The sequence below is a fragment of the Bradyrhizobium sp. USDA 4451 genome (genome assembly GCF_054822585.1).
On record NZ_JBTRCH010000001.1, the window covers coordinates 6,403,231 to 6,457,293 of the forward strand.

General features: G+C 64.6%; 62 protein-coding genes and 2 pseudogenes (2 of these 64 cut by a window edge). 14 read left to right on the forward strand and 50 right to left on the reverse strand.

Annotation, left to right across the window (positions count from 1 at the left end; all coding sequences use genetic code 11):
* Positions 1–55 carry the beginning of a DMT family transporter gene (locus ACVMB0_RS29765; protein WP_461348525.1) on the reverse strand. 887 nt of this gene lie to the left of the window's left edge, so only the first 55 of its 942 coding nucleotides appear in the window; the start codon lies at positions 53–55; its stop codon lies beyond the left edge, outside the window.
* 169 nt (positions 56–224) lie between these two features.
* On the opposite strand from ACVMB0_RS29765, the gene ACVMB0_RS29770 reads away from it, so the two are divergent.
* A complete protein-coding gene (locus ACVMB0_RS29770; protein WP_461349730.1) occupies positions 225–1,580 on the forward strand; it encodes an aminotransferase-like domain-containing protein in 1,356 nt (451 codons plus the stop codon).
* A 215-nt stretch (positions 1,581–1,795) separates the two neighbouring features.
* On the opposite strand, the gene ACVMB0_RS29775 is transcribed toward ACVMB0_RS29770, so the two are convergent.
* From ACVMB0_RS29775 to ACVMB0_RS29795, 5 genes are all read right to left on the reverse strand, one after another.
* Positions 1,796–2,452 carry a carboxymuconolactone decarboxylase family protein gene (locus ACVMB0_RS29775; protein WP_461348526.1) on the reverse strand — a complete coding sequence of 219 codons (657 nt, stop codon included), beginning with the start codon at positions 2,450–2,452 and terminating at the stop codon, positions 1,796–1,798.
* Positions 2,453–2,534: 82 nt separating this feature from the next.
* Positions 2,535–3,347, reverse strand: coding sequence for a class D beta-lactamase (blaOXA, locus tag ACVMB0_RS29780; protein WP_461349731.1), 813 nt, complete (start codon positions 3,345–3,347; stop codon positions 2,535–2,537).
* An 89-nt stretch (positions 3,348–3,436) separates the two neighbouring features.
* Positions 3,437–3,700 (reverse strand): EscU/YscU/HrcU family type III secretion system export apparatus switch protein, encoded by a 264-nt coding sequence (locus tag ACVMB0_RS29785; RefSeq protein ID WP_095735078.1) that lies wholly within the window; start codon positions 3,698–3,700, stop codon positions 3,437–3,439.
* Positions 3,697–5,283 (reverse strand): flagellar hook-length control protein FliK, encoded by a 1,587-nt coding sequence (gene fliK / locus ACVMB0_RS29790; RefSeq protein WP_461348527.1) that lies wholly within the window; start codon positions 5,281–5,283, stop codon positions 3,697–3,699. The genes ACVMB0_RS29785 and fliK overlap by 4 nt, the downstream gene beginning before the upstream one ends.
* 64 nt (positions 5,284–5,347) lie before the next feature.
* Positions 5,348–6,133 carry an ATP12 family chaperone protein gene (locus ACVMB0_RS29795; RefSeq protein WP_456754221.1) on the reverse strand — a complete coding sequence of 262 codons (786 nt, stop codon included), beginning with the start codon at positions 6,131–6,133 and terminating at the stop codon, positions 5,348–5,350.
* 70 nt (positions 6,134–6,203) lie between these two features.
* Here ACVMB0_RS29795 and ACVMB0_RS29800 point away from each other — a divergent pair, with 70 nt between their 5' ends.
* The 5 genes and pseudogenes from ACVMB0_RS29800 (at position 6,204) to ACVMB0_RS29820 (ending at position 12,532) form a co-directional block, all read left to right on the forward strand.
* Complete coding sequence (locus tag ACVMB0_RS29800) at positions 6,204–6,659, forward strand: hypothetical protein (RefSeq protein WP_456754220.1); 456 nt, start codon at positions 6,204–6,206, stop codon at positions 6,657–6,659.
* Positions 6,660–6,762: 103 nt separating this feature from the next.
* Positions 6,763–7,573: pseudogene (locus tag ACVMB0_RS29805) on the forward strand (IclR family transcriptional regulator).
* A gap of 183 nt (positions 7,574–7,756) precedes the next feature.
* Complete coding sequence (locus ACVMB0_RS29810) at positions 7,757–8,938, forward strand: aminotransferase class V-fold PLP-dependent enzyme (protein ID WP_456754218.1); 1,182 nt, start codon at positions 7,757–7,759, stop codon at positions 8,936–8,938.
* A gap of 98 nt (positions 8,939–9,036) precedes the next feature.
* Entirely contained in the window at positions 9,037–10,335 is a 1,299-nt protein-coding gene (locus ACVMB0_RS29815; protein ID WP_456754217.1) for a dicarboxylate/amino acid:cation symporter, read from the forward strand.
* A gap of 457 nt (positions 10,336–10,792) precedes the next feature.
* Positions 10,793–12,532 carry a multicopper oxidase family protein gene (locus tag ACVMB0_RS29820; protein ID WP_456754216.1) on the forward strand — a complete coding sequence of 580 codons (1,740 nt, stop codon included), beginning with the start codon at positions 10,793–10,795 and terminating at the stop codon, positions 12,530–12,532.
* 17 nt (positions 12,533–12,549) lie between these two features.
* Here the strand turns inward: ACVMB0_RS29820 and ACVMB0_RS29825 are convergent, their stop codons facing one another.
* Positions 12,550–12,720, reverse strand: coding sequence for a hypothetical protein (locus ACVMB0_RS29825; protein ID WP_461349803.1), 171 nt, complete (start codon positions 12,718–12,720; stop codon positions 12,550–12,552).
* On the opposite strand from ACVMB0_RS29825, the gene ACVMB0_RS29830 reads away from it, so the two are divergent.
* Positions 12,721–13,302 (forward strand): hypothetical protein, encoded by a 582-nt coding sequence (locus ACVMB0_RS29830; protein WP_461349732.1) that lies wholly within the window; start codon positions 12,721–12,723, stop codon positions 13,300–13,302.
* Positions 13,199–14,716, forward strand: a complete 1,518-nt coding sequence (locus ACVMB0_RS29835; protein WP_461349733.1) for an alkaline phosphatase family protein — start codon at positions 13,199–13,201, stop codon at positions 14,714–14,716. Before ACVMB0_RS29830 ends, ACVMB0_RS29835 begins: the two co-directional genes overlap by 104 nt.
* 260 nt (positions 14,717–14,976) lie before the next feature.
* Here ACVMB0_RS29835 and ACVMB0_RS29840 read toward each other — a convergent pair whose 3' ends face one another.
* The 4 genes from ACVMB0_RS29840 to ACVMB0_RS29855 all read right to left on the reverse strand — a co-directional run bounded on the left by ACVMB0_RS29840 (position 14,977) and on the right by ACVMB0_RS29855 (position 20,497).
* A complete protein-coding gene (locus ACVMB0_RS29840; RefSeq protein ID WP_456754214.1) occupies positions 14,977–16,191 on the reverse strand; it encodes an amidohydrolase family protein in 1,215 nt (404 codons plus the stop codon).
* Positions 16,192–16,316: 125 nt separating this feature from the next.
* Positions 16,317–17,600: an RluA family pseudouridine synthase gene (locus ACVMB0_RS29845; RefSeq protein WP_456754213.1), complete on the reverse strand. Its 1,284-nt coding sequence runs from the start codon at positions 17,598–17,600 to the stop codon at positions 16,317–16,319.
* Positions 17,601–17,810: 210 nt separating this feature from the next.
* The gene (locus ACVMB0_RS29850) at positions 17,811–19,142 is read right to left on the reverse strand and encodes a replication-associated recombination protein A (protein WP_456754212.1); all 1,332 of its coding nucleotides are present in this window, start codon (positions 19,140–19,142) and stop codon (positions 17,811–17,813) included.
* The gene (locus ACVMB0_RS29855; protein WP_461348528.1) at positions 19,139–20,497 is read right to left on the reverse strand and encodes a DegQ family serine endoprotease; all 1,359 of its coding nucleotides are present in this window, start codon (positions 20,495–20,497) and stop codon (positions 19,139–19,141) included. The genes ACVMB0_RS29850 and ACVMB0_RS29855 overlap by 4 nt, the downstream gene beginning before the upstream one ends.
* 344 nt (positions 20,498–20,841) lie before the next feature.
* On the opposite strand from ACVMB0_RS29855, the gene ACVMB0_RS29860 reads away from it, so the two are divergent.
* On the forward strand, positions 20,842–22,455 hold the full coding sequence (locus ACVMB0_RS29860; protein ID WP_461348529.1) for an OprO/OprP family phosphate-selective porin: 1,614 nt from the start codon (positions 20,842–20,844) through the stop codon (positions 22,453–22,455).
* Positions 22,456–22,522: 67 nt separating this feature from the next.
* Here ACVMB0_RS29860 and ACVMB0_RS29865 read toward each other — a convergent pair whose 3' ends face one another.
* Positions 22,523–22,900 (reverse strand): winged helix-turn-helix transcriptional regulator, encoded by a 378-nt coding sequence (locus tag ACVMB0_RS29865; protein ID WP_021081638.1) that lies wholly within the window; start codon positions 22,898–22,900, stop codon positions 22,523–22,525.
* Positions 22,901–23,017: 117 nt separating this feature from the next.
* Between ACVMB0_RS29865 and ACVMB0_RS29870 the strand changes: the two genes are divergently transcribed.
* The 3 genes from ACVMB0_RS29870 to ACVMB0_RS29880 all read left to right on the forward strand — a co-directional run bounded on the left by ACVMB0_RS29870 (position 23,018) and on the right by ACVMB0_RS29880 (position 26,667).
* Positions 23,018–24,031, forward strand: a complete 1,014-nt coding sequence (locus tag ACVMB0_RS29870; protein WP_461348530.1) for a zinc-binding alcohol dehydrogenase family protein — start codon at positions 23,018–23,020, stop codon at positions 24,029–24,031.
* Between the two features lie 380 nt (positions 24,032–24,411).
* Positions 24,412–25,491, forward strand: coding sequence for a phosphotransferase family protein (locus ACVMB0_RS29875; RefSeq protein WP_461348531.1), 1,080 nt, complete (start codon positions 24,412–24,414; stop codon positions 25,489–25,491).
* A 396-nt stretch (positions 25,492–25,887) separates the two neighbouring features.
* Positions 25,888–26,667 (forward strand): hypothetical protein, encoded by a 780-nt coding sequence (locus tag ACVMB0_RS29880; protein ID WP_461348532.1) that lies wholly within the window; start codon positions 25,888–25,890, stop codon positions 26,665–26,667.
* On the opposite strand, the gene ACVMB0_RS29885 is transcribed toward ACVMB0_RS29880, so the two are convergent.
* The 6 genes from ACVMB0_RS29885 to tnpA all read right to left on the reverse strand — a co-directional run bounded on the left by ACVMB0_RS29885 (position 26,668) and on the right by tnpA (position 31,469).
* A complete protein-coding gene (locus tag ACVMB0_RS29885; RefSeq protein WP_461348533.1) occupies positions 26,668–26,964 on the reverse strand; it encodes a DUF1330 domain-containing protein in 297 nt (98 codons plus the stop codon).
* Positions 26,965–26,970: 6 nt separating this feature from the next.
* Complete coding sequence (locus ACVMB0_RS29890; protein ID WP_461348534.1) at positions 26,971–27,762, reverse strand: SDR family NAD(P)-dependent oxidoreductase; 792 nt, start codon at positions 27,760–27,762, stop codon at positions 26,971–26,973.
* A gap of 151 nt (positions 27,763–27,913) precedes the next feature.
* Positions 27,914–29,014 (reverse strand): IS630 family transposase, encoded by a 1,101-nt coding sequence (locus ACVMB0_RS29895; RefSeq protein WP_461348535.1) that lies wholly within the window; start codon positions 29,012–29,014, stop codon positions 27,914–27,916.
* Between the two features lie 61 nt (positions 29,015–29,075).
* On the reverse strand, positions 29,076–30,644 hold the full coding sequence (gene tnpC, locus ACVMB0_RS29900; protein ID WP_461349734.1) for an IS66 family transposase: 1,569 nt from the start codon (positions 30,642–30,644) through the stop codon (positions 29,076–29,078).
* Between the two features lie 73 nt (positions 30,645–30,717).
* A complete protein-coding gene (tnpB, locus tag ACVMB0_RS29905; protein WP_461348536.1) occupies positions 30,718–31,065 on the reverse strand; it encodes an IS66 family insertion sequence element accessory protein TnpB in 348 nt (115 codons plus the stop codon).
* Entirely contained in the window at positions 31,065–31,469 is a 405-nt protein-coding gene (tnpA, locus tag ACVMB0_RS29910; RefSeq protein ID WP_461348537.1) for an IS66-like element accessory protein TnpA, read from the reverse strand. Before tnpA ends, tnpB begins: the two co-directional genes overlap by 1 nt.
* Positions 31,470–31,676: 207 nt before the next feature.
* Here tnpA and ACVMB0_RS29915 point away from each other — a divergent pair, with 207 nt between their 5' ends.
* Positions 31,677–32,711 carry an IS30 family transposase gene (locus ACVMB0_RS29915; RefSeq protein WP_461348538.1) on the forward strand — a complete coding sequence of 345 codons (1,035 nt, stop codon included), beginning with the start codon at positions 31,677–31,679 and terminating at the stop codon, positions 32,709–32,711.
* A gap of 56 nt (positions 32,712–32,767) precedes the next feature.
* Here ACVMB0_RS29915 and rplQ read toward each other — a convergent pair whose 3' ends face one another.
* From rplQ to rpsL, 31 genes and pseudogenes are all read right to left on the reverse strand, one after another.
* A complete protein-coding gene (gene rplQ, locus ACVMB0_RS29920) occupies positions 32,768–33,184 on the reverse strand; it encodes a 50S ribosomal protein L17 (protein ID WP_244070897.1) in 417 nt (138 codons plus the stop codon).
* 139 nt (positions 33,185–33,323) lie between these two features.
* A complete protein-coding gene (locus ACVMB0_RS29925; protein ID WP_018272129.1) occupies positions 33,324–34,343 on the reverse strand; it encodes a DNA-directed RNA polymerase subunit alpha in 1,020 nt (339 codons plus the stop codon).
* Between the two features lie 130 nt (positions 34,344–34,473).
* Positions 34,474–34,863: a 30S ribosomal protein S11 gene (rpsK, locus tag ACVMB0_RS29930; protein ID WP_006021048.1), complete on the reverse strand. Its 390-nt coding sequence runs from the start codon at positions 34,861–34,863 to the stop codon at positions 34,474–34,476.
* Positions 34,864–34,977: 114 nt separating this feature from the next.
* Positions 34,978–35,346 (reverse strand): 30S ribosomal protein S13, encoded by a 369-nt coding sequence (gene rpsM / locus ACVMB0_RS29935; protein WP_016843766.1) that lies wholly within the window; start codon positions 35,344–35,346, stop codon positions 34,978–34,980.
* 189 nt (positions 35,347–35,535) lie between these two features.
* Positions 35,536–36,420, reverse strand: coding sequence for an adenylate kinase (locus ACVMB0_RS29940; protein WP_461348539.1), 885 nt, complete (start codon positions 36,418–36,420; stop codon positions 35,536–35,538).
* A 71-nt stretch (positions 36,421–36,491) separates the two neighbouring features.
* Positions 36,492–37,826 (reverse strand): preprotein translocase subunit SecY, encoded by a 1,335-nt coding sequence (gene secY / locus ACVMB0_RS29945; protein ID WP_456754201.1) that lies wholly within the window; start codon positions 37,824–37,826, stop codon positions 36,492–36,494.
* Positions 37,827–37,984: 158 nt separating this feature from the next.
* Entirely contained in the window at positions 37,985–38,470 is a 486-nt protein-coding gene (gene rplO / locus ACVMB0_RS29950; protein ID WP_456797929.1) for a 50S ribosomal protein L15, read from the reverse strand.
* Between the two features lie 21 nt (positions 38,471–38,491).
* Positions 38,492–38,683: a 50S ribosomal protein L30 gene (gene rpmD, locus ACVMB0_RS29955; protein WP_024578582.1), complete on the reverse strand. Its 192-nt coding sequence runs from the start codon at positions 38,681–38,683 to the stop codon at positions 38,492–38,494.
* 35 nt (positions 38,684–38,718) lie between these two features.
* Positions 38,719–39,294 carry a 30S ribosomal protein S5 gene (gene rpsE, locus ACVMB0_RS29960; protein WP_139862949.1) on the reverse strand — a complete coding sequence of 192 codons (576 nt, stop codon included), beginning with the start codon at positions 39,292–39,294 and terminating at the stop codon, positions 38,719–38,721.
* A gap of 58 nt (positions 39,295–39,352) precedes the next feature.
* On the reverse strand, positions 39,353–39,712 hold the full coding sequence (rplR, locus tag ACVMB0_RS29965) for a 50S ribosomal protein L18 (protein WP_456754199.1): 360 nt from the start codon (positions 39,710–39,712) through the stop codon (positions 39,353–39,355).
* Between the two features lie 11 nt (positions 39,713–39,723).
* A pseudogene (rplF, locus tag ACVMB0_RS29970) lies at positions 39,724–40,258 on the reverse strand (50S ribosomal protein L6).
* Between the two features lie 14 nt (positions 40,259–40,272).
* Positions 40,273–40,671 (reverse strand): 30S ribosomal protein S8, encoded by a 399-nt coding sequence (gene rpsH, locus ACVMB0_RS29975; RefSeq protein WP_021081651.1) that lies wholly within the window; start codon positions 40,669–40,671, stop codon positions 40,273–40,275.
* A 16-nt stretch (positions 40,672–40,687) separates the two neighbouring features.
* On the reverse strand, positions 40,688–40,993 hold the full coding sequence (gene rpsN, locus ACVMB0_RS29980; RefSeq protein WP_461348540.1) for a 30S ribosomal protein S14: 306 nt from the start codon (positions 40,991–40,993) through the stop codon (positions 40,688–40,690).
* A gap of 46 nt (positions 40,994–41,039) precedes the next feature.
* Positions 41,040–41,597: a 50S ribosomal protein L5 gene (gene rplE / locus ACVMB0_RS29985; RefSeq protein WP_106318314.1), complete on the reverse strand. Its 558-nt coding sequence runs from the start codon at positions 41,595–41,597 to the stop codon at positions 41,040–41,042.
* Positions 41,590–41,904 (reverse strand): 50S ribosomal protein L24, encoded by a 315-nt coding sequence (gene rplX / locus ACVMB0_RS29990; protein ID WP_456754198.1) that lies wholly within the window; start codon positions 41,902–41,904, stop codon positions 41,590–41,592. Before rplX ends, rplE begins: the two co-directional genes overlap by 8 nt.
* Complete coding sequence (gene rplN / locus ACVMB0_RS29995; protein WP_011473865.1) at positions 41,904–42,272, reverse strand: 50S ribosomal protein L14; 369 nt, start codon at positions 42,270–42,272, stop codon at positions 41,904–41,906. The genes rplX and rplN overlap by 1 nt, the downstream gene beginning before the upstream one ends.
* 75 nt (positions 42,273–42,347) lie before the next feature.
* Positions 42,348–42,596: a 30S ribosomal protein S17 gene (gene rpsQ, locus ACVMB0_RS30000; protein ID WP_016843754.1), complete on the reverse strand. Its 249-nt coding sequence runs from the start codon at positions 42,594–42,596 to the stop codon at positions 42,348–42,350.
* Between the two features lie 9 nt (positions 42,597–42,605).
* The gene (rpmC, locus tag ACVMB0_RS30005; protein WP_021081654.1) at positions 42,606–42,812 is read right to left on the reverse strand and encodes a 50S ribosomal protein L29; all 207 of its coding nucleotides are present in this window, start codon (positions 42,810–42,812) and stop codon (positions 42,606–42,608) included.
* 5 nt (positions 42,813–42,817) lie between these two features.
* Positions 42,818–43,231 carry a 50S ribosomal protein L16 gene (gene rplP / locus ACVMB0_RS30010; RefSeq protein ID WP_016843752.1) on the reverse strand — a complete coding sequence of 138 codons (414 nt, stop codon included), beginning with the start codon at positions 43,229–43,231 and terminating at the stop codon, positions 42,818–42,820.
* A gap of 30 nt (positions 43,232–43,261) precedes the next feature.
* Positions 43,262–43,963 carry a 30S ribosomal protein S3 gene (rpsC, locus tag ACVMB0_RS30015; protein ID WP_018272135.1) on the reverse strand — a complete coding sequence of 234 codons (702 nt, stop codon included), beginning with the start codon at positions 43,961–43,963 and terminating at the stop codon, positions 43,262–43,264.
* A 20-nt stretch (positions 43,964–43,983) separates the two neighbouring features.
* Positions 43,984–44,370, reverse strand: coding sequence for a 50S ribosomal protein L22 (rplV, locus tag ACVMB0_RS30020; RefSeq protein WP_018272136.1), 387 nt, complete (start codon positions 44,368–44,370; stop codon positions 43,984–43,986).
* A 10-nt stretch (positions 44,371–44,380) separates the two neighbouring features.
* The gene (gene rpsS, locus ACVMB0_RS30025) at positions 44,381–44,659 is read right to left on the reverse strand and encodes a 30S ribosomal protein S19 (RefSeq protein ID WP_018272137.1); all 279 of its coding nucleotides are present in this window, start codon (positions 44,657–44,659) and stop codon (positions 44,381–44,383) included.
* Positions 44,660–44,671: 12 nt separating this feature from the next.
* Complete coding sequence (gene rplB, locus ACVMB0_RS30030) at positions 44,672–45,505, reverse strand: 50S ribosomal protein L2 (protein WP_050402252.1); 834 nt, start codon at positions 45,503–45,505, stop codon at positions 44,672–44,674.
* Positions 45,506–45,517: 12 nt separating this feature from the next.
* Positions 45,518–45,817, reverse strand: a complete 300-nt coding sequence (locus tag ACVMB0_RS30035; RefSeq protein ID WP_376964080.1) for a 50S ribosomal protein L23 — start codon at positions 45,815–45,817, stop codon at positions 45,518–45,520.
* Positions 45,814–46,434, reverse strand: a complete 621-nt coding sequence (rplD, locus tag ACVMB0_RS30040; RefSeq protein ID WP_461348541.1) for a 50S ribosomal protein L4 — start codon at positions 46,432–46,434, stop codon at positions 45,814–45,816. The genes ACVMB0_RS30035 and rplD overlap by 4 nt, the downstream gene beginning before the upstream one ends.
* A 1-nt stretch (position 46,435) precedes the next feature.
* Entirely contained in the window at positions 46,436–47,155 is a 720-nt protein-coding gene (gene rplC / locus ACVMB0_RS30045; RefSeq protein ID WP_456754196.1) for a 50S ribosomal protein L3, read from the reverse strand.
* Positions 47,156–47,209: 54 nt separating this feature from the next.
* On the reverse strand, positions 47,210–47,518 hold the full coding sequence (gene rpsJ, locus ACVMB0_RS30050; protein ID WP_002712302.1) for a 30S ribosomal protein S10: 309 nt from the start codon (positions 47,516–47,518) through the stop codon (positions 47,210–47,212).
* A gap of 84 nt (positions 47,519–47,602) precedes the next feature.
* On the reverse strand, positions 47,603–48,793 hold the full coding sequence (gene tuf, locus ACVMB0_RS30055; protein WP_021081658.1) for an elongation factor Tu: 1,191 nt from the start codon (positions 48,791–48,793) through the stop codon (positions 47,603–47,605).
* A 39-nt stretch (positions 48,794–48,832) separates the two neighbouring features.
* Complete coding sequence (fusA, locus tag ACVMB0_RS30060; RefSeq protein ID WP_456754195.1) at positions 48,833–50,905, reverse strand: elongation factor G; 2,073 nt, start codon at positions 50,903–50,905, stop codon at positions 48,833–48,835.
* 30 nt (positions 50,906–50,935) lie between these two features.
* Positions 50,936–51,406, reverse strand: a complete 471-nt coding sequence (rpsG, locus tag ACVMB0_RS30065) for a 30S ribosomal protein S7 (RefSeq protein ID WP_050402248.1) — start codon at positions 51,404–51,406, stop codon at positions 50,936–50,938.
* 15 nt (positions 51,407–51,421) lie between these two features.
* Positions 51,422–51,793: a 30S ribosomal protein S12 gene (rpsL, locus tag ACVMB0_RS30070; RefSeq protein ID WP_028168167.1), complete on the reverse strand. Its 372-nt coding sequence runs from the start codon at positions 51,791–51,793 to the stop codon at positions 51,422–51,424.
* A 697-nt stretch (positions 51,794–52,490) separates the two neighbouring features.
* Between rpsL and ACVMB0_RS30075 the strand changes: the two genes are divergently transcribed.
* Positions 52,491–53,699, forward strand: coding sequence for an FAD-dependent oxidoreductase (locus ACVMB0_RS30075; protein ID WP_461348542.1), 1,209 nt, complete (start codon positions 52,491–52,493; stop codon positions 53,697–53,699).
* A gap of 39 nt (positions 53,700–53,738) precedes the next feature.
* On the opposite strand, the gene ACVMB0_RS30080 is transcribed toward ACVMB0_RS30075, so the two are convergent.
* A protein-coding gene (locus ACVMB0_RS30080; protein ID WP_461348543.1) for an ABC transporter ATP-binding protein crosses the window boundary here: on the reverse strand, positions 53,739–54,063 show its 3' end. 1,724 nt of this gene lie beyond the right edge of the window; 325 of the gene's 2,049 nt are visible here — the last part of the coding sequence; its start codon lies off the right edge, out of view; the stop codon is at positions 53,739–53,741.

The window sequence follows — 54,063 nt, forward strand, 5'->3', positions numbered from 1 at the left end:
CCGACAATGACTTTCCCGACAATGACTTGCCCGACAACGTCTTCGAATCGCTCATCGCACACCTCGACTTTCGCGGGCGAGGATAGCGGCGACGGACTGGCCAAGGCAGTCACGGATCAGTACAATATCGCCAAACTGTATGGGTAAAGGTAGGCATACACTTGCGGCAACCATCCAACGATCGCGCTATTTTGGCGCCGAAGGCGAGGCGGACCACCGACGTGATGAACGCGATCCGTGCCAGGATCGCGAGCCGCACGCTCGCCGCCAGCGACCGCCTGCCCTCGATCCGCAGCTTTGCCGCGACCATGGGCGTCTCGCCCTCGACCGTGGTCGAGGCCTATGACCGGCTCGCCGCCGAAGGCCTGATCCGGGCCCGGCCGGGCTCAGGCTTCTATGTCTCGTCCGCGGCGCTGCCGCCGCTGTCGCTGGCCAAGGACCAGCCGCAGCGCGACCGCGCCGTCGATCCGTTCTGGGTGTCGCGGCAATCGCTCGACGCCGCGAGCGGCGCGCTGAAGCCGGGCTGCGGCTGGCTGCCCGCCGACTGGATGCCGACCGAGGCGCTGCGGCGCGCGTTCCGCGGCCTGGCGCGGGCCGAGGACGCGGTGCTTGCCGATTACGGCGCGACGCGCGGCTCGCTGGCCCTGCGCCGCACGCTGATGGCGCGGTTCGCCGACGAGGGCCTCGACGTATCGCCCGAGCAGGTGCTGCTGACGATGTCCGGCACCCAGGCGATCGACCTGATCTGCCGCTTCCTGCTGCGGCCCGGCGACACGGTGCTGGTCGACGACCCCTGCTATTTCAATTTCCGCGCGCTGCTGCGCGCCCATCAGGTCAAGCTCGTCAGCGTGCCCTACACCCCGTCGGGCCCCGATGTCGCAAGCTTCGAGGCGATGCTCGAGGCCGAGCGGCCGCGGCTCTACATCACCGTGTCCGGGCTGCACAATCCGACCGGGGCGACGATGTCGCCGCAGACCGCGCACCGCGTGCTGAATGCCGCCACCGCCTGCGATCTCACCATCGTCGAGGACGACATCTTCGCCGATTTCGAGCCGGAGCCGTCGGCGCGTCTCGCGGCGCTCGATGGGCTGAACCGCGTGATCCGGATCGGCAGCTTCTCCAAGACGCTTTCGGCGTCGTTGCGCTGCGGCTTCATCGCGGCGCGCGCCGACTGGATCGAGCAGCTGGTCGATCTGCAGGTCGCGACCGGGTTCGGCGGCCCCTGCGCGGTCGCGACCGAGATCATCGCCAGCGTGCTCGCGACCGGCTTCTACCGCAAGCATGTCGAGGAGCTGCGCCGGCGGCTCGTGCGCGCCCGCCGCGACGTCGGCGAGAAATTGCAGCGCATCGGCATCGAGCCGTGGCTGATGCCGCGCGGCGGCTTCCAGCTCTGGTGCCGCCTGCCCGACGGCTGCGACTCCGCCGACGTGGCACGCGCCGCGCTCGCCGACAACATCGTGCTGGCGCCGGGCAACGTGTTCAGCACCACGCAATCGGCCACCGGCTTCATGCGCTTCAACGTCGCGCAATGCCGCGACCCGAAGCTGATGCCGGCGTTGCAGCGGGCGATCGGGCGGTGATGGCTATGTCGAGCGGCGATGGCGCTGCGCCCCCTCGCCCCGTTCTTACGTGGTCGAGACAAGCGAAGCTTGCTCTTAGAGGGTTGGGGTGAGGGGCTGTCTCCGCAAACACAGTGATAGCTGCATTCGCGGAGACTCCCCCTCACCCGGAACGCGTCTACGATGCGTTCCGACCTCTCCCCGCAAGCGGGGCGAGGTGAAGTGGGGCAAACACCCTATTTCTCCCCGACCTTGAACGGCTCCTCCTTGCCGGGCGGCACGGTCTCCTCGGCCATCGCCAGGATCATCGCGACCATCACGTAATTGCCGGCGAGCGCGGTGAGATCGACGATCTGCTGATCGTTGAAGATCTTTTTCGCCCGCGCATAGGTCTCGTCGGACACCTTCTTGGTCGTGGTCAGCTCGGTGACGAAGTCGTACACGACGGCCTCGTCGTCGGCCATTTTCGACGGCCGGTTGCCGGCCTTGAGCTCGGCGATCACGTCGGTCGACAGGCCGGCCGTGGCCGCCAGCGGCGCATGCGCGAACCATTCGACCTGCGAGCGCCATTGCCGGCCGATGATCAGGATCGCGAATTCGTTCAGCCTGGTCGGCACCGAGGTCTGCCAGCGCAGATAGTAGAACAGATCGTACAGGCGTTGGCCGAGCACCGGGCTGCGGATGATCGGATTGTAGGGCCCGCCGATTCCGACGCTCGACACCTTCATGATCTGCTCGCCAAGCGGCTTCTGCAGATCGTTGAGCTGATCCATCGTGAGCTGCGGGAAGCGCGGCTCCTTGCTGGTTGCCGGTGCCGAGAACGTCGTGGCCGCGAGCCAGCCGCCGGCTGCGGCCAGCGTCAGCGACGAGAGCCAGACTGTTGCCGAATGCATGATTTCCTCCGCTTGATTTTATTGGAGGATGCTGGTCGAGCGCAGCGGCGGCCACCAGCCGTTGGGAACGCAGGTCAGCTCGTCACAACGCGACGATATCGGTGAGGCATTGCTGCGTCACGCTCATCCGCGCGTCGATCTGCGCCTGGGTCTTGCAGTCCATGTTCATCGCGAACACGGTGATGTCGCTGCCCTTCTCGGACCAGCCGACCAGCCATCCCAGCGAGCCATGCTCCTTGTCGGTCAGGCCGGTCTTGGCGCGGATGACGGCGTCGCCGACCTTCGTCACCGGCAGGATGTCGCACACCAGCTGCTGGCTGCGCTTGCCGACCGGCAGCACGCCGCGGCGCAGCCGGTCGAGGAAGTCGATCTGCTGCACCGGATCGATCCGCAAATTGCCCGAGACCCAGAACCGGTCGATGCCGCCGCCGATGTCGCGGTTGCCGTAGTCGATGATGTCGACATACTTCTTCATCCGCTCCTCGCCGATCCGGCGGGCGATCTCCTGGAACACCGGAAAGGCCGACACCGCGAGCGCCGAGCGCAGCGTGTGATCCTTGTTCCAGGCCTCGATGCTGCGGGTCGTGCCGTCCCACTTGAAGACGTCCTTGTCCGGATCCTGCACCACGCCGGTCTCGAGCGCGATCAGCGCGTTCGGGATCTTGAAGGTCGAAGCCGGCAATTTGCCCTCGCCCGAGCGCACCTTGTCGCTTGCGATGATCAGATAGTCGTCGATCTTGTAGCCGACGAAGGTGCCCTCGGTGCCGAGATCGAAGAACCGCTTCTGCAAATCCTCGCGAAACTCGCTGCGCTGGTAGGATACGTTGGCGAAGCTGCGCGACGGCAGGATGCCCGCGGCAGCAAGCAGACCGAGCGCATGGCGGCGATGGATCACGGGAGACCTGATCTGGTTCGGGTTGGCGACGATGGTGGATGCCATCGTGGTGAAAGGATGGCAAGAAGGTCTCGTCTGACGCGCGATCGCTACCGCGCCCGGCCCGACAGCCGCAGCACGAACACCAGCACCTCGGCGACGGCCTTGTAGAGCTCGGCCGGAATCTCGTCGCCGAGCTCGACATTGGAGAGCGCGCCGGCCAGGACCTCATTCTCCTCGATCGGGATATCGTTGGCCTTGGCGACTTCGATGATCTTGGCGCCGATCGCGCCCTTGCCTTTGGCGACCACGCGCGGCGCGCCGGCATGGTCGTAATGCAGCGCGACCGCGAGCTGGTTCTGCGTCTCGCTCATGATGCGCGGTCCAGGAAATGGCCGGCGCGCGCCGGCGCCGGTTGCGGCGGGCTGCCGTCGCGGATCTCGATGTCGCCGGGCACGAGCTCGGCCCTGGTCAGCGCCTGGCTGAGTTCGGAGGCGCCGGCGCGCAGCTGCGCGGCGGTCGAGGGTCGTTCGGCCCACATCCGCACTGAGGTGCGCTCGCCGTTCAGCGAAACCAGCGCGTGCACCGGCCCGGCCGGCTCGACGTCGAGCGTGAAGCGCGCCCGCCACACCCGCTTGGCGGCTTCGGCCTCGTTGCCGCCGCCATCGCGGGAAATCTCGAACTGCGCGATCGCCGTGCCCTGCTGGGTCAGGAACGGGATCTCGAAATTCCAGCGCGGCACCAGAGCGTCGAGCTGCGCGTGCGCGGCATCGCCATGGCCCGGCAGCGACGCGACCTGCAGCAGCGTCTGCCGCGCCAGCGCGGCGTCGGTGTTTTCCAGAAGACGATGGGCTGCGGTCGCGAGCGGCGTGCCCTGCGCAATCGACGGCTCGGCGACGGCCTGCGCCGACGGCAGCGCGCCGTGAAACGGCGGTGGCGGCGTGCTGCCGCGTGCGGGCATATCGCCCGGCAGCATCTCCCGCGGCGCGGTGCCCTGCCGTGCCGGATTGCCGAGCTCGTGCAGCGCTTCCTGGATCAGATTGAGCGCGCCGCCCGATGACGGGCCGGCATCGAGCGCGTCCGCGAGCGCGCCCGCGAGCCCCGTGGCGGTGCGCGTCACATCCTCGGCGACCGGCACGCGGGCCTGCGGCAGCAGGATCTCCTGAACCTCGAGGCCGGGCGTATCCGGCGGCACGATGCTCGGCGCCGTGCCGACGCTGGGCAGCGCCGGTTGCGGCGGTGGTGGCGCGGACGCCGGGTTTGCGGCATCCCCGGCGCCGAGCGAGGTCAGCGCCTGGCGCAGCACGATCAGCGCGGCCTTCAGATCGGGCGCGCTGCCGGCTGGTGGCGTGACGCCCGCGGCGAGCGTCGCCTCGAGCAGCAGGCCGGATTTCTGGAAGCCCGCCTTGACGGCATCGCCGCTCAAAGTCCCGTCGAGGCTGGTCTGCTGCGCCAGCACCTGCGCGATCGCAGCCTGTAGTTTGGGCGGCAGATTGGCTGTCGCGACCGCGGTGAGATTGGCAAACAGCGGCGCCTGGCTGCCCTGCACCGTGGCCGCGTGCTGCGCCGTCGCGGTGATCGTGACGCGCTCCAGCGGCGTCAGTGCAATCCTCGGTGCCGTGGCGGCAGGCTGAGCGGCTGACGTGGCGTTGGCCGCCTGGGGCGACAGCTGCACCGCATCGCCGGTGTCCGCGCCCGGTCCGACCAGTTGCAGGCGGACGCCGCCGTCATTGCTCTGCGACACCGCGAGTTGCAGGGTCTGGCCCTGTTGCAGCGGCACCTCGGTCTGGACGTCGATCGCGAGGCTCGCAATCACGATCCGCACCAGATCGGCGGACAAGACCTTCAGCACCTGCGCGTTGACGACGCTGCCGGTCTCGAGCGTGAGATCGGGCGCAACGCCGTCCGCCTCCTTCGAGGCGAGCACAGGCAGCACGGGATTGACGGCAATTGCCATGTCGGGGGTCTCGGCCGGGCGCGAGGAACGTGCCGCAGGCTAGCCCGGCGCCGTAAAGGTCTCGTTAACCGGTCGCCGGCCTGAGCTCCCTGAGGACGCCGGCGGCGGCCTTGAAATCGACCAGGCGGGCGGCGCGGCGCTGAGCGACCTCCTCGTCGACGCCCCATTTCTCGATATTCCAGTCCTCGTCGACATGGGCTGCCGCCCAGATCTGGTCCTCGTCGCGGACACCATGCGCCAGCGCCAACGCCAGCAGCGCCGAGCCGGTCAGCGTCGTCACCACATGGAGTGCGGCAACCGACCATGGATCAGTCGGGAACGCGGCGCGCGCGGCCTTGATCGCGGGTTCGGGCTGGCCGACATGCATGACCCCCTCCGCCATCACGAAATGGGCGCCGAGCGCGTCCGCGGCCCAGAACAGGATCGGATCCCAATGCTGGGCCTCGCGCGCCACCAGGGTGTCGGGGTAGCCGGCGCGATAGAACAGCAGATCGCTGCCGAGGAATTTTGCCGCATCGTCGGCGACCTCGTCGACGCGATCGATCACGCCCTCGATCACGCTGTTGGCAAGCCGCGTCAGCGGCATGGTGGTGGGATCGATGGTCTCGCCTTGCGCATTCCATTCCGCTGCGGCCGTATCCGCGAGAGCACGCGTGGGCACCACGATCGGCTTGCCGGAGGGCGAGCGGATCTGCTTGCCGTCGAGCGTGACCGAGAATCCGCCATCGGCTTCAGTGACACCGGCGCTGGTGTAGAACCGCTTGCGCTGCGGCGTGCGGATGTGGCGCCGCACCGCCTGCTGCGGATCGAGCGGAGCTTGGTCGGGGACGTCTTCGAAGAGTTCGCGCATTGCGCCGGCAGGCTTTCGTTCGGAGGGATTTCCCTGCAAGATATGTCAGCGGCAACGGCAAATAAAGCTGATGGGACGCGGCAAATTCCTTGCGGGTTTCTCACTGGTTGCGGCGGTTTTCGCCGCCACTACCGCCGGTGCCGGGTTCCGCTCGCCGGAATCCCTGATCCGCAACGTCTACGCCCATTACGGCAAGGGCAGCGCGGAGCATTCAGCCGGGCTGCCGCGCGACGAGGCGACGGCGCGGCAGTTCTTCGAGTCCGGCCTGCGCGCGGCGTGGTCCGCCCCGCACGATGCGCCCTATGATTTCCTGGTGCAGAGCCCGGCCTGGCAGCTCGGCGCCGTCTCGATCGCGATCCTGCGCCGGCAGTTCGACAGGACCTACCTGACCGTCACGTTCGACAACCAGGGCCGCAACGTCACGCTCAACTTCATCGTCGTCAACGGCCCCGACGGCTGGGTGATCTCGGACGTCGAGAGCCCGCACGATTCATTGCGGATGTTTCTGGCGCAGTTCAGACGGTAGATGGCAGTCGGCCGCGATCGACGCCCACATCGTGCGATTTCGGAACAAGCCTTTCGGTTTGCGTTGCTGTAAAGCTGTGGGGGCGACATCAGAGGAATGGATCGTGGCCAACGAACCTGACAGCTCCAACGACGGGCCACTGGATCGGGCGATCGCGATCCTGAGCTTCGTTGCCGAACAGAAGAAGGCCTTGTCGGCTGCCGAGATCGCGGGCCGCGTTGTCCCTTCCGCTTCCGACGGCGCACCGGCTGATCGGCAATCTCGAAGCGCGAGGCCTGATCCAGAAGGCGCTCGGCACCAAGCGCTACGTGGTCGGAAGCAAGCTCGTGACGCTCGCCGCCAAGACGATCGGCGCCGCGTTTCGCACCGTGCGCCGGCACGCGGTGCTGAGTGCGGTGGCTGATCGCATCGGCGAGCAATGCGAGATCGGCGTCGTCCGCGACAACGTCGTGGTCTATGTCGACAGCGTTCGCTCCAAGCAACAGCAAGCGCTACAGTTCAATCCGGGTGAAGCGGCGCCGCTGCACTGCACGTCGACCGGCAAGATCTACATGAGCCGTCTGCCCGCCAAGATCCGCCAGCGGCTGGTGCAGTCGCTCCCCCTCGTGCGCTACACCCCGACCACCATCGCCGATCCCGACGCGCTGTTGGCGTTACTCGAGGAGACGCGGCGCAGGGGCTGGGCCAAGACCAACGAGGAATTCGTACAGGGCGTCGTCGGCTGCGCCGTGCCGATCGTCTCGCCGGACGGCGACCTGATCGCATGCCTCGGTGTTTCGGTGCCGGCGGCACGCGTCGGCTTCGCCGGGCTCGACGCCTTCATCGCCCCGTTGCAGGAGGCGGCAACGCTGCTGTCCGAGACCATTCTACAGGATCATGAAGAACATTTCGCATATTCTCATTTTTCGGAATAAATTCTCTCGTTTTTCGAATTAGTGATCGATCTTACGCCAATCCTGTGTATCCTTGAGGCAGTTGATTGCGCTGACCACGATTGAGGCAGCGCACGCCAAGTCCACTTTGCGACGTCAGACCTGATCGCGCCGCCGGCCCGTCCGGCGGAACGTCTTGCCCTGCCCAGAGCCACCGGAGTGATCATGCGCCAGCACTATGACATCTCGGCCGTTCGCAAGGCCTTCCCGGCCGCCGAGCGCGTGGTCTACCTCGACAGCGGCTTTCAGACGCCGCTCTCCCGTCCGGTGAAGGAGGCGTATGAACGCTTCCTGTCGGAGAGCTTCGAAAACGCCGGCCCGAAGCAGGTCTGGCTCAATCGCCTCGAGGAGACCCGCGCCAAGGTCGCCAATTTCCTCGGCGTCAAGCCGCGCGAGATCGCGTTCACCAAGAACACCTCCGAGAGCATGAACATCGCCGCCAATGCGCTGCCACTGCGGGCCGGCGACAAGGTGCTGATGATCCATGGCGATCATCCCAACAACGCCTACGCCTTCCTCAATTTGCGCAAGAAGGGCGTCGAGATCGTGTTCATCCCGATGACCGACGTGGTGGATGCGGACAGCTTCCGGCCGCATATCGACGAGCGGACACGGGCGATCTCGATGTCGCAGGTCACCTTTCACGCCGGCCATCGCTTCGACGTCGAGAGCGTCGGCGAACTCTGCGCACAGCATTCGCTCTACTTTGTCGTCGACGTGATGCAGGGCATCGGCGTGGTGCCGATCGACGCCAAGACCATGAAGGCCACCTTCATCGGCTCCGGCACGCACAAGGGCCTGCTGGTGCCGCAAGGCCTCGGCCTGCTCTACTGGGATGCGACACGGACCGAGCTGCAGCCGGCCTACCTTGCGGCAGCCAGTCTCGCCGAGCCGCCGCTCGATTTCATCGCTAGCGCGGACAACATGGCACTATCAGCGACCGCGGGCCGCTTCGAGCTCGGCAATTTCAACCTGCCGGCGGTCCAGGCCCTGGGCGCGGCGATCGACCTCATCAACCAGATCGGACTCGAGAACATCCAGCAGCATTGCTTCGAGCTCGGCGATTACCTGATCGAGCGCCTCGATCGGCTCGGGATCGGCCTGATCGGCCCGCGCGCGCGGCAGCATCGCGCGCCGCACATCTATGTCATCGCGTTGCCGGCGGCCGACTGGCTGGACTACTTCACCCGGAACGGCATCCGCATCTCGCCGGAGCGCGACGGCATCCGCGTGTCGCTCGGCATGTTCAACACCACTGAAGACATCGACCGTCTGATCGAGGCCATCCGTGCCCGCAACGCGCCATCGACCCAGGCGCGTGCGGCCGTCTTGTCCAAGCTAGGCTAGCCTATTCGACTGTCCATTCAATTCAGCGGCACCCCGAGACGCCGGAAGGCGCGCCACAGCTCGGATGCGGCAACTCTCCGGTGGCGCAGGATCACGTCATGCAGGCAGGCAGCAGAGTCCAGACTTCGAGCAAGCTGACCACGTACATCATGGTCAGCCTGTTGCTGGGTATCGCCGTGGGTTACGCGTGCAATGCTCTCGCGAGCCCGGAACAAGCCAAGGCGATCGCCGGCTATTTCGCCATCATCTCCGACATCTTCCTGCGCATGATCAAAATGATCATCGCGCCGCTGGTGTTCGCCACCATCGTCTCCGGCATTTCCAGCCTCGGCGCCAGCGGAGGCGCGGTGGGACGCATCGCAGTCAAATCGCTGGCCTGGTTCATCACGGCGTCGGTGGCGTCGCTGACGGTCGGTCTGGTGCTCGCGAACCTGCTGCAGCCGGGGCACGGCCTCGGTCTTACGCTGCCCGACGCCAATGCCACCGCCAACGTCCAGACCGGCGCCCTGAACATCAAGGATTTCGCCGCCCACGTCTTCCCGATCAGTGTGGTCCAGGCGATGGCCGGCAACGAGGTGCTGCAGATCCTGGTGTTTTCGATGTTCTTCGGGTTTGCGCTGAGTGCGGTCAAAGGCACGCTTGCCCCCGACATCGCGCGGTCGATCGATCAGATCGTTCCTGTGATGCTGAAATTCACCGACTATGTCATGCGCTTTGCGCCCGTCGGCGTGTTCGCCGCGATGGCCGCGGTCATCACCACGCAGGGACTTGGCGTGCTCGTCACCTATGGCAAGTTCGTCAGCGCCTTCTACTTCGGCCTGCTGGTGCTCTGGGTGATCATCATCGGCGCGGGCAGCGTCGTGCTCGGCGGGTCGATCAGGAACCTGCTGCGCCTGCTGCGGCAGCCGATGATGATCGCGTTCTCGACCTCGAGCAGCGAGGCCGCCTTCCCGAAGATGATCGAGCAGCTGATGAAGTTCGGCGTATCGGAGCGGATCACCGGCTTCGTGCTGCCGCTCGGCTATTCGTTCAACCTCGACGGTTCGATGATGTATCAGACCTTCGCCGCGCTGTTCGTCGCCCAGGCCTTCAACATCGAGATGCCGATCACGACCCAGATCGCGATGCTGCTGCTGCTGATGATCACCAGCAAGGGCATCGCCGGCGTGCCGCGCGCCTCGCTGGTCGTGGCCGCCGCCACCCTCCCCACCTTCGGCCTGCCGGCCGGCGGCCTGGTGTTGCTGATCGGAATCGACGCCTTTCTCGACATGGGACGGACGATGACCAATGTCATCGGCAATGGCGTCGCAACCGCCGTCGTTGCGAAATGGGAGAACGAACTGAGCGAGCCTGCCGAGCAAGACGCAAAGTTCCTGCCAACCGCTGTCGCGGGATAGCGAGAGGTCGCGGCCGTGGAATCACGCGGCCGCTTGCTGGAATTTGTTCGTCGTCGGCAGGGATGCACGCGACGGCATCATCGTTGCTGAAAAAATTTCTGCCTATTGCCTGCGCGTCTCCGTATCTCCGCAATTCAGTCGGTGAATGGGCCATCCGATTGATCGCTCAGCAGGTTTGAACGTTGCGCGCACTTCTGCGTCGAAGTGCCGCAAGTTTCTGTCATCTGCGTGTTAAATACTTGCCAGATTTCGGCAACAACGCGCCGCTAGCTTTCCGATACCAAACAGAAGCATTTGCCGACCCCTGCGGTCGCAAGACGTGAACTGACGTCACCCGTGACGCCGGTCGCGCGCTTGCGCACGCGTGGCGGCGCATAAGCGGGGCGGCGTGGCGCGACGACTTTCGACCGTGTGTTGTGTCATCGCTGCGGCATGCCTCGGGCTCGCTGCGAGCGGCGTGACGGCCTTGTTCGGTGCAACCGGCCTGCAGGATGCGCCGCGAGCACAACCGGACGTCTGTGCCCGCCCCGACCCCGGCAGCACGATCAACGAGCCCGGCGAATTGCGCAGCCGCGACGGCGTGCTCGAAACCGACCTCGGCATCCACGACGAGAAGCTGGCCGATGGAGCGAGCCGCTATTGCTACCTGACGCCGGACGGCAAGCCGTCGCCGACGCTGCGGCTGAAGCCCGGCGATCAGCTCGTCATCCATTTCAAGAACGACCTCGTCGATCTCGATACAGCCACGCCTGCGATCGACAAGCCTCTCGCGGGCGCGCCGATCTGCACGACCAGGCCGAAGGTCGATGCCTGCGCAAGCGGCGCGATGACGCCGATCTCGACCAATCTGCACTTCCACGGACTGACAGTGCCGCCGGTCTGCCATCAGGATGATGTGCTGAAGACCTCGATTCAGCCCGACGATGCGCCGTTCGAATACCGCCTGCGGATTCCGGACGACGCGCCGCCCGGACTCTATTGGTATCACCCGCATCTGCACGGCTTCAGCAAGACGCAAGTGCTCGGCGGTGCCTCCGGCACCATCATCATCGAAGGCATCGAGCGCGCCGATCCGCAGCTCGCTGGCCTGCCCGAGCGCGTGCTGGTGATCCGCGACCAGGACCTCGTCAATCCCGACGCGCCGCCGTCGAGATTCGAGCCGGTCATGACCAAGAGCCAGCTCGACAATGACGGCGATGTCGCCAACTCCGGCACCGGCTTCGGCAAGCCGTCGAAGGATCTCTCGGTCAACTTCGTGCCGGTGCCCTATCCGAACTATCCGCCGGCCCAGTTGAAGATGAAGCCGGGCGAGCGGCAGCTCTGGCGCGTGCTGAACGCCTCCGCGATCACCTATCTCAACCTCGCTTTGTTGGTCGGCCGCGCACCGCAGCAGATCGGCATCGTCGCCCTCGACGGCATGCCGTTGCAATTCCAGGGCAGCCCGTCGCCGCCGGTGCAGTGGGTCAACCATATCGGCCTGCCGCCGGGCTCGCGCGCCGAGTTCATCGTCGAAGGACCGCCGGCCGGCTCACAGGCATTGCTGGTGACGCGTGCGGTCGACACCGGGCCCGCCGGCGAGAACGATCCCAATCGCGCGCTGGTTGCCATCACTGCCTCAGCGGATGCCGCCGCGCCGCAGGCCGCGCTGCCTGCGCATGCCGAGCCGATGCCGCGGCCGGAGCGGCCCTGGGTCGGCAACGTCGCGCCGGTGCGGGTGCGAAAATTGTTCTTCTCCGAACAGCCGGAGAACCCGAACGATCCGAACAGCCCGACCAAGTTCTTCATGACGGTCGACGGCGAGACCCCGAAGCCGTTCGATCCGCAATCCGATAGTCCCGACATCACCGTGAGACAGGGCGACGTCGAGGACTGGATCATCGAGAACCGCTCGATGGAGCTGCATGATTTCCATATCCACCAGCTGCACTTCCAGCTGCTCGACTGGTCCGGCGTCGCGGTCAACGAGCCGTTCCTGCGCGATACCGTCAACGTCCCCTACTACAACGGCCGGATGCTGAAATATCCGAGCGTGCGCCTGCGCATGGATTTCCGCGATCCCAACATCGTCGGCACCTTCGTCTACCACTGCCACGTCCTCGAGCATGAGGACGGCGGCATGATGGGACGGATCAAGGTCGTGCCGCGAGACACCGCAAGTTCCACCAAGCCGCTCAACGAGCAAAAAGGAGAGCTTTAATGCGCGACAGGCACAAGTCACGTTGGCTGCAGGGATGCCGCCTCACCCTCAGCGCGCTGGCGCTGGGTCAGTTCACCGCCGGCCCGGTGCTTGCGGAAGACTGGAATCACCATGGTGGCGGACACGAAACCCGGACCCCGATCAAGCACGTGATCGTCATCGTCGGCGAGAACCGCAGCTTCGACCATGTGTTCGCGACCTACGTGCCGCAGCGTTCCGGCGAAAGCGTGTTCAACCTGCTCTCGCAGGGCATCGTCAAGCTCGACGCCAACAAGAACGCGATTCCCGGTCCGAACTTCGAAAGGGCGCACCAGCAGGCGGCGATGGATAACGGCCCGAAACGATGCGTTCCTGCTGAGCCCGCCGAAGCAGAACTTCCCCAAGGACCAGCTGCCGGCGCCGCTGGTCGGCGGCCCCAAGGTCTCCTACATCCCGAACCAATGCGGCAGCTCGCCGATCACCAGCTGCGAGGCGTCGCTTGCGCTTGCGCAGCAGTCGGAATCCGGCCTGCCGTCCGAATACTACCAATACCTGCTGTCCGGCGGCACCGGCCAGACCTCGCAGACCCCCGACCAGCGCATCACCAATGTCAGCGCGCTGCCGGCCGGCCCGTTCCAGCTCACCAACGGCGAGGCGATGCCCTACGACTCCTATTCGGCGAGCCCGGTGCATCGCTTCTACCAGATGTGGCAGCAGCTGAACTGCAACCACTCGGCGGCCAGCCGCGACAATCCGTCGGGCTGCGGCGGCAACCTGTTCGCCTGGGTTGAAGTGACCGTCGGCGCCGGCGCCAACGGCGCGACGCAGCCCTCCAACTTCTCCACCGAGTATTCGCCGACTGCGACGACCACCGGCGAGGGTTCGACGGCGCTCGGCTTCTACAATGTGCAGAAGGGCGACGTGCCCTACTTCACCTCGCTGGCACAGAAATATGCGATGAGCGACAACTTCCACCAGTCCGTCAACGGCGGCACCGGCGCCAACCACATCATGCTCGGTCATGCCGACATGATCTACTTCAGCGACACCTACGGCAACGCCGCGGTGCCGCCGAACGGCACGCAAGTGTTCGGCGGCACGCCGGACGCCGGCATCGTCCATCAGATCGAGAATCCGAATCCGGCTTCCGGCACCAACAACTGGTACACCGAGGACGGCTACGGCGCCGGCGGCAATGGCGGCTATCCCCCGCCCTACCAGACCAGCCCGGTGTCCGGCGGCGGCTCCTACAGCGACTGCTCGGATCCGACCCAGCCCGGCGTCAAGCCGATCCTCGACTATCTGAAGAACATCCGGATCAACGCGAATTGCGAACCGGGCCACTATTATCTGTTGAACAACTACAATCCCGGCTATTTCGGCAACGGCAAGAACGCCTACACCGACACCAATCCGTCGAACACGCCGTTCACGATCCCGCCGTCCACCCGCAAGAGCATCGGCGACAGCCTGAACGAGCGCAACATCTCCTGGAAGTATTACGGCGACCAGTGGAACAACTACGTCAACGATCCCTACCAGCTCAACTGGGGCGTCGCCGGCCCGACCGCCGACGAGTACTGCAACATCTGCAATCCGTTCCAGTACGACACCTCGATCATGTCGCATCCGGAACAGGTCGCAGCCCACATCAAGGACTCGGTTGATCTGTACTCCGACCTCTCCAAGCACTCGCTGCCGGCGGTCTCCATCGTCAAGCCGAGCGGCTTCACCGACGGTCACCCGTCGTCGTCCAAGCTCAATCTGTTCGAGGGCTTCGCCAAGAAGATCGTCGACCAGGTCCAGGCCTCGGACTACGCCAAGGACACCGCGATCTTCATCACCTTCGACGAAGGCGGCGGATACTTCGATTCCGGCTATGTGCAGCCGCTCGACTATTTCGGCGACGGCACCCGCATTCCGCTGATCGTGGTGTCGCCGTTCGCGCGGCAGGGCCACATCTCGCATGAATATGCCGATCACGTCTCGATCATCAAATTCATCGAGCGGAACTGGCGCCTGGAGCCGATCACCAACCGCAGCCGCGACAACTACCCGAATCCGGTCACGGCGCCCGGCAATCCCTATGTTCCGGTCAACAGCCCGGCGCTCAGCGATCTCTTCGACTTCTTCGACTTCGACGGCGGCGGCCATCATCATCACGATGGCGACGGCAACGATCGGGGCGGTAACTGGAACAACTGACGACCGCACCTCGCAACCTAACGATCCGCCGGCCCGAAAGGCCGGCGGATTTCGTTTTGTCGGGCTTGCGATTGGCGTGGAGGCCGCATGAGCGCAGCGATAGACGGGAACGGGCTTTCCCGGATGTCGCGGAGCCTGTCATCGGGCGCGCGTTCGCGCGACCCGTTGGCTCATCGAGCTACGGATTCCCGACTGGGCGGCAATGGTTCGCGTGACTGCCGAATGCGTCCAAGCTGCCGTTGAAGTGTCCCCGCCGGCCGTTACGGCTTCTGATAGATCACGTGGCCGGCGCGGATCGTCGTGCTCACCTTCGCGAGATTGCCGACGTCGGCGAGTGGATCGCCGTCGAGCACCACGAGATCGGCGTCAAAGCCCTGCTCGACCTTGCCCTTCTTCGCCGCCTTGAAGAACCGCGCCGGATTGGTGGTCAGCGACGCCAGCACCTGGCGCTCCGACAGCACCCGGTGCATCAGCCGGACTTCCTGCGTGGTATCGTACTGCGTCGTGAAGCCGACATCGGTGCCGAACAGCACCGTGCCGCCGTTGTCGGAGAACTGCTTGAGCTGGTTGACGGTCGCAGCAATCAGACGGTTGGTGACGTTGGGATCGAGCACGACGGTGGTGAACAGCCCGAGCGTCGGAATGAGCGCCGTGCCCTGCGCCTTGAACCGCGCCAGCTGGTCGTCGGTGTAGGCGCGCTCGCTCGGCGTGGTGTGCGCAAGCACGTCGACATCGGATGCGATCACCGTCTCGACGCCGACCTTGTTCTGCGGGTGCGCGAACACCGGGCGGCCCTGCGCATGCGCGACGTCGACGGCCGCCTTGGCAATCGCGGGATCCATGTTGATGACAGGCTTGTCGCCCATGAACGCGCCGGTGAACAGCTTGATGCCGTCCTCGCCTATCGCGAGCCAGTCGCGCGCCCATTTTGCGGCCTCCTCCGGCGTCGCGACCTCGGGCAGTTGCACCTCGCTCGGGACGTAGACGGGATGGCCTCCCTTCGGAAAAATGTTGCCGGCGAGCAGGATGGTCGGACCCGCGACCTCGCCCGCCGCGATGCGCTTGCGCAGCGGCAACGTGTCGTTTGGATCGGAGCCGAGATCCCAGACCGTGGTGAACCCCCACCGCGTCAGCATCTCCTGCATGTGCTGTGTCAGCACCGCGGCCGGCGCTGCGCCGGCGTTGTGCCAGACACGCTCCGTGAAATGCACATGGCTGTTCCAGAACCCGGCGACGATGGTCTTGCCGCTGCAATCGATCACGCGCGCATCCGGGGGCGCCGTGACCTCGCCTGATTTGCCGACCGCGCTGATGACGCCGTCCGATATCACGATCACCGCATCCGGCAGCGCCGCCGCATCGGCCGATGCGTAAAGCGTGCCGCCGCGGAGCACCATGGTTTCGGCATCTGAAGTCGCCGTCGTGGCGACCAAGGCAATGAGAACAAGCGCGACGCGTAGCCGGATCCCGGTCATGGACAGCCTCTTTCAGGATTGCACGCCGGCAACGGTCCGGCGCGCGGCACCATAGAGGCTGTGTGCGGCGCGGTTTGATCGTTCTTGCTGTGCGCGAGGGATATTGGGGCAGCGCGCCCGCCTCGTCACTCCTCGGGCGCGTTCTCGATCGGGTCGAAGCGATCGGCCTCGAGCCCGAGTAGATTCCAGGATTGCAGCATGTGCGGCGGCAACGGCGCGCTGACATCGATCACGCCGCCGCGCGGGTGCGGGATCACGATGCGGCGGGCGAGCAGATGCAGCCGGTTTTGCAGGCCACCGGGCAGCTGCCAGTTCTCCTTGTTGAAATATTTGGGGTCGCCGACGATGGCGTGATCGATATGCGCCATGTGCGCGCGCAATTGATGGGTGCGGCCGGTCACCGGCTTGAGCGACACCCAGGCGAGCTTGGTCGCGGAAGCCTCGACCACGGCGTAATAGGTCACGGCGTGGCTGGCGCCTTCGTCACCATGCTCGGCGATCCGCATGATGCTGTCCTCCTCGCTCTCCTCCTTGGCGAGGTAGGTCGAGATGCGGCCCTGCTTCGGCTTCGGCACGCCGGCGACCAGCGCCCAGTAGATTTTTCGCGCGGAGCGGTGGCGGAAGGCGCCGGTGAGGAACGATGCAGCGAAGCGCGTCTTGGCGATCAAGAGGCAGCCGGAGGTCTCGCGGTCGATGCGATGCACCAGCCGCGGCTTCTGCCCCTTGGCATCGCGCATCACCTCCAGCATCTGGTCGACATGGCGCGTCATGCCGGAGCCGCCCTGCACGGCGAGACCGGCCGGCTTGTTCAGCACCAGCACGTCGTCGTCCTCGTACAGCGTCATCTCCTTCAGCGCCTGCAGCGTCTTCGCCTCGGCCTCCGAGAGCGTACCGACCGTCTTCGGCGTATCGAGCCGCAGCGGCGGGATCCGCACGCTCTGGCCTTCCTCCAGCCGGTCCTTGGAATCGGCGCGCTTGCCGTTGACGCGAAGCTCGCCTTTCCGGACGATGCGCTGGATGTGGGAGAACGACAGGCCGGGAAACCGCGCCTCGAGGAAGCGGTCGACGCGCATGCCGTTCTCGTCAGCGGTAACGACGACGGTCTGCACCTTGGTCGGCAAGAGCTGCTCGGCCGCGGGCTTCGCGGCGGCGGGCTCGACCCGCTCCCCGCGGTCGCGGCGCGGCTCGGCAAAGCGCGGCGGCTTTCCCGGCGCACGGTGCGCGAACGGACGGTCGCCCGACTTGCGGTCAGCTTTGCGATCGTCCGGCTTGCGGCCGCGTTGTGCCGATCCGCCCTTGCTGCGATCCTTGCTGCGATCCTTGCCGTGTTCGCCGGCACGGTCACGGCCCTTGTCGCGCCCTTTGGCGCGATCGCCCGGCGATGTGGTTCTCTTGATGCGGCGGCTCATGATGGTGTTTCGGCTCCAGACCTGCATTGTGCCTAGCGCAAATGCCGCGAATCGTCACGGCGAAATCGGTACAATTCCGGCGCAACATCGGCCATGGTCGCGCCGGCTGCGGCAAGCGATGGGGGCGCCCCCCGCAATGAGACCTTCGATAGCGGCGCTGGCGGGCACCCAGTTGGTGAAGTGCGGCCGCCCAGTTGGTGAAGTGAAGCGCTAGCCGCCGCGCTCCTTGCGCAGCCGCTGCCAATAATCCAGCCGTTTCCTGATCTCGCGCTCGAAGCCGCGGTCGGGCGGATCGTAGAAGGTCTGGCGGCCGAGCGCTTCCGGGAAATAGTCCTGGCCGGAGAACGCGTCGGGTGCGTCGTGATCGTATTGATAGCCGGAGCCATAGCCCTCCGACTTCATCAGCTTGGTCGGCGAATTCAGGATGTGCTTCGGCGGCAACAGCGAGCCGCCCTGCTTGGCGGTCTGCATCGCCGCACCGAACGCGGTGTAGACCGCGTTCGATTTCGGCGCGGTGGCGAGATAGACCACCGCCTGTGCGATCGCGAGCTCGCCTTCCGGCGAGCCGAGGAAATCATAGGCATCCTTGGCGGCGTTGCAGACCGCCAGCGCCTGCGGATCGGCCAGGCCGATATCCTCGACCGCCATGCGTACCACGCGTCGCGCCAGGAACAGCGGATCCTCGCCGGCGTCGAACATGCGCGCGAGATAATACAGCGCCGCATCCGGATCGGAGCCGCGCACCGACTTATGCAGCGCCGAGATCAGATTGTAGTGGCCGTCGGCCGATTTGTCGTAGATCGGCGCGCGGCGTTGCAGGATCGCCTGCAACTGCTCGGCGTTGAACACCTCGCCCTTCCGCGCGGCGCGCCAGACCTCTTCGGCCAATGTCAGCGAGGCGCGGCCGTCGCCGTCGGCCATGCGCACCAGCACGGCGCGTGCCTCCGCATCGAGCGGCAGGGCCTTGCCCTCGATCTTCTCGGCATTCGCGAACAGCCGCTCGATCGCCGCGGTATCGAGCGAATGAAACACCAGCACCCGGGCGCGCGACAGCAGCGCCGCGTTGAGCTCGAACGACGGGTTCTCCGTGGTGGCGCCGACCAGCACCACGGTGCCGTCCTCCATCACGGGCAGGAAGGAATCCTGCTGCGCGCGGTTGAACCGGTGCACCTCGTCGACGAACAGCAGGGTGCCCTTGCCGGTCTCGCGGCGGGCACGCGCGGCATCGAACGCCTTCTTCAGATCGGCGACGCCGGAGAACACCGCGGAGATCTGCTCGAAATGCAATTCGGTGGCGTCGGCGAGCAGCCGCGCCACGGTGGTCTTGCCGGTGCCGGGCGGTCCCCAGAACACCAGCGAGCCCAAGGTGCGCGTCTCCAGCATGCGGGTCAGCGCGCCGTCGGGGCCGAGGATGTGATCCTGCCCGACGACGTCGGCCAGCGTGCGCGGGCGCAGCCGGTCCGGCAGCGGGTGTGGCGCGTCCTGCTCCATCCCCGCCGCAGCGAACAGGTTCGGCGCGTCGCGCGGTCTCTTTGGGCTCATCCGCCGAGCGTCACGTTGATCTGCTGGCCGCCGCGCACCAGCGTGATGCGCCAGATCCGCGAGCCTGCCTTCGATACCTTCTCGAGATCGCTGGTGCGCACGATCTTCTCATTGTTGACCGCCAGAATGATGTCGCCCTTCTGGAAGCCGACATTGGCGGCGGTGCCGTCATCGGCGAGCTCGGTGACGACAACGCCCTCGGCGCCGGCATCGAGATGCAGCTCATCGGCGAGCGCCGGCGAGATGTTGGCGACCCGTGCGCCCTGGAACGGCGAGCGCGCGGTCAGCACGATCTCGTCGCGGTTGGTGTCGGGCGCGGTCTCCAGCGGCACGGTCAGCTTCACCGGCTTGCCGGCACGCTGCACCTCGATCTCGGCGCTGCCGCCGAGCGGACGGGTGGCGAAGCGGTAGTCGAACGCGTTGGGATCGTCGACCGGCGTCCCGTCGATCCCGACGATCAGGTCGGACAGTTTGAGCCCGGCCTTCGCCGCCGGGCTGTTCGGCGCGACGTTGGCGACCAGCGCACCGGACGGCAACTTCAGCCCCAGCGTCTCCGCGATCTCCGGCGTGACCGCTTGCAGCCGCGCGCCGAGCCATGGCCGCTTCACATTCTTGCCGCCGCTCTTGGCGGAGGCCACCACCACGCGCACCATGTTGGCCGGGATCGCAAAGCCGATGCCCTGCGAGCCGCCCGAGCGCGAGAAGATCGCGGTGTTGATGCCGGCGAGCCGGCCGGTCATGTCGACCAGCGCACCGCCCGAATTGCCGGGATTGATCGCGGCGTCGGTCTGAATGAAGAATTGATAATCCGTGATCCCGACTTGAGTCCGCGCCAGCGCCGAGATGATGCCGTGCGTCACGGTCTGGCCGACGCCGAACGGGTTGCCGATGGCGAGCACGACGTCGCCGACCTGCAGCTGGTCGGAATTGGCGAAGTCGAGCGTTGCGAACTTCTCCTTGTTGGTCTCCTTCAGCCTGAGCACCGCAAGGTCGGTGCGGCTGTCCTTCAGCACGATCTCGGCCTCATATTCGCGCTTGTCGGCGAGCGAGACCTTGACCTGGTCGGCGCCCTCGATCACGTGATTGTTTGTGACCACGAGGCCGGACGCATCGACCATCACGCCGGAGCCGAGCGAGCGCTGCATCTGCTCGGGCTGCTGCCCGGGCACGCCAAAAAAGCGGCGGAAGATCGGATCGTCCAGGAACGGATTGCGGTTCTGCACCATCTTGGCGGCGTAGACATTGACCACCGCCGGCTGCACCCGCTGCACGATCGGCGCATAGGACAATTGCAGTTCGGCCTGCGAGGACGGCACGCGGCGGTCCTGGGCTGCGGCCGGGGACAGATTCCCCATGAAAGCCAATGTGCACAGGGCGGATATGGCAGCAAAACGGACGGGTCGGAGCATTCTCACCTCTCGAGGAAACGCCGGAATATAGGCGCGTTCGCCGGGCAAATGAAGGGCGCCCGACCGGATAAACCGCCCTGTCGGACCGGTGCAAAACCCCTGGCCGCCGCGTTGAAGCGCGCCGCCAGGCTTCTATGATGGCTGTCATCTCACTGCGCCGCGCCGCTTGTTGCCTGCGGACAACAAGCGGAACTGCGAGGCTCGAAATCGCTGTCGTGCGTCAGTCACGTTCGACTCCTAGGACGTCTCCGTGAGTGAGTGGGGACTTCAAAACACAACAGGGGTGCACAATGGGTGCAACAAAACTTGGTGCCATCGCCATCGGGCTGGCCGGGGCGCTCGCCGCCTCGCCGGCCTATTCGCAATCGGCCGGAGGCGGCAGCGACGCGGAGATCGTGCTGCTTAGGCAGCAGCTGAAGATGCTCGAGCAGAAGCTCGATAAACTTCAGAAGCAGACCAATGCCAACACGGCAACCGCAGCAAGCGCGAACGCCAACGCGAAGGCGGCCGATGCCAAGGCAACCGATGCGAAGGCCGCGCGCGTCGCAAGCGCCAACGCCGCGATCCCGGTGAAGGGCCCGGTCGCGCCGTCGGGCGTCGTGGTGACGATGCCGAACAACCGGCCGACGATCTGCACTGCGGACGAACAGAACTGCGTCGCGATCACCAGTCGCGTGCACTGGGATGTCGGCGGCTACGACTATCGCCCGAACACCGCAGCCACCTCGCCGCAGAAGCTCGACAGCGGCGAGAACGTGCGCCGCGCGCGCATCGGCATCGTCGGCAAATTCCTTGGCGACTGGAATTACGCGTTGATCTACGACTTCGGCGGCTCGTCCGACGGCTTCGGCGGCGCAGCCGCGGGATCGCTGCCCGGCGGCGGCACCTCCGGCATCGAGAACGCCTATCTGAGCTACACCGGCTTCAAGCCGTTCGGCGGCAAGATGGCGATCGAAGGCGGCATCATGGATATCCCGTGGACGCTGGACGAAGCCACCAGCTCCAACGACATCCTGTTCATGGAGCGCGCCTCGGTCGGCATCATCGCGCAGAACATCGCCGCCGGTGACTTCCGCTCCGGCGCCGGCACCCGCTGGTGGAACGACCAGCTCTGGATCGGCGGCTACGTCACCGGACCGACCACCGGCGCGATCCACTCCGCCTCGTCGGCCTCGCCGGCCGGCACCTCCGAGCAGTATGGCGGCATCGTCCGCGTCGCCGGCAATCCGATCAGCGGCAAGAACTATTCGGTGCATATCGGCGCCGACGCGGAATGGCTGGTGCAGCCGCCGCGCAACCAGCTGACGCAGGCGCAGACGCTCACGCTGAGCGACCGGCCCGAGCTGCGCATCGATCCGACGACGCTGATCTCGACCGGCGCGATCGCCAACGTCTCCGGCGCCCAGGTCTACGGCGTCGAGGCGGCGGCGACCTATGGCCCTTTGATCGCCCAGGGCGAGTACTACTGGTTCAACGTCGACCGCTCCGCGAATACCGGCCTGCCGCCGGTCGGCGCGCCGAGCTTGAAATTCGACGGCGGTTACGCGCAGGTCGGCTATGTATTGACCGGCGAGAACCACGCCTACAACGCGGCGACGGCCTCCTATAGCGGAATCAAGCCGCACGATCCGTTCTCGCTCGCCGGCGGCGGCATCGGCGCCTGGGAAATCGCCGGCCGCGTCAGCACCATGAACCTCAACGACCAGGTCGGCCAGGCGGTCGGCGTCGCGGGTGGACGGCAGACCGTCTACACCGCCGCGCTGAACTGGTACGTCAACAACAACGTCCGCTTCATGCTGAACTATCTGCACGGCGACGTCGCCAAGCAGGCCTCCGCGACGTCGAGCGCGGATGCCGGGTCGAAGTTCGACGCGGTCGCGCTGCGCACGCAGGTCGCGTTCTGAGGCAGTGTGATCTGTCGTCAATAAACAGACGGCCGGGGCATTGCTCCGGCCGTTTCGTTTTGGAGTGCTAAGCCGCGCGCTTCTTCTTCACCACGACCTCCGGCGCCGGCGCACAGGACAGCCGCTCCTGATGGCCCTCGCCCCAGGCTTTCAAAATATCGATCACCGGGCGCAGGCTCTCGCCGAGTTCGGACAGCGTGTATTCGACCCGCGGCGGCACCTCGGCATAGACCTTGCGGATCACGAGGCCGTCGTCCTCAAGCGCCCGCAGCTGCTTGGTCAGCATGCGTTGCGTGATGCCGGGCATCCGCCGCCGCAGCTCGCCGAAGCGCTGGGTGCCGGCCTGCAAATGATAGAGGATCACGCCCTTCCATTTGCCGTCGATCAGGTCGAGCGCCGCCTCGACCGCGCAGCCCGGCCGGCGGGCAAAATTCTTCCGTTTCATCGATATTTTCCCAATAGTATACAAACGGGGACTAGTTCCCTGATTTTACAGTACTTGCCAAAAGGACGCTAGCGCGACAGGTAAGTCGGCAGGCAATCGCCCATCACGGAGACCAACATGAAGGCCGTCGGATACCAGAAGTCGCTGCCGATCGAGGCGGCGGAGTCGCTCGTCGATTTCGAGATCGCCAAGCCCGAGCCGAAAGGACGCGACATCCGCGTCGCGGTGAAGGCGATCTCGGCCAACCCGGTCGACTACAAGGTGCGCAAGCGCGCGGCGCCGACCGACGGGAGCTACAAGATCCTCGGCTTCGACGCGGCCGGCGTGGTCGACGCCGTCGGGCCCGACGTGTCGCTGTTCAAGCCGGGCGACGAGGTGTTCTACGCGGGCTCGATCCAGCGCCAGGGCACCAATTCGGAATTTCACCTGGTCGACGAGCGCATCGTCGGCAACAAGCCGGCCTCGCTGTCGTTCGCGCAGGCCGCTGCCCTGCCGCTGACCTCGATCACCGCCTGGGAGCTGCTGTTCGACCGGCTCGGCGCCGTACCCGGCAAGAGCCTCGATCCGCGCACGCTGTTGATCATCGGCGGCGCCGGCGGCGTCGGCTCGATCCTGATCCAGCTTGCCCGCCGCCTCACCGGCCTCACCGTTGCCGCAACCGCGACGCGGCCGGAGTCGCAGAAGTGGTGCCGCGATCTCGGCGCGCATGCGGTGATCGATCACGCGCAGCCGATGAAGCAGCAGATCGAGACGTTGAAGCTGCCGCCGGTGGGACTCGTCGCCAGCCTCACCTTCACCGACCAGCACTACAAGTCGATCGCCGACTTCATCGCACCGCAAGGCAAGTTCGGCCTGATCGACGATCCCGCCGAATTCAACGTCGCCGTGTTCAAGGGCAAGGCGGTGTCGGTGCACTGGGAATCGATGTTCACGCGCTCCTCGTTCCAGACGCCGGACATGATCGCGCAGCATCACCTGCTCAACGACGTTGCCGATTTGATCGACAAGGGCGTGCTGCGCACCACGCTCGACCAGACCTTCGGCACCATCAACGCCGCCAACCTCAAGCGCGCCCACGCGCTGCTGGAGAGCGGCAAGTCGCGTGGCAAGATTGTGCTGGAGGGCTGGTAGCCCCCGCTGCGGTGGGTGGATTGGGCCTACTGCGTCATAGTTCTGCCTCCGTCATTGCGAGGAGCGATAGCGACGAAGCAATCCATCCAACCGCATTTGCGGGCAGATGGATTGCTTCGCGGAGCCTGTCATCCGGCGGCGCTTCGCGCCGACCGGGTGGCTCGCAATGACGGCTGGGCGGCAGGATCTGTGGAGAATCGGCTGCAGCGCGGTAAGCGCAGCCAACGCGCCCTACATGACTTCCCCACAGGCCTGCTTGTGGCTTTTGCCAAAGCCGCCGGCGCCTGTATGATTTGCGCAACGATCACCCCGTCTTCAATCCGGCCGATGCAAAGCGTGGCTGGAACGGTGGTGACGCTCACGGGGATGGGAGGAAACCGATGCGTTTGCTCACGGCCGATCCGTCGCGGATCGATCCGGAGTGGATGACGCGGGTGTTGCGCACGGCCGGTGCGATCGACCAGGTCAGGGTCACTGATCTCGTGTGCAATCCGGTCGGCAACGGCCTCGTGGGCGACAGCTATCGATTTCACCTGAGCTATGACGGTTGTGAGCCGAACGCGCCCTTAAGCGTGGTCGGCAAATTCCCGGCCGCAGATCCCGACAGCCGCCATTCCGGTTCCGCGCACACGCTTTACGTCCGCGAGGTCGCCTTCTATCGCGAGCTGGCAACGACCGTCGCGATTCACACCCCGCGGCCGATCCTCGCCGAAATCGATCCGGCCACCGACGATTTTACGCTGATCCTGGAAGATCTGGCCCCCGCGCGCCCGGGCGACCAGCTCGCCGGATGCACAATCGCGGACTGCCAGACCGCGATCCGTGAGGCCGCCGCGTTGCACGCGCCACGCTGGAACGATCCGACGCTCGATGCCGTGCAATGCTTCACGGTTGCTGCCAGCCGGCGCAGGGACCTGCGCGCGGTGCTGCCCGGCATCATCGGCCACTACAAGGAGCGCTATCGCGGCGTGATCGAGCCGGAATTCCTCGATCTGATCGATCGGCTTCCGGACGCGATCCCGCGCTATCAGGCCGATCGATCGGTGCCGCGAACCCTGCAACATGCGGACTTCCGGCTCGACAACATGCTGTTCGACGTGCGCGGCAACAGCCGTCCGATGGCGACGCTGGATTGGCAGACGCTGACGGTGGGGCCCGGGATCGTCGACGTCGCCTACTTCCTGTCGGCCGGAATCGATCCAGCCGAACGGCGATTGCATGAATCCGATCTGGTGCGGCTCTATCATTCCGAGCTGATCCGGCGCGGCGTGCGCGACTACGGCTGGGATCAATGCTGGCGGGATTACCGGCGCTACACGCTGCATGGCATCATGATGGGCGTGGTCTCGGCGCTCAGTGTGCAGCGCTCCGAGCGCGGCGACGCGCTGTTCCTGAAAATGACCCGCGGCGCCTGCGCGCAAGCGCTCGACCACGACAGTTTTGCATATTGGCAGGACTGAAGCGGTTCGCGTGAAGAAGCCGCGTCAAGACATCGAAAGGGATCGGCGTGCTCAACAAACTGGACGACTTCCCCATCCACCAGACGCCGGAGCCGATCGCGGTTCCCGCAACCAGCGACCGCAATGTCTATGACCGGACCTGGTTCAACGGCTACACCGCCGACGGCGCGTATTATTTCGGCATCGGGATTGCGATCTATCCGCACCGCAGGATTCTCGACTGCGCCTTCAGTGTCGTCGAGCGCGGCGGACGGCAGCACTGCTTCTACGGCTCGCGGCGCGCGCCGCTCGAGCGCACCGAGATGCAGGTCGGCCCGTTCCAGCTCGAGGTCATCGAGCCGATGCTGCGGACCCGCGTCGTGCTCGACGGCAATTCGACCCGGCCTATCCTGCGACTTGACCTTTTCCGCGCGCACGGCCGCGATCCAGGAAGCGCGCCAGACGCTGTGGTCGGGCGACCGCCGCGCGATGGATGCGACCCGGTTCGACCAGTTCGGCCGCTGGAGCGGCGTCATCCGCCACCCCGACGGCGAGATCAAGGTCGACGATCGCATCTGCTACGGCACCAAGGATCGCTCCTGGGGCGTGCGCAATGTCGGCGAACGCGACGTCGGCGGCGCGCCGATGCCGCTGCCGAGCGTGTTCTTCCTGTGGGCGCCGCTGGTCTGGGACGACCACATCTCGCACGCCATCTTCTTCGACGGCACGCAGGGCGAGGCGTTGGTCCGCGAGGGCATCACCGCGCCGCTCTACCGCAGCGAAGCCGAGATCCCCGGCGTGGTCGACGGGCTCGACCGCCGCATGGCGACCGCGCGGCATCGCGTCACCTATGTGCCAAAGACGCGGCTGGCGTGCTCGGCCGAAATCGACCTCGTCGACATCGATGGCCGCACCACGACCATCGCGCTCGATCCTATTCTCAAATTCCAGATGAAGGGCCTCGGCTATGGCCATCCGCAATGGGGCCAGGGCATGTGGAAGGGCGAGCTCGCGATCGGCGGCGAGTCGTTCGATCCCCTGGCGCTCGACCCGCTGGCCCGCGAGAACGTCCACGTGCAGCAGGTGGTGCGCGCCCGGCAGGGCGGCGAGACGGGAATCGGCGTGCTGGAGCAGATCTGCTTCGGCCCCTACCGTCCCGCGGGGTTCAGCGAATTTCTCGACGGCGCCAAAGGGTAGCTAAACCGGCGGCACGCCCTCGACTAACAGCAGCCGCCGCTCCAGCGCCGTCCGCCGATGCTTGAGTGCTTCCGCGTACTCCGCGGACGCGTACCATTCGCGCAGACGCGCCATCGTCGGAAATTCGACGATGATGATTGTCTTCGGCGGCGGACCGCCCTCCGCCAGTTCGGCGGCGCCGCCGCGCACGATGTAACGCCCGCCATACTGTTCGATGGTCTTCGCCGCCAGCGTGCGATAGACCTCGAACGCGGCAGCGTCCCGTATCTCGACTTCCGAGATCACATAGGCCGGCATGCGGCCTCACGCGATGGTATTGACGATGCCGCCTTCGGCGCGCAGCGCGGCGCCGTTGGTCGCGGACGCCTGCTTGGAGCAGACATAGACCACGAGGTTGGCGATCTCCTCGGTGCTGGCAAGGCGCTGCAACAGCGAGGTCGGCCGGTGCTGCTTGACGAAGTTGGAGGCCGCCTCCTCGACCGACTGCCCGTTCTGCCTGGCGAGGTCCTTGATGAACGTCTCGACGCCTTCCGACATGGTGGGTCCGGGCAGCACGGAGTTGGCGGTGACCGCGGTGCCCTTGGTCAGCTCGGCAAGCCCGCGCGCGATCGCAAGCTGCGCCGTCTTGGTCATGCCGTAGTGGATCATCTCGGTCGGGATGTTGAGGCCCGATTCCGAGGAGATGAAGACGATGCGGCCCCAGTTGCGCTTCAGCATGCCCTGCATGTAGCCGCGCGACAGCCGCACGCCCGACATCACATTGACGTCGTAGAAGCGGCTCCAGTCCTCATCGGGAATATCGAAGAAGCCCTTCGGCAAGATGCCGGCATTGTTGACGAGGATGTCGACCTCGGGCAGCGCCGCGAGCAGCGTCTTGCATCCCTCCGCGGTCGAGACGTCGGCGGCGATGCCGCGGACCTTGGCGCCGGGCACGGTCTTCGCGATCGCGGCGACCGCTGCATCGACCTTGGCCTGACCGCGGCCGTTGACCACGACCTCGGCGCCGGTTCCTGCCAGCCCCCTGGCGATGGCGTTGCCGATGCCCGCGGTCGAGCCGGTCACCAGCGCAGTCTTTCCGGAAAGGTCGATTTTCATGACTTCATCTCCATTGATGGTGACGGAGATATCGGGCGCGGCATGATGCATCGCAATTGCATCTCACCGACGCGTGAGGAACATGCCACAGCGAGGTCGTTCGTAAGCATCCGGTGAAGGCCCCGGTCGGTCTGCATTGAACTTGCTATCTCTAGCGATATCGGACGTCCTTGCAGTTATTCGTCGTCGTGAACGTGGCGGGCACTCGCTCCGGTCCCCAGATTGTGCGGCCAGCCTTTCGAGGTGCGAGGGCGAACGAGCGGTTTCGGTCCTCAAGGTACCGCGTGATCGCGGCTTGAGCATCAGTCACGGTGGCATAATCGCTATTATGGATGACTGCGCGCGCCATTCCACTGAACACTGACTCGATTACGTTTAGGAACTGCGCCTGCGCGGGCAGCGGTAGTATCTCGATGCGAGGCGCTCCGTCGTAGTCAGCCCAGCCGTTAAGGAACTCAATGTGGTTGACGAGCTGCTCGGATGAGTGCCATGGCGCAGCATCCCAGGAGAGGTAAATATGACGATAGGCGTTGTACTGGCGCCTCAACTGGTCGATCAGCTTGCAGGTCTCGGTGCTGTTCTTTCGATCAGAATAGAAGTGGGTAATTTGGTTGCGCGATAGTTCAAGCGCAGCTGTCACAATTAGTGTGCCTTTTGACTTCTGCCACTGGGGTACATGCCGAACCTTGCCAGGCGGCTGAAGAGCCTTGCCTCCACGCATCTTAACGGCAAAGGGCCCGAATTCGTCGATTGAGAAGAATGCTTCGTCCTCCTTGAGCTCTGAGAGCACCTTTTTGATCGCATCCACCCTCTCACTGTAGTGCGGATCTGAGCTAGTCAGCGTAACCCGCGCCTTCTTCCATTGATATCCCGCCTGCTTGATCACTGCGCTGAGGTTGTTCATCGTCGTCAACACTCCCTTCGCTCGCAGAGTGGAGTGGAGATCGACTAATCGCCATGTCGTCCGGTTGAAGCCACTATCACGAGGTGGCGTGTGCAGCAGAGCGAAAACGGCATCATTCAGCTCTTTGCCGGGTTGCAAATGGCGGCGCGCAATACGGTGTGGCCGAGAGCTTCGATCATCGAGACCGACTGACCCCTCTGAACGAAACCGCGCAACCCACTTGAAGATGGTCTTGGCGCTGACCTGGAAATCCCGGGCCACCGATGCAGGCTTCTCGCCGTTGATGACCCTTGAAACGATAAGAAAGCGGCAGCGCGGGCAGGTCTGAGCATTTGCGTGCACCTTCATGCCAGTGTCCTTCAAATTGAGATGGTCTGGCTAGATTGATCCAGACGGAGCGGCTGCACTATCAGGCTGCTTCGCGCGTGCGCTGCCTCCAGTTCCAAGGCAGGAGTTCGTGAACGCGCTTGGCTGGGTGATCTGGCAGGCGGGCCAGCACGTCGGCAAGCCAGGCCTGTGGATCGATGTCGTTGAGCTTGGCGGTGGCAATGAGGGTGTAGATGGCAGCAGCGCGCCGGCCACCCTCATCGGAGCCAGCGAAGGTCCAGTTCCTTCTTCCTACGGCGACCGCCCGTAGCTCACGCTCAGCAGCATTGTTCGACATGCAAAGCCGTCCGTCATCAAGGAAGCGGCTAAATGCATCCCAGCGGCTGAGGCAGTAATTGATCGCCTTGCTCGTGTCATTGCTCCTGGAGAGCTTGGGGCGCTGCTCGCGCAACCACGCCTCGAGCTCGACGATGAGAGGGCGGCTGCGCTCCCGGCGCACACGCAAACGCTCCTGCGGAGCAAGACCGTTGATCTCGCGCTCGATGGCGAACAGAACATCGATGCGCATGACCGCCTCGGCCGCGATCGGCGCCTTGCTGAGCCGTGCCAGATCAAAGAACTTGCGCCTGCCGTGCGTCCAGCATGCGGCCTCGATGATCGGGCCGCCCTTGCGATTGGCCTCGTAGAGCCTGCCGAAGCCGGCGTAGGCGTCGGCCTGCATCAGTCCGGCATAGCCCGCCAGATGCTGCTCCGGATGCGCACCGCCACGATCGGGCGAGTAGAAGAACACAGCCGCCGGCGGATCTGGGCCGGCAAATGGACGGTCGTCGCGCACGTAAGTCCAGAGCCGGCCGGTCCGGGTCTTGCCCTTGGCTAGGACCGGCACCGTAGTGTCATCCGCGTGGATGCGCTCGGCTGCGAAGACGTGGCTCCGGATCGCATCGACCAGAGGCATCAGGGTTGCCGCGGAGGCACCTACCCAGTCCGCGAGCGTCGATACGTCGAGATCGATGCCTTCACGCTGGTAGACGTCGCTCTGACGATGAAGCGGCAGGTGCAGGCCGTACTTGGCGAACAGGACATGGGCCAGCAGCTTGGGCCCTGCACGCCCGCGCGCAATCGGATGCGAGGGAGCTGGAGGCTGGGTGATCGCTTCGCAGGCCCGGCAGACGAGCTTCTCGCGCACGTGCTGGATCACCTTCCAATGGCGCGGAACGAGCTCCAGCGTCTCGGTCACGTCCTCGCCAATCTTGCGCAATCGGCTGTCGCCGCAGCATGGGCAGGTGGCCGGCACGGGATAGACAATGCGCTCCCGCGGCAAGTGCTCCGGCAGCGGCCGGCGGGCTGGCTTGCGGCGCTCGAACGATGGCACCGCAATCTTCTCGGCTGCCATCTGTGCCGCGGTCTCAGCTTGAGCCGCGTTCTCCTCCAGGTCGGCGAGCTGCAGCTCGAGCTGGTCCAGCAATGCGCCTCGCTCGGAGGACTGTCCGAACTGCTCGTGCCGGAGCTTCTTGATCGTGAGCTTGAGCTTCTCGATCAGCAATGTCCCCGCCTGGGCTTCCGCCTCCGCGGCCAGCCGGGCCGCTCGCTCGGCGCGCAGCATCGCCTGCAGCGTGGTCACATCGTCGCGAAGAGAATCATCGGCGCTCATCGCCGACCAGAGAATCACAAGACGCGATCTCTGTCCGAACCGCTGATCGTGCCACCGATTCAAATCCCAGCGATTAGCCCGCCGCCTGCGGTCGCCAGGTATGTTGCGGCATCCGCCAGTCGATACCCTCCAGCAGATAGCCAAGCTGGGCTGGGGTGATTGTCACCACGCCATCAGCCGACGACGGCCAGAGAAAGCGGCCGCGCTCCAGCCGCTTGGCGTAGAGCGACATGCCCAGCCCATCATGCCAAAGAATTTTGATCAGCTTGCCGCTTTTGCCACGGAACACATAGAGGTCGCCGCCGTGCGGGTCACGGTGCAAGGCTTCCTGCACCAGCAAGGCCAGCGAGTTCATGCCGCGACGCATATCAGTGTGGCCGGTCGCAATCCACACCCGCACGCGCGACGCAATGGGGATCATCACCGCTGCCCGTCAGCCAGCGCCGCGACCGCGGCCGTCAGCGTGGCCGCATCGACCGCACCCGTAATCCGCATCCGAGCCTTGGCCGCAAACTCGATCTCAATCGTCCCGCCGTCAGCCGGCCCGACTGGACAGGACGCTACCTCTGAGTCCGGAACTACCCTCGCTGGCACGAACCCGATTTGTTGCCCGGTCGTGTCCTTCTCGGGCCGAAACAACTGCCGCCATTGCAGCAGCAATGAGCGAGAAATACCATATCGCCGTGCTGTCGCGGTCACCTGGCGCGGTGCCTGTAAGCTCTCCAGGACGATCCTGAGCTTCTCATCCTCGGACCAACGTCGTCGCCGACCTGTCTCGACCACTTCGAGGCGTCCGACTTGGGTGCTGACCTTATCACTGTCCATAAGGACAGTTCTCAACACCGCGCCTCATTCGGCAAGGCGGCCGTCACCGGACGCATACGGTCGTTCTGGCGAAGGCCAGGACCCATTACCACCGCCTTCGATGGTGAGCGGGAACGTGGCCCCAGCCTCTGCAACAATGAGCTGTTGGGGTTATGGGTCCCCTGAGTTCACAAACGAAGTGCAACACTTCCTTGAGGAGGTGTTGCGATGGGGCGGAGTTACGAGCAGCTATCCCTGGACGAGCGATGCGAGATTGCCCGGCTTTCAGCCAATGGCAGCTCGGTGCGGCAAATCGCGGCAGCTCTGGATCGCTCGCCATCAACGATCTCTCGGGAGCTGAACCGCAATTCTGGCGCCCAGGTCGGCTACAAACCCAGCTATGCCCAGCAACAGATGCGAGCGCGGCGCTGGACGGGCGTACGCCTCGAACGGGAGCCCGGCCTGCGCCGCGCGGTCTTGGAGCGCCTTGGTCGGGGCTGGTCGCCCGAGCAGGTCGCGGGCCGGCTGGCCCGCGAACACGGCCGCAAGGTGATCTCCCACGAGACCATCTACCGCTTCATATACGCCCAGATCCGGCGCACCTCGGACTTCAGCTGGCGGCGTTATCTGCCACGCGGCAAGAGCAAACGCGGCTACCGCGGCAAGAAGGGCGGCAGTCCCGCAAGCTTCATAGAAGGCCGTGTTTCCTTGAACAAACGGCCTATCGAGGCCGCCGATCGCAATGCCCCCGGTCATTGGGAAGCCGACCTGATGATGTTCTCCAAATACGGTCAGGCGATCCTGACCGTGCACGAGCGCACCTCGCGCCTGCTGCTCGGCATCCGCATCGCCAGCAAGCTCGCGCGCGGTATCGCCCGTCATCTCGTCCGCTTGTTTGCTGCCTTGCCGGAAGGCCTGTGCCAGACCGTTACCTTCGACAATGGGACCGAGTTCGCCTGTCACCTGGAGCTGCACCGCCTCGCGATCGAGACCTTCTTCTGCGATCCGCACGCGCCCTGGCAGAAGGGCGGCATCGAGAATGCGATCGGTCGGATGCGCCGCTTCATTCCACGCAAAACCGATCTCGCGACCTTCCCGACGCGCCGCCTCCGCCAGTCGATCAACGCCTACAACAACACCCCGCGCAAATGCCTTGACTTCCAAACCCCTCTCGAGGCCTTCTCTCAAGTGTTGCACTTCGAGTGTGAATCCACCTCCTGGCCTTCGCCAGGACGACCGCGGGGAGAGAGCCATTTCTCCTGACCAAACAAAAACGGCGCCCGAAGGCGCCGCTTTCAAACCTTGGCTCGTAGACCGGCTTACGCCGCCTCGGCTTCCTTGTCCTGGGTGGGACCCGAGTCCTGGCCCTTGGCGTCGACGTCGCGATCGACGAACTCGATCACGGCCATCGCGGCGTTGTCGCCGTAGCGGAAGCCGGCCTTGATGATGCGGGTGTAGCCGCCCTGGCGGTCCTTGTAGCGGGTCGCCAGCGTGTCGAACAGCTTCTTGACCTGGTCGAGGTCGCGCAGCTCCGAGATCGCCTGGCGGCGCAGCGACAGCCCGCCCTTCTTGCCGAGGGTGACGAGCTTCTCGACGATCGGCCGCAGCTCCTTGGCCTTCGGCAGCGTGGTGACGATCTGCTCGTGCTTGATCAGCGCGGCCGCCATGTTGGCGAACATCGCACGCCGGTGCTCGGCGGTGCGGTTGAGTTTCCGATGAACCTTGCCGTGACGCATTGACTTCTTCCTTCTTCAATTCTGTCGCGTTGGTTCAGCGACAAGTGCAGGTGGGCATCCCGCGTTCGCCCAAGACAGCGAATAGCGAATGGCGAGTAGCGAATGGTGTTCTATTCGCTATTCGCCACTCCCAATTCGCTCAGTAATGATCCTCGAAGCGCTTGGCGAGCTCGTCGATGTTCTCCGGCGGCCAGCCCGGCACTTCCATGCCGAGGTGCAGACCCATCTGGGCCAGCACTTCCTTGATCTCGTTCAGCGACTTGCGGCCGAAGTTCGGGGTGCGGAGCATTTCCGCTTCCGACTTCTGCACGAGGTCGCCGATGTAGACGATGTTGTCGTTCTTCAGGCAGTTTGCCGAACGCACCGACAGCTCGAGCTCGTCGACCTTCTTGAGGAACGCCGGGTTGAACGCGAGATCGGGGATGATCTCCTGCGTGACTTCCTTGCGCGGCTCTTCGAAGTTGACGAACACGTTGAGCTGATCCTGCAGGATGCGCGCAGCGTAAGCCACCGCGTCCTCCGGCGTGATCGCGCCGTTGGTCTCGATCGTCATGGTCAGCTTGTCGTAGTCGAGGATCTGGCCCTCACGGGTGTTCTCGACCTTGTAGGACACCTTGCGGACCGGCGAGAACAGGCTGTCGACCGGGATCAGGCCGATCGGCGCATCCTCGGGCCGATTGCGCTCGGCGGCGACGTAGCCCTTGCCGGTCGTGACCGTGAACTCCATGCGGATCTCGGCGCCGTCGTCCAGCGTGCAGAGCTGGAGGTCGGGGTTGAGCACGGTGACGTCGCCGACGGTCTGGATGTCGCCGGCGGTGACGGCGCCCGGGCCCTGCTTCTTCACGACCATGCGCTTCGGGCCTTCGCCCTGCATCTTGATCGAGATGTCCTTGATGTTGAGCACGATGTCGGTGACGTCTTCACGGACACCGGCGATCGAGGAGAACTCGTGCAGCACGCCATCGATGTGCACCGACTGCACCGCGGCGCCCTGCAGCGAGGACAGCAGGATGCGGCGCAGCGCGTTGCCGAGCGTCTGGCCGAAGCCACGCTCGAGCGGCTCGGCGACCACGGTGGCGAACCGGCTCGCGTCCGAGCCCGGCGTCACCTGCAGCTTGTTCGGTCGAATGAGTTCTTGCCAATTTTTCTGGATCGTCACTTTTTCACCCTTTGCCGGTCGTTCGGGCCACGCGAATGGCCGAACCTGGCGTTGGAGATCGCGGATCAGTCCGCGCGGTCAATTCCAAAAACCATCGCAGGGCGGCCAAGGGCCGCCCGCGACTTACAGATCAAACGCGCCGACGCTTGCGCGGACGGCAGCCATTGTGCGGGATCGTGGTCACGTCGCGGATCGAGGTGACGGTGAAGCCCGCAGCCTGCAGCGCGCGCAGCGCCGACTCACGGCCCGAACCCGGGCCGGCCACTTCAACCTCCAGCGTGCGCATGCCGTGTTCCTGCGCTTTCTTGGAGACGTCTTCGGCCGCGACCTGCGCGGCATAGGGGGTCGACTTGCGCGAGCCCTTGAAGCCCATCGTGCCGGCCGACGACCAGGCGATGGTGTTGCCCTGCGCGTCGGTGATGGTGATGGTCGTGTTGTTGAACGACGAATTCACGTGCGCGATGCCGGAGGCGATGTTCTTGCGTTCGCGGCGGCGTACGCGGGTGGCTTCCTTGCCCATTTCAAACCTTTCCTGTGATCTCAACGCCGCCGTAGTGCCAGCGGCTACACCTCAAAACGCAAATGGCGAGTAGCGAATTTCGATTCGCTACCCCCCACCTGCAATTCGCAAAACTTACTTCTTCTTGCCGGCGATCGCCTTGGCCGGCCCCTTGCGCGTGCGCGCATTGGTGTGGGTGCGCTGGCCGCGCACCGGCAGACCGCGGCGGTGACGCAGGCCGCGATAGCAGCCGAGGTCCATCAGCCGCTTGATGTTGATGCCGACCTCGCGACGGAGGTCGCCCTCGACCAGATAGTCGCGGTCGATGACTTCGCGGATCTGGAGGACCTCCTGGTCGGTCAACTGATTGACGCGACGGTCCACCGGGATCTTCACCTTCTCCATGATGTCGGCCGCGTTCTTCTGGCCGATGCCATGGATGTACTGAAGCGCGATCAGCACGCGCTTGTTGGTCGGAATGTTGACGCCGGCAATACGGGCCACGGACTTCTCTCCTGTCGCCGCTCCATCACGGATACGGGCTTCTCAAGTTCTTGCTACTTGCGGGCTTGTGTCCACAAACGCGAACACGACGCCCACCCCTCATGTCCTTTGGGGCCCGGCATCGTCATAAAACTATCCACTTGGATGCGGGGCTTATTAAAGGATTCATGTCGGTTTCGTCAACCGCTCCTAGCGTTTAGCTCGCTTTTTCGTGAGCTTTTTTGCGGCCTTTTTGGCGGTCTTTGCCCCCTTCCGGGCGTTCGCCGCGCGAGCGGCCTTCTTTGGGGCTTTCTTGGCAGCCTTCCCGGCAGCCTTCTTGGCCGCTTTGGCCTTGGAGGGCGCCTTGGCGGCCTTCCGAGCAGGCTTTGCGGCTTTTTGGGCCGCTTTGGCTGCCTTCTTGGCCGGTTTCTTCGCTGTCTTCTTCACCGTCTTGGCGGCCTTCTTGGCCGCCTTGGGGGCATGATCCTCGTGTTCCCGCGGTTCCAGCGCGCCGAGCGCGGTCAGGATCCGGTTGATCTCGCGGGTGACGTGCTCGATGGTCATCATGCCATCGACCGTCAAAAGCTTCCGCCGCTCCGAGTAATAGTGAATCAGCGGCTCCGTCAGCGAGCGGTACTGCGCCAGCCGCTTGGTCAGCACTTCCGGCGTGTCGTCGAGGCGGACTTCCTCGCCGCGGGCGCGGGTCTCTTCGGCACGCTTCTCGACGCGGGCGAGCAGCGCGCTCTCGTTGACGCGCAGCTCGACGACGGCATCGAGCTTGAGGTGCTTCTTCCGCAGCAGCTCGTCCAGGGCCTCGGCCTGCGGCACGGTGCGCGGGAAACCGTCCAGGATGAAACCCTTCTTGGCGTCGGGCTCCTCGATCCGGTCGGCGATGATTCCCACCACCACCTCGTCGGGCACCAGGCCGCCATTGGCCATGATCTCCTTGGCCTGCAAGCCGACCGGGGTGCCTGCGGCAACCGCTGCGCGCAGCATCTCGCCGGTCGAGAGCTGAACGATGCCGTGCCGGTGCACCAGCCGCTGCGCCTGGGTTCCCTTGCCCGAGCCCGGCGGCCCCAAAAGGATCAATCTCATATCTGTTTCGCCCCCCGGCTAGGTGGGCGACGTCCGCACACCTGTGTTTTGAGTTTGGCGCCGCGCCGCGATCAGCGGCGGCGGCCTCCCCTGAGCTTCGACTTCCTGATCAGCCCTTCATACTGATGAGCGAGCAGATAGCCCTGCACCTGCGACACCGTATCCATCGTCACGCTGACGACGATCAGGAGCGAGGTGCCGCCAAAGTAGAACGGGACCGAAGCGTAGGAAATCAGAATTTCGGGAATCAGGCAGACGATCGCCAGATAGATCGCACCGAGCACCGTGATGCGCGACAACACGTAGTCGATGTATTCCGCGGTGCGCTCACCGGGCCGGATGCCCGGGATGAAGCCGCCATGCTTCTTGAGATTGTCCGCGGTCTCGGTCGGATTGAACACGATCGCGGTGTAGAAGAAGGCGAAGAACACGATCAGCGCCAGATAGAGCAGCAGGAACAGCGGACGGCCGTGGCTGAGCTGGGTGGTGAGCCACTGGAACCACTCCGGACCCTTGCCGGCGTTGAAGTTCGCAACCGTGGTCGGCAGCAACAGCAGCGACGAGGCGAAGATCGGCGGAATCACGCCGGAGGTGTTGAGCTTGAGCGGCAGATGCGAGGACTGGCCCTCGAACATCTTGTTGCCGACCTGGCGCTTCGGATACTGGATCAGCAGCCGGCGCTGGGCGCGTTCCATGAACACGATGAAGGCGATCACCGCGACCGCCATCACGATGACGATCAGGATCAGGCCGGTCGACATCGCGCCCTGGCGGCCCAGTTCCAGCATGTTGGCGAGCGCCGACGGCAGCTCGGCGACGATGCCGGACAGGATGATCAGCGAGATGCCGTTGCCGATGCCGCGCGAGGTGATCTGCTCGCCGAGCCACATCAGGAACATGGTGCCGCCGGTCAGCGTGATCGCGGTCGAAATCCGGAAGAACATGCCGGGGTCGCTGACGACATTGCCGGCGCCTTCGAGGCCGATCGCGATGCCGTAGGACTGGAACAGCGCCAGGATCACCGTCAGATAGCGGGTGTACTGGTTCAGCGTCTTGCGGCCCGCCTCGCCTTCCTTCTTCAGCGCCTCGAGCTGCGGCGACACCGTGGTCAACAGCTGCACGATGATCGATGCCGAGATGTACGGCATGATGTTGAGCGCGAAGATCGCCATGCGGTGGATGCCGCCGCCGGCGAACATGTTGAACATGCCGAGGATGCCGCCGGACTGGCTGCGGAACACCTGCTCCCAGATGTTGGGATCGATGCCCGGCAGCGGGATGTAGGTGCCCAGCCGATAAACAAGCAGCGCACCCAGCGTGAACCAGATGCGCTTCTTCAGCTCGTCGGCTTTCGCCAGAGATCCGAAATTGAGGTTGGCGGCAAGTTGTTCGGCTGCTGAGACCATGTTCGGCTTTCTCCCGGAGCCCCCTATGCCGACCGCCCCGAGAACTCGTTCTGTTGGGGTGGTCGGCAGACACCGGACATTATCTGGTGCTCGGCCTCGATAAGTCCATCATTCGATCTGCGGATTGCCCGCGCAGGCCGCGGGCAATGACGCAGATGTTACGCGGCTTCGCCTTCTTCCTTGGCGGGGGCCAGGATCTTGACCGAGCCGCCGGCCTTCTCGACCGCGGCAATGGCCGACTTGGAAGCGCCGTGCACTTCGATGGTCAGCTTGGCCTTGATTTCGCCGCGGCCGAGCAGCCGCAGGCCGTCCTTGGCGCGGCGCAGCACGCCGGCCTTGACCAGCGTCTCGACGTTCACCGTCGCGCCCGCATCGACCAGCTTGTTGTCGATCGCTTCCTGCAGACGGTCGAGATTGATCTCGGCGAAGTCGAGCCGGAAGATGTTGTTGAAGCCGCGCTTCGGCAGACGGCGATGCATCGGCATCTGGCCGCCTTCGAAACCCTTGATGCGGACGCCCGAACGCGCGGTCTGGCCCTTGCCGCCGCGGCCCGAGGTCTTGCCCTTGCCGGAACCGATGCCACGGCCGACACGCATGCGCTTCTTGCGCGAGCCGGCGTTGTCGGCGATATCGCTGAGCTTCATCGCCCTTCTCCTTATCTCTGCTTACTCGCCGACGACGCGGACGAGATGCTGAACCTTGCTGATCATGCCGCGAACTTCAGGGGTGTCCTGCAGCTCGGCAACCCGGCCGATCTTGTTGAGCTTGAGGCCGATCAGCGTCGAACGCTGCGAGTGATGGCGGCGGATCGCGCTGCCGGTCTGCTCGACCTTGATCGTCTTGCTGGCCTTGGCCATCGTCTTGAACTCCAGAAAGCGCTGGTCGCGCAGGGTTATTCCGCCACCGCTTCAGCGTCGCCGCCGACGCGGCGCGACTGCAGGGTGGAGACCTTGATGTTGCGGCGCGCAGCCACCGAGCGCGGCGAATCCTGATGCTTCAGCGCGTCGAAGGTCGCGCGAACCATGTTGTAGGGATTCGACGAGCCGATCGACTTCGCCACCACGTCCTGGATGCCGAGCGTCTCGAACACCGCGCGCATCGGGCCGCCGGCGATGATGCCGGTACCGGCCGGAGCGGCACGCAGATAGACGCGGCCGGCGCCATGACGGCCGGCGATGTCGTGATGCAGCGTGCGGCCTTCGCGCAGCGCGACGCGCGTCAGGTTGCGCTTCGCCGATTCGGTCGCCTTGCGGATCGCTTCCGGCACTTCGCGCGCCTTGCCGTGGCCGAAACCGACCCGGCCCTTCTGATCGCCGATCACGACCAGCGCCGCAAAGCCGAAGCGCTTGCCGCCCTTGACGACCTTCGCCACGCGATTGATGTGGACGAGCTTGTCGACGAACTCGCTGTCGCGCTCCTCGCGCTCCCTGCTCCGTTCGCGTCCGCCGCGTTCGCGTTCACCTGCCATGGTGTTTTCCAATCTCTAGGAGGCCCGAAGCCTCTTTCCTTGTAATCGTTCGATTCGTTTAGAAGCTCAATCCGCCTTCACGCGCCGCATCCGCGAGCGCCTTGACGCGCCCGTGATAGATGTAGGCGCCGCGATCGAACACGACTTCCTTGACACCCTTCTGCGCCGCGCGCTCGGCGAGCAGCTTGCCGACCGCCTTCGCCGCATCGATGTCGGCGCCGGTCTTGCCGGCGTCGCGCATGGTCTTCTCCAGCGACGAGGCGGACGCCAGCGTCTCGCCCTTCTGGTCGTCGATGACCTGGGCGTAGATGTGCTTGGACGAGCGGAACACCGACAGCCGCGGACGGCCGCCAGCCGAGCGGCGAATTGCAAGGCGCACGCGCTGCTTGCGCCGGGCATTCGTAACCTTGAGTGACATGACCGGCTCCGTTACTTCTTCTTGCCTTCCTTGCGGAAGATGAATTCGTTGGCGTACTTCACGCCCTTGCCCTTGTAGGGCTCCGGCGGACGGTAGGCGCGGATCTCGGCGGCGACCTGGCCGACGCGCTGCGGATCGTTGCCGGTGATCGTGATCTCGTGTCGGCTTCGGCACCGCGATGGTGATGCCTTCCGGGATCGCGTAGACCACGTCGTGGCTGTAGCCGAGCGCGAGCTGCAGGTTCTTGCCCTGCATCGCGGCGCGGTAGCCGACGCCGGTGATCTCGAGCTTCTTCTCGAAGCCCTTGGTGACGCCCTCGACGAGGTTGGCGACCTGCGCGCGCGCGGTGCCGTACATCGCCTGCGCGCGGTTGGTCTTGACGCGCGGAGCGACCTTGACCTGGCCGTTCTCGAACTTCACCTCGACGTCGTCATGCACGACGAACTGAAGCTGGCCCTTCGGCCCCTTCACCTTCACCGTCTGGCCCTCGACGGTCGCCGTCACACCCGACGGGATCGCCACCGGCCGCTTGCCGATACGTGACATCGTAAAATCCTTCCTCAGAACACCGTGAAGAGAACTTCGCCGCCCACGTTGGCGTCGCGCGCCTCGTGGTCAGCCATGATCCCCTTCGGCGTCGACAACACCGAAATGCCGAGACCGTTGTTCACGCGCGGCAGGTTCTTCACCGAGGCGTAAACGCGGCGGCCCGGCTTCGACACCCGCTCGATCTCGCGGATGACGGGCTCGCCGTCGAAATACTTCAGCTCGATCTCGAGCTCGCTGCGGCCCGAGGCATGCTCGACGCTGGCGTAGCCGCGGATGTAACCCTCGGACTTCAGCACTTCGAGCACGTTGGCGCGCATCTTCGAGCCCGGGCTCGAGACCTTGGACTTCGAACGCATCTGCGCGTTGCGGATGCGGGTGATGAGATCGCTGATCGGATCGTGCGTAGACATGGTTCCGACCCTCCCCTTACCAGCTCGACTTCACGAGGCCGGGAACCAGGCCCTTGGAGCCGAGTTCACGCAGCGCGATGCGCGAGAGCTTGTTCTTGCGATAGTTCGAGCGCGGACGCCCGGTCAGCTCGCAACGGTTGCGGATCCGCGTCGGCGACGAGTTGCGCGGCATCTCGGCGAGCTTCAGCGTCGCCGCGAAGCGCTCTTCCATCGGCTTGGTCTTGTCGGCGATGATCGTCTTCAGCTTCTCGCGGCGCGGGCCGGCGTTCTTCGCCATCCGCTTGCGCCGGTTGTTCTTCTCGACTGAACTCTTCTTTGCCATGCTTGGCTCCTGGGTATCCGCGTTTGAGTGGCTTTGGCTCAGCTACTCACTGCCGGAACGGGAAATTGAAAGCGGTCAACAAGGCGCGCGCCTCGTCGTCGGTCTTGGCGGTGGTGCAGACCGTGATGTCCATGCCACGCGCTTCCGAGACCTTGTCGAAGTCGATCTCGGGGAAAATGATGTGCTCCTTGATGCCGAGCGAATAGTTGCCGCGGCCGTCGAAGCTCTTCGGGTTCAGGCCGCGGAAGTCGCGGACGCGGGGCAGCGCCACGTTGACCAGGCGGTCGATGAACTCGTACATATGGGCCTTGCGCAGCGTGACCTTGCAGCCGATCGGCTGGTTCTCACGCAGCTTGAAGGTCGCGATCGCGATCCGCGAATAGGTCACGATCGCCTTCTGGCCGGCGATCTGGGTCAGCTCGGCGGCGGCGGTCTCGGCCTTCTTGCGGTCGTTGACGGAATCGCCAACGCCCATGTTCAGCACGACCTTGTCGAGCCGCGGCACCTGCATCACGTTGGCATAACCGAACTTCTCGGTCATCATGCCGCGGATCTTCTTGTCGTACTCCGTGCGCAGGCGCGGAATGTAAGCGGTATCAGCCATCGATCTCTGCTCCCGAGCTCTTGGCAACACGAACCTTCTTGCCATCGGCCTGAATCTTGAACCCAATGCGGGTCGGCTTGCCGTCCTTGCCGACATACGCAATGTTGGACAGGTGGATCGGCGCCTCCTTGGAGATGATGCCGCCTTCCTGGGTCTGGCTCTGCTTCTGGTGACGCTTCACCATGTTGATGCCGCGAACCAGAGCCTTGTTCTCATCCGGACGCACTTCGAACACCTCGCCGGTGCGACCCTTGTCGCGGCCGGTGAGCACCATCACCTTGTCGCCCTTGCGGATCTTGGCAGCCATCACAGCACCTCCGGCGCGAGCGAAATGATCTTCATGTGGTTCTTGGCGCGCAGCTCGCGCGGCACCGGCCCGAAGATACGGGTGCCGACCGGCTCGGACTGATTGTTGATCAGCACGGCGGCGTTGCGGTCGAAACGGATCACCGAACCGTCGGCGCGGCGGATGTCCTTGCGGACCCGGACCACGACGGCCTTCATCACGTCGCCCTTCTTCACCTTGCCACGCGGAATGGCTTCCTTGATCGACACAACGATAACGTCGCCCACGGTGGCATAGCGGCGCTTGGAACCTCCAAGAACCTTGATGCACATGACACGGCGTGCGCCAGAATTATCGGCCACGTCGAGGTTGGTCTGCATCTGAATCATTGATGCACCTCGTCCTCTTTCTGCGCTTTAGCGCGCTCAAAATTTCCCTGAAGTACTTCGGCCAGGCCGAAGAAATCAGGCCGTTTTCTTGTGTTCGCCCCGGACCACGGTCCAGCGCTTCAGCTTCGAGATCGGCTTCGATTCCTCGATCCAGACCATGTCGCCCGGCTTGAACTGGTTGTTCTCGTCGTGCGCGTGGTAGTTCTTGGAACGGCGGATCGTCTTCTTGTAGATCGGGTGGGTGAAGCGGCGATCGACGCGCACCACGATCGTCTTGGCTTGCTTGTCGCTGACGACCACGCCCTGCAGAGTACGTTTCGGCATAGCGGCCCCTTACTTCTTCTTCGCGCGCAGCTGCGCGGCGATGGTCTTGATACGAGCGATATCGCGGCGGGCTTCCCGCATCCGCGAGGTGTTCTCCAGCTGCCCGGTGGCGCGCTGGAAACGCAGGTTGAAGCGTTCCTTCTTCAGGTTCAGGACCGCGTCTTCCCGCTGGTCGTCGCTCATCGCGCGAATGTCTTCAACTTTCATCTCGGCCATGGCGATTACTCCGCAATGCGCGCGACGAAGCGCGTCTTGATCGGCAGCTTGGCGGCGGCAAGCGACAGTGCTTCCTTGGCGGTCTGCACCGGCACGCCGTCGATCTCGAACATCACGCGGCCCGGCTTGATCCGGACCACCCACAATTCCGGCGCACCCTTGCCGGAGCCCATGCGGACTTCGGCGGGCTTCTTCGACACCGGCACGTCCGGGAACACGCGGATCCAGACGCGGCCGGCGCGCTTCATGTGACGGGTCAGCGCGCGGCGGGCGGCTTCGATCTGACGGGCGGTGACGCGCTCAGGCTCCATCGCCTTCAGGCCGAACTGGCCGAACGCCAACGTCGCGCCAGAGGTCGCAACGCCGTGGATACGGCCCTTATGCGCCTTCCGGAACTTCGTCTTCTTAGGTTGCATCATGGCTTTAAGCCCTCAAATTCCTGCTTTGCCTCAAGCGGCGTCGCGGCGCGAACGCGGCGTGTTGTCGCCTTCGGCCATCTTCTTGTCCTGGGCCATCGGATCGTGCTCGAGGATCTCGCCCTTGAAGATCCAGACCTTGACGCCGCAGGTGCCGAAGGTCGTGAACGCGGTGGCAACGCCGTAGTCGACGTCGGCGCGCAGGGTGTGCAGCGGCACGCGACCTTCGCGATACCACTCCATGCGCGCGATTTCGGCGCCGCCGAGACGGCCCGAGCAGTTGATGCGGATGCCCTCGGCGCCGAGACGCATCGCCGACTGCACGGCACGCTTCATGGCGCGACGGAACGCAACGCGGCGCTCGAGCTGCTGGGCGATCGACTCGGCGACCAGGGTCGCGTCGAGCTCCGGCTTGCGGATTTCGACGATGTTGATCACGACGTCCGACGAGGTGATGTCGGCGACCTTCTTGCGCAGCTTGTCGATGTCGGCGCCCTTCTTGCCGATCACGACGCCCGGACGGGCAGAGTGGATCGTCACGCGGCACTTCTTGTGCGGACGCTCGATCACGATGCGGGCGACAGCCGCCTGCTTGAGCTCCTTGTGCAGGATCTCGCGGATCTTGACGTCCTCGTGCAGGAGCTTGCCGTATTCCTGCTTGCCGGCGAACCAACGGGAGTCCCAGGTCCGGTTGATGCCGAGACGCAGCCCGATTGGATTGATCTTTTGACCCATCGTCTTCTCCTGCGCCCTTCTTAGGCGCTTGCCTCGGCCTCGACCTGACGAACCACGATGGTCAGGTGCGAGAACGGTTTGAACACACGGCCCGAACGGCCACGGCCGCGCGGAGCAAAACGCTTCATCACGATGCCATTGCCGACATGCGCCTCGGCAACGACGAGATCGTCGACATCGAGGTCATGGTTGTTCTCGGCGTTGGCGATCGCCGATTCCAGGCACTTCTTGACGTCGACCGCGATCCGCTTGCGCGAGAACTGCAGGTCGGCGAGCGCAGCGGACGCCTTGCGGCCGCGGATCAGCTGCGCCACCAGGTTCAGCTTCTGCGGGCTGACGCGCAGCATGCGGGCGACGGCCTTGGCCTCATTGTCCGCGAGGCTACGTTCGCGCTTTGGTTTGCTCATCGTCTATTCCTCAAGCCTTCTTGGCTTTCTTGTCGCCCGAGTGGCCGTGGAAGGTCCGGGTCGGCGAGAACTCGCCGAACTTGTGACCCACCATTTCCTCGTTGATCGCCACCGGCACATGCTTCTGGCCGTTGTAGACACCGAAGGTCAGGCCGACGAACTGCGGCAGGATGGTGGAGCGGCGGCTCCAGATCTTGATGACGTCGTGACGGCCGGACGCGCGGGCGGCATCTGCCTTCTTGAGCAGAGAACCCTCGACGAACGGGCCTTTCCAGACTGAACGAACCATGTCCGGCGTTCCTTACTTCTTCCGCTTGTGGCGGCTGAGGAGAATGAATTTGTTGGTCGACTTGTTGGTGCGGGTCTTCTTGCCCTTGGTCGGCTTGCCCCACGGAGTAACCGGGTGACGACCGCCCGAGGTACGACCTTCACCACCGCCGTGCGGATGGTCGATCGGGTTCATGACGACGCCGCGGTTGTGCGGACGCCAGCCGAGCCAGCGGGTACGACCGGCCTTGCCGATCGAGATGTTCATGTGGTCCGGGTTCGAGACCGCGCCGATCGTGCCGCGGCAACGGCCGTGCACCAGACGCTGCTCGCCCGAGTTCAGGCGGACGATGACGTAGTCCTGGTCGCGGCCGACGATCTGGGCGTAGGTGCCGGCGGAACGCGCCAGCTGACCGCCCTTGCCGATCTTCAGCTCGATGTTGTGCACGATGGTGCCGACCGGCATGTTGCCGAGCGGCATGACGTTGCCCGGCTTGACGTCGACATAGTTGCCGGCGACGACGGTGTCGCCCGCCGCCAGACGCTGCGGCGCCAGGATGTAGGCCAGCTCGCCGTCCTGATACTTGATCAGCGCGATGAACGCGGTGCGGTTCGGATCGTACTCGAGCCGCTCCACGACCGCCGGCACGTCCACCTTGTCGCGGCGGAAGTCGACGGTGCGGTAGGCCTTCTTGTGGCCGCCGCCGCGGAAACGCACGGTGATGCGCCCGGTGTTGTTGCGACCGCCATTGCCGAGCTTGCCCTCGGTCAGGGTCTTCACCGGCTTGCCCTTGTAGAGCGCCGAACGATCGACCATGACCAGCTGGCGCTGGCCCGGCGTCGTGGGATTGTAGGTTTTCAATGCCATCGTCGTTGCGCCTTATAGTCCGGTAGTCACGTCGATGCGGTGGCCCTCTTCCAGGGTCACGATCGCGCGCTTGGTGTCCGACTGCGAGCCGAGATTGCCGCGGAACACCTTGGTCTTGCCCTTGCGAACGAGGGTGTTGACGCTCTTCACCTTGACGTCGAACAGCTTCTCGACCGCTTCCTTGATCTGCGGCTTGGTCGCCTTGCTGGCGACCTTGAACAGCACCTTGTTGTGCTCGGAGGCGAGCGTCGCCTTTTCGGTCACGACAGGAGCGACGATCACGTCGTAATGGCGCGGGTCGATGTTCTTCATTTGAAGCGCGCCTCCAGCGCATCAACCGCAGCCTTGGTCAGCACCAGCTTGTGGCGGCGGAGAATGTCGTAGACGTTGATGCCCTGGATCGGCAGCACGTCGATGTTCGGGATGTTGCGGGCCGCGGTCGCGAAACCGGCGTTGAGCTCGGCGCCGTCGATGATCAGCGCGTTGGTGAGCCCGAGGCCGGAGAAGTGACCGAGCAGCGCCTTGGTCTTGGCGGCCTCGAGCGCGGCGTTGTCGATCACGATCAACCCGCCGTCCTTGGCCTTGGCCGACAGCGCATGCTTGAGCGCCAGCGCGCGCACCTTCTTCGGCAGGCCGGTCGCATGGGAGCGAACCACCGGACCGAACGCACGGCCACCGCCGCGGAACTGCGGCACGCGGGCCGAGCCGTGACGGGCGCCGCCGGTGCCCTTCTGCTTGTACATCTTCTTGCCGGTGCGCCAGACGTCGGCGCGGCCCTGGGCCTTGTGGGTGCCGGCCTGACGCTTGTTCAGCTGCCACTGCACGCAGCGCTGGATGATGTCGGCGCGCGGCTCCAGGCCGAAGATCGCGTCAGAGAGTTGAACGGATCCGGCGTCCTTGCCTTCAAGGGTCGTGACTTTCAGTTCCATCTCACGCGCCCTCCTTCTCGGCCGCAGCCTCGACAGCCTCGCCGCCGGCAACCTTGAACTTGCCGGGCTTCGGGGCTTCCTTCGGCAGCGGCTTCTTGACGGCGTCGCGCACCGAGATCCAGCCGCCCTTGGAGCCGGGAACGGCGCCTTCGACGAGGATCAGGCCGCGCTCGACGTCGGTCTGCACCACGCGCAGATTGAGCGTGGTGATGCGGTCGACGCCCATGTGGCCGGGCATCTTCTTGTTCTTCCAGGTCTTGCCGGGGTCCTGACGGCCACCGGTCGAACCGATCGAACGGTGCGAGATCGACACACCGTGGGTGGCGCGCAGACCGCCGAAATTCCAGCGCTTCATGCCGCCGGCGAAGCCCTTACCGATCGAGGTGCCGGTCACGTCGACGAACTGGCCGACCACGAAATGGTCCGCCTGGATTTCCGCGCCGACCGGGATCAGCGCGTCCTCGGACACGCGGAACTCGGCGACCTTGCGCTTCGGCTCGACCTTGGCGACCGCGAACTGGCCGCGTTCGGCCTTGGGCATGTACACGGTCTTGCGGGCGCCCGAGCCGAGCTGAAGCGCGACATAGCCGTTCTTCTCGGTCGTGCGGTGGCCCAGCACCTGGCAGTTGCCCAACTTCAGCACGGTCACAGGGATATGTTCGCCGGTCTCCGTAAAGACCCGCGTCATCCCGACCTTTTGTGCGATCACTCCGGAGCGCATCGGCGTGCTTCCTGTCTTTCTGTCCGCAAGCGGCGGACGTAAAAATCCAAAACCTTAGAGCTTGATCTCGACGTCGACACCGGCGGCCAGGTCGAGCTTCATCAGCGCATCGACGGTCTGCGGGGTCGGGTCGACAATGTCGAGGAGGCGCTTGTGGGTGCGCATCTCGAATTGCTCGCGGCTCTTCTTGTCAACGTGCGGCGAACGGTTGACGGTGAACTTCTCGATGCGGGTCGGCAGCGGAATCGGTCCGCGAACCTGCGCACCGGTGCGCTTCGCCGTGTTCACGATCTCGCGGGTCGACGTATCGAGGATTCGATGGTCGAACGCCTTGAGACGGATGCGAATATTTTGGCCGTTCATTGCCGTATTCTTTCTTTAGTGAGTGGCGAGTAGCGAACAGCGAATGGTGACCCACCCGCTACTCGCCATTCCCTATTCGCGTAGTTACTCGATGATCGCGGCGACGACGCCGGCGCCGACGGTGCGGCCGCCTTCGCGGATCGCGAAGCGCAGCTTCTCTTCCATCGCGATCGGCACGATCAGGTGCACTTCCATCGCGATGTTGTCGCCCGGCATCACCATCTCGGTGCCTTCCGGCAGATGCACGACACCGGTCACGTCGGTGGTGCGGAAGTAGAACTGCGGACGGTAGTTGGTGAAGAACGGGGTGTGACGACCGCCCTCTTCCTTGGTGAGGATGTAGGCCTCAGCCTTGAACTTGGTGTGCGGCTTGACCGAACCGGGCTTGCACAGCACCTGGCCACGCTCGACTTCCTCGCGCTTGGTGCCGCGGAGCAGCGCACCGATGTTGTCGCCGGCCTGGCCCTGATCGAGCAGCTTGCGGAACATTTCGACGCCGGTGACGATGGTCTTCTGGGTGTCGCGGATACCGACGATTTCGATTTCCTCGCCGACCTTGATCACGCCGCGCTCGACACGGCCGGTGACGACGGTGCCGCGGCCCGAGATCGAGAACACGTCTTCAACCGGCATCAGGAACGGCTGGTCGATCGGACGCTCCGGCTGCGGGATGTACTCGTCGACATTGCGCATCAGCTCGAGGATGGCGTCGTGGCCGAGCTTCTTGTCCTTGTCTTCGAGGGCGGCGAGCGCCGAGCCCTTGATGATCGGAATGTCGTCACCCGGGAATTCGTACTTCGAGAGCAGCTCGCGGACTTCCATCTCGACGAGCTCGAGCAGCTCCGGATCGTCGACCATGTCGCACTTGTTGAGGAACACGACCAGCGCGGGCACGCCGACCTGGCGGGCGAGCAGGATGTGCTCGCGGGTCTGCGGCATCGGGCCGTCAGCAGCCGACACGACCAGGATCGCGCCGTCCATCTGGGCAGCGCCGGTGATCATGTTCTTCACGTAGTCGGCGTGGCCGGGGCAGTCGACGTGAGCGTAGTGGCGGTTCTGCGTCTCGTACTCGACGTGGGCGGTCGAGATCGTGATGCCGCGCGCCTTCTCTTCCGGCGCCTTGTCGATCTGGTCGTAGGCGGTGAACGTCGCGCCGCCGGTTTCTGCGAGCACCTTGGTGATCGCTGCGGTCAGCGAGGTCTTGCCATGGTCGACGTGACCGATGGTGCCGATGTTGCAGTGGGGCTTGTTACGTTCGAATTTAGCTTTGGCCATTTGACTCTCCGTTCAATCGTTGACTGCCATCAACGACAATCAGGCAAACTTCTTCTGGACTTCAGCCGACACGTTCGCCGGAGCTTCGGCGTAGTGATCGAACTGCATGGTGAAGGTCGCGCGCCCCTGGCTCATCGAGCGCAGGTTGTTCACGTAACCGAACATGTTCATGAGCGGCACCATCGCATTGATGACGTTGGCGTTGCCGCGCATGTCTTGGCCCTGGATCTGGCCGCGCCGGGAATTCAGGTCGCCGATGACCGAACCGGTGTAGTCTTCCGGGGTCACGACCTCGACCTTCATGATCGGCTCGAGCAGAACGGACTTGCCCTTCGTCAGCGCCTCGCGGAACGCAGCCCGCGACGCGATTTCGAACGCCAGCGCCGAGGAGTCGACGTCGTGGTACTTGCCGTCGACCAGTTGTACCTTGACGTCCACCACCGGGAAGCCGGCGACCACGCCGGAGCCCATCACGCTGTTGAGGCCCTTTTCGACGCCGGGGATGTATTCCTTCGGCACCGCACCGCCGACGATCTTCGATTCGAACTCATAGCCCTTGCCGGGCTCGTTCGGCTCGACGACGATCGACACTTCGGCGAACTGACCGGTACCGCCGGTCTGCTTCTTGTGCGTGTACTTGACTTCGGCCTTCTTGGTGACGCGCTCACGGAACGCCACCTGCGGCGCGCCGATGTTGGCGTCGACCTTGTAGGTACGCTTGAGGATGTCGACCTTGATGTCGAGATGCAGTTCGCCCATGCCCTTGAGGATGGTCTGGCCGGACTCGGTGTCGGTCGACACGCGGAACGACGGATCCTCCGCCGCAAGCTTGGCCAGCGCCACGCCGAGCTTTTCCTGGTCGGCCTTCGACTTCGGCTCGATCGCGATCTCGATCACCGGCTCCGGGAATTCCATCTTCTCGAGGATGACCGGCTTGTCGGGATCGCACAGCGTGTCGCCGGTGCGCGCTTCCTTCAGGCCCGCCAGCGCGACGATGTCGCCGGCATAGGCTTCCTTGATGTCTTCGCGGTTGTTCGCATGCATCAGCAGCATGCGGCCGATACGTTCCTTCTTCTCGCGGGTCGAGTTCACCACGCCGGTGCCCGACTGCAGAACGCCGGAATAGATGCGGCAGAACGTGATGGTGCCGACGAAAGGGTCGTCCATGATCTTGAACGCGAGCAGAGCCAGCGGCTCCTTGTCGTCCGCCTTGCGCACGACTTCGTTGCCGTCCTCATCGGTGCCCTTGATCGCGGGCACGTCGATCGGCGACGGCAGATAGTCGACGACGGCGTCGAGCAGCGGCTGCACGCCCTTGTTCTTGAACGCGGAGCCGCACAGCACCGGGTAGAACGCGCCGGTCAGCACGGCCTTGCGGATCAGGCGCTTCAGGGTCGCCTCGTCCGGCTCCTTGCCGTCGAGATAGGCGGCCATGGCGTCGTCGTCGAGCTCGACGGCGGCTTCCACCATCTTCTCGCGGTATTCCTTGGCCTGCTCGACCAGATCTTCCGGAATGTCGACATAGTCGAACTTGGCGCCGAGCGATTCATCGTTCCAGATGACGCCCTTCATCTTCACGAGGTCGACGAGACCCTTGAAGTTGCTCTCGGCGCCGATCGGAAGCTGGATCGCGATCGGCTTGGCGCCGAGGCGGTCGACGATGTCGGACAGGCACTTGAAAAAGTCGGCGCCGGTCTTGTCCATCTTGTTGGCGAAGACGATGCGCGGAACCTTGTACTTGTCGCCCTGGCGCCAGACGGTCTCGGTCTGCGGCTCGACGCCCTGGTTGGAGTCGAGAACGCAAACGGCGCCGTCGAGCACGCGCAGCGAACGCTCGACTTCAATGGTGAAGTCGACGTGGCCGGGGGTGTCGATGATGTTCAGGCGCTTGCCGTTCCAGAACGCGGTGGTCGCAGCCGAGGTGATCGTGATGCCACGCTCCTGCTCCTGCTCCATCCAGTCCATCGTCGCGGCACCTTCGTGCACTTCGCCGATCTTGTGGCTCTTGCCGGTGTAATACAGGATGCGTTCGGTGGTCGTGGTCTTGCCGGCGTCGATATGCGCCATGATACCGAAGTTGCGGTAGTCCTCGATGGCATGTTGGCGGGGCATGAGACTGTTCCTTAGATTCCGTTATTCGCCTTACCAGCGATAGTGCGAGAACGCGCGGTTGGCTTCCGCCATCCGGTGCACGTCTTCGCGCTTCTTGACGGCGTTGCCGCGATTGTTCGAGGCGTCGAGCAGCTCCGCCGAGAGACGCTCCGTCATGGTCTTCTCGTTGCGCTCGCGGGCGGCCGAGATCAGCCAGCGGATGCCGAGCGCCTGACGGCGCACCGAACGCACTTCGACCGGAACCTGGTAGGTCGCACCGCCGACGCGGCGGGAACGGACCTCGATGGTCGGCATGACGTTCTCGAGCGCCTGCTCGAACACGCCGAGCGGCGGCTGCTTGGTCTTGGCCTCGATCATGCCGAGCGCACCGTAGACGATGTTTTCGGCGACCGACTTCTTCCCGGCGTACATCACCGAGTTCATGAACTTCGTAATGATGACGTTCCCGAACTTCGGATCCGGAAGAACTTCACGCTTCTCAGCAGAGTGGCGACGCGACATCTGATCGTTTCCCGCTTACTTCGGACGCTTTGCGCCGTACTTCGAACGGCGCTGCTTACGGTTCTTGACGCCCTGGGTATCCAGCACGCCGCGGAGGATGTGGTAGCGCACGCCGGGCAAGTCCTTGACGCGACCGCCGCGGATCATGACCACAGAGTGCTCCTGCAGGTTATGGCCTTCACCCGGGATGTAGCCGATCACCTCGAAGCCGTTGGTCAGGCGCACCTTGGCGACCTTGCGAAGCGCCGAGTTCGGCTTCTTCGGGGTCGTGGTGTAGACGCGCGTGCACACGCCGCGCTTCTGCGGCGACTGCTGCAGCGCCGGCACCTTCTTACGCGACTTCTGCACTTCACGCGGTTTTGCGATCAGCTGGTTGATCGTCGGCATGTAGCCTTCACCCTTTAGTTCGCGAAGCCTTGAATGGCTGCGCCAATTCTTCTCGGGAAAAGCCGTCCCGTACGGCCCGCTCGACGCGAATCAAATACCCGCGCAAAGCGAAATCGCGCCAACCACTCATCGCTGAGCGGAAAGCGCTTCGACGCCACAGAGGACCGCGATCCCGAACCGATCAGCGTTCGCTGTTCAGTCCGCCACCGAGGTCATGCATCCGAAATCAATCTCAAGAGGACGAGCTCAAGAGAACCAATATCGTCCTGGCATTGCCTAGCTATCATCGACAGCGTTTGAGCGGCATTCGTCGAGGTTGGTGCCCGTCAAGCTCCTGAAAAAGGGCCTTCGGGGTGTTCCGTTCCGACGCTGGCGAGCTCACCGCCTGTCGTTAAGTGGGCGCCTTGTATAATCGAGAGATAGTGAAGTCAAGCAAAACGACAAGCAAAGAAACGCCTCTGCCACTTGCGGATTTCGCATTTCTCCGACGCTCGGGGCAAGACGAAATGTGACAGCCTCCACGCCTCCCCTCGCTCCGATCCGAATCTCCGGCCTATCAGCGGAATCACATTTCATCCGGGTAAAATAAGAATAGAAACAACTCTCCCCAACTTAGTCCCGAAGGCAAACTTCGAAACTAAGCCTTTATTTGCCATTCGCAGCGCAAAAATCGCGGTCACGGCCACGGAAAGCTCTCATGCGGTACACCGACATCGCGATCATCGGCGGAGGTCTTGCGGGCTCGACCGCAGCCGCCATGCTCGGCCGTGCCGGGATACCGAGCCTCCTGATCGACCCTCACCAGGTCTATCCATTCGATTTCCGCGTCGAAAAGATCGGCGGCGACCTCCAGCTTGCGCGGTTCGCCAGGACCGGGCTGGCCGAATCCGTGCTCCGTTCGGCGACGCTGGACGGCGAGAACTGGATCGCGCGATTCGGCCATCTGCTCGACCGGCAGCCGAGCCGGCAATACGGCATCATGTACGACGACCTGATCGCGGCGATCCGGGCCGAAATCGCGGGGTCGGCGGAATTCGTCTGCGACAAGGTGGTCGAGGTCGCGACCAGCTCCGAGCGGCAGAAGATCGTGCTCGCTGGTGGCGAGGAGATCTCGGCGCGCCTCATCGTGCTCGCCAACGGCCTGAATGTCGGGCTGCGCCGGATGCTCGGCATCGAACGGCTGGTCACCAGCCACTGCCACTCGATCTCGCTCGGGTTCGATTTGGTCCCCGTCGGCCGCCCCGCCTTCCCGTTCGCGGCCATGACCTATTTCTCGGAGCGGCCAAGCGACCTCATCCCGTACATCACGCTGTTTCCGGTCGGAAACCGGATGCGCGCCAACCTCTTCACCTACCGGCCGGCCGACGATCCCTGGCTGCGGGCGATGCGGCGCAATCCGGTCGAGACGCTGAACGCCGCGCTGCCGCGGCTGCGCCGATTGACCGGCGAATTCGGCATTGCCGGCGACATCAAGATCAGGCCCGCCGACGTCTATGTCAGCACAGGCTATCGGCAGGCCGGCGTCGTGCTGGTCGGCGACGCCTTCGCCAGCACCTGCCCGGTCACCGGCACCGGGACCGACAAGGTGTTCACCGACGTGGCCCAGCTCTGCAACGTCCACATCCCGACCTGGCTCGCCACCGACGGCATGGGCGAGGAGAAGATCACCGCGTTCTACGACGATCCGGTCAAGACCGAATGCGACGCCTGGTCGAATGCCAAGGCGTTCGATTTCCGGCAGGTGTCGATCGGCACCACACCGTACTGGCAGGCCCAGCGCTGGGCGCGTTTCCTCGGCTATCTCGGCCGGGGCTGGTTGCGCCGGCTGCACGGCCCGCCGGCGCCGGCAGCGATGCGGCAAGCCAATCAATTCCGGCAACGTCCGCACGCCGCGGACCGGGCGTAAGACGAGATCATCAGGCGCTGCGCATCCGCACCGCGGGCGTCACGCCTCCTCGTCTTCTTCATCATCATCGTCATCATCCGCGTCGGCGTCATCCTCGTCGTCCGCGTCATGATGCGAGAGGCCCTGGTCGTCCCACAGCTTGCGGTAGACGCCGTTGCGGGCCAGCAGCTCCTGGTGCGAGCCGCGCTCGATCGCCCGGCCGCCGGATATCACGATGATCTCGTCCATCTCGACCACCGAGGTCAGCCGGTGCGTCGACCAGATCATGGTGCGGCCTTCGGCGACCTTGAGCAGCGTGCGGTTGATCGCGGCTTCGGTGGTCTGGTCGAGCGCCGAGGTGGCCTCGTCGAGCAGCAGCACCGAC

What these genes read in the sequence shown, in the direction of transcription:
- ACVMB0_RS29885 (WP_461348533.1), bottom strand. Translation starts at nt 26,964, where the DNA reads ATGCCGGCCTATGTGATCTCGGAAGTCGAGATACGGGACGCTGCCGCG.
- rplV (WP_018272136.1), bottom strand. Translation starts at nt 44,370, where the DNA reads ATGAGCAAACCAAAGCGCGAACGTAGCCTCGCGGACAATGAGGCCAAG.
- rpsK (WP_006021048.1), bottom strand. Translation starts at nt 34,863, where the DNA reads ATGGGCAAGGAAGCCACCCGCGTACGCCGCCGCGAACGCAAGAACATC.
- ACVMB0_RS30035 (WP_376964080.1), bottom strand. Translation starts at nt 45,817, where the DNA reads ATGAAGAACATCGACCCGCGCCATTACGACGTGATCGTCGCTCCTGTC.
- ACVMB0_RS29875 (WP_461348531.1), top strand. Translation starts at nt 24,412, where the DNA reads ATGCGTTTGCTCACGGCCGATCCGTCGCGGATCGATCCGGAGTGGATG.
- tnpB (WP_461348536.1), bottom strand. Translation starts at nt 31,065, where the DNA reads ATGATCCCCATTGCGTCGCGCGTGCGGGTGTGGATTGCGACCGGCCAC.
- ACVMB0_RS29865 (WP_021081638.1), bottom strand. Translation starts at nt 22,900, where the DNA reads ATGAAACGGAAGAATTTTGCCCGCCGGCCGGGCTGCGCGGTCGAGGCG.
- ACVMB0_RS29795 (WP_456754221.1), bottom strand. Translation starts at nt 6,133, where the DNA reads ATGCGCGAACTCTTCGAAGACGTCCCCGACCAAGCTCCGCTCGATCCG.
- ACVMB0_RS29785 (WP_095735078.1), bottom strand. Translation starts at nt 3,700, where the DNA reads ATGAGCGAGACGCAGAACCAGCTCGCGGTCGCGCTGCATTACGACCAT.
- rpsL (WP_028168167.1), bottom strand. Translation starts at nt 51,793, where the DNA reads ATGCCGACGATCAACCAGCTGATCGCAAAACCGCGTGAAGTGCAGAAG.
- ACVMB0_RS30075 (WP_461348542.1), top strand. Translation starts at nt 52,491, where the DNA reads ATGCGGTACACCGACATCGCGATCATCGGCGGAGGTCTTGCGGGCTCG.
- ACVMB0_RS29895 (WP_461348535.1), bottom strand. Translation starts at nt 29,014, where the DNA reads ATGAAGGTGCACGCAAATGCTCAGACCTGCCCGCGCTGCCGCTTTCTT.
- rplN (WP_011473865.1), bottom strand. Translation starts at nt 42,272, where the DNA reads ATGATTCAGATGCAGACCAACCTCGACGTGGCCGATAATTCTGGCGCA.
- rpmC (WP_021081654.1), bottom strand. Translation starts at nt 42,812, where the DNA reads ATGGCCGAGATGAAAGTTGAAGACATTCGCGCGATGAGCGACGACCAG.
- rpsH (WP_021081651.1), bottom strand. Translation starts at nt 40,671, where the DNA reads ATGTCTACGCACGATCCGATCAGCGATCTCATCACCCGCATCCGCAAC.
- rplR (WP_456754199.1), bottom strand. Translation starts at nt 39,712, where the DNA reads ATGTCACTCAAGGTTACGAATGCCCGGCGCAAGCAGCGCGTGCGCCTT.
- rpmD (WP_024578582.1), bottom strand. Translation starts at nt 38,683, where the DNA reads ATGGCCAAGGCCAGCAAGACGATCAAGGTCGAGCAGACCGGCAGCGCG.
- rplX (WP_456754198.1), bottom strand. Translation starts at nt 41,904, where the DNA reads ATGGCTGCCAAGATCCGCAAGGGCGACAAGGTGATGGTGCTCACCGGC.
- rpsJ (WP_002712302.1), bottom strand. Translation starts at nt 47,518, where the DNA reads ATGAACGGCCAAAATATTCGCATCCGTCTCAAGGCGTTCGACCATCGA.
- tnpA (WP_461348537.1), bottom strand. Translation starts at nt 31,469, where the DNA reads ATGGACAGTGATAAGGTCAGCACCCAAGTCGGACGCCTCGAAGTGGTC.
- ACVMB0_RS29845 (WP_456754213.1), bottom strand. Translation starts at nt 17,600, where the DNA reads ATGAGCCGCCGCATCAAGAGAACCACATCGCCGGGCGATCGCGCCAAA.
- ACVMB0_RS29770 (WP_461349730.1), top strand. Translation starts at nt 225, where the DNA reads ATGAACGCGATCCGTGCCAGGATCGCGAGCCGCACGCTCGCCGCCAGC.
- ACVMB0_RS29815 (WP_456754217.1), top strand. Translation starts at nt 9,037, where the DNA reads ATGCAGGCAGGCAGCAGAGTCCAGACTTCGAGCAAGCTGACCACGTAC.
- fliK (WP_461348527.1), bottom strand. Translation starts at nt 5,283, where the DNA reads ATGGCAATTGCCGTCAATCCCGTGCTGCCTGTGCTCGCCTCGAAGGAG.
- tuf (WP_021081658.1), bottom strand. Translation starts at nt 48,793, where the DNA reads ATGGCCAAAGCTAAATTCGAACGTAACAAGCCCCACTGCAACATCGGC.
- ACVMB0_RS29840 (WP_456754214.1), bottom strand. Translation starts at nt 16,191, where the DNA reads ATGACCGGGATCCGGCTACGCGTCGCGCTTGTTCTCATTGCCTTGGTC.
- ACVMB0_RS29850 (WP_456754212.1), bottom strand. Translation starts at nt 19,142, where the DNA reads ATGAGCCCAAAGAGACCGCGCGACGCGCCGAACCTGTTCGCTGCGGCG.
- ACVMB0_RS29825 (WP_461349803.1), bottom strand. Translation starts at nt 12,720, where the DNA reads ATGGTCGAAGCTGCGGTTCTCGCCGACGATGACGATCACGTGCTTGAT.
- rpsC (WP_018272135.1), bottom strand. Translation starts at nt 43,963, where the DNA reads ATGGGTCAAAAGATCAATCCAATCGGGCTGCGTCTCGGCATCAACCGG.
- rplQ (WP_244070897.1), bottom strand. Translation starts at nt 33,184, where the DNA reads ATGCGTCACGGCAAGGTTCATCGGAAACTCAACCGCACCGCCGAGCAC.
- ACVMB0_RS29800 (WP_456754220.1), top strand. Translation starts at nt 6,204, where the DNA reads ATGGGACGCGGCAAATTCCTTGCGGGTTTCTCACTGGTTGCGGCGGTT.
- rplB (WP_050402252.1), bottom strand. Translation starts at nt 45,505, where the DNA reads ATGGCATTGAAAACCTACAATCCCACGACGCCGGGCCAGCGCCAGCTG.
- rpsS (WP_018272137.1), bottom strand. Translation starts at nt 44,659, where the DNA reads ATGGTTCGTTCAGTCTGGAAAGGCCCGTTCGTCGAGGGTTCTCTGCTC.
- rpsQ (WP_016843754.1), bottom strand. Translation starts at nt 42,596, where the DNA reads ATGCCGAAACGTACTCTGCAGGGCGTGGTCGTCAGCGACAAGCAAGCC.
- secY (WP_456754201.1), bottom strand. Translation starts at nt 37,826, where the DNA reads ATGGTCTCAGCAGCCGAACAACTTGCCGCCAACCTCAATTTCGGATCT.
- rplP (WP_016843752.1), bottom strand. Translation starts at nt 43,231, where the DNA reads ATGATGCAACCTAAGAAGACGAAGTTCCGGAAGGCGCATAAGGGCCGT.
- ACVMB0_RS29775 (WP_461348526.1), bottom strand. Translation starts at nt 2,452, where the DNA reads ATGCATTCGGCAACAGTCTGGCTCTCGTCGCTGACGCTGGCCGCAGCC.
- ACVMB0_RS29890 (WP_461348534.1), bottom strand. Translation starts at nt 27,762, where the DNA reads ATGAAAATCGACCTTTCCGGAAAGACTGCGCTGGTGACCGGCTCGACC.
- rplO (WP_456797929.1), bottom strand. Translation starts at nt 38,470, where the DNA reads ATGAAGCTCAGCGATATCGCCGACAACGCCGGCTCGCGCAAGAAGCGC.
- rplD (WP_461348541.1), bottom strand. Translation starts at nt 46,434, where the DNA reads ATGGAACTGAAAGTCACGACCCTTGAAGGCAAGGACGCCGGATCCGTT.
- fusA (WP_456754195.1), bottom strand. Translation starts at nt 50,905, where the DNA reads ATGCCCCGCCAACATGCCATCGAGGACTACCGCAACTTCGGTATCATG.
- rpsN (WP_461348540.1), bottom strand. Translation starts at nt 40,993, where the DNA reads ATGGCAAAGAAGAGTTCAGTCGAGAAGAACAACCGGCGCAAGCGGATG.
- ACVMB0_RS29860 (WP_461348529.1), top strand. Translation starts at nt 20,842, where the DNA reads ATGGGTGCAACAAAACTTGGTGCCATCGCCATCGGGCTGGCCGGGGCG.
- rpsE (WP_139862949.1), bottom strand. Translation starts at nt 39,294, where the DNA reads ATGGCAGGTGAACGCGAACGCGGCGGACGCGAACGGAGCAGGGAGCGC.
- ACVMB0_RS29810 (WP_456754218.1), top strand. Translation starts at nt 7,757, where the DNA reads ATGCGCCAGCACTATGACATCTCGGCCGTTCGCAAGGCCTTCCCGGCC.
- ACVMB0_RS29855 (WP_461348528.1), bottom strand. Translation starts at nt 20,497, where the DNA reads ATGGGGAATCTGTCCCCGGCCGCAGCCCAGGACCGCCGCGTGCCGTCC.
- ACVMB0_RS29940 (WP_461348539.1), bottom strand. Translation starts at nt 36,420, where the DNA reads ATGAGATTGATCCTTTTGGGGCCGCCGGGCTCGGGCAAGGGAACCCAG.
- rplC (WP_456754196.1), bottom strand. Translation starts at nt 47,155, where the DNA reads ATGCGCTCCGGAGTGATCGCACAAAAGGTCGGGATGACGCGGGTCTTT.
- rplE (WP_106318314.1), bottom strand. Translation starts at nt 41,597, where the DNA reads ATGGCTGATACCGCTTACATTCCGCGCCTGCGCACGGAGTACGACAAG.
- tnpC (WP_461349734.1), bottom strand. Translation starts at nt 30,644, where the DNA reads ATGAGCGCCGATGATTCTCTTCGCGACGATGTGACCACGCTGCAGGCG.
- ACVMB0_RS29870 (WP_461348530.1), top strand. Translation starts at nt 23,018, where the DNA reads ATGAAGGCCGTCGGATACCAGAAGTCGCTGCCGATCGAGGCGGCGGAG.
- rpsG (WP_050402248.1), bottom strand. Translation starts at nt 51,406, where the DNA reads ATGTCGCGTCGCCACTCTGCTGAGAAGCGTGAAGTTCTTCCGGATCCG.
- ACVMB0_RS29915 (WP_461348538.1), top strand. Translation starts at nt 31,677, where the DNA reads ATGGGGCGGAGTTACGAGCAGCTATCCCTGGACGAGCGATGCGAGATT.